At 64.2% G+C, this 55,489-nt stretch carries 57 protein-coding genes and 1 tRNA gene (2 of these 58 cut by a window edge); 31 read left to right on the forward strand and 27 right to left on the reverse strand.

The window, feature by feature from the left end; all coding sequences use genetic code 11:
* The 5 genes in view from GGQ67_RS13790 to deoA are tightly spaced (at most 4 nt apart) and all read left to right on the forward strand, a layout consistent with a single transcriptional unit that may run on beyond the window.
* Positions 1-156, forward strand: the final stretch of a protein-coding gene (locus GGQ67_RS13790; RefSeq protein WP_183900729.1) for an ABC transporter permease. It extends 816 nt beyond the left edge of the window; 156 of the gene's 972 nt are visible here — the last part of the coding sequence; the start codon falls outside the window, past its left edge; it ends in the stop codon at positions 154-156.
* A 4-nt stretch (positions 157-160) separates the two neighbouring features.
* Positions 161-547 carry a cytidine deaminase gene (locus GGQ67_RS13795; protein ID WP_037188430.1) on the forward strand — a complete coding sequence of 129 codons (387 nt, stop codon included), beginning with the start codon at positions 161-163 and terminating at the stop codon, positions 545-547.
* A complete protein-coding gene (locus GGQ67_RS13800; protein ID WP_183900730.1) occupies positions 547-1,353 on the forward strand; it encodes a purine-nucleoside phosphorylase in 807 nt (268 codons plus the stop codon). The genes GGQ67_RS13795 and GGQ67_RS13800 overlap by 1 nt, the downstream gene beginning before the upstream one ends.
* The gene (gene deoC, locus GGQ67_RS13805; RefSeq protein WP_183900731.1) at positions 1,350-2,126 is read left to right on the forward strand and encodes a deoxyribose-phosphate aldolase; all 777 of its coding nucleotides are present in this window, start codon (positions 1,350-1,352) and stop codon (positions 2,124-2,126) included. Before GGQ67_RS13800 ends, deoC begins: the two co-directional genes overlap by 4 nt.
* A gap of 1 nt (position 2,127) precedes the next feature.
* Positions 2,128-3,435, forward strand: coding sequence for a thymidine phosphorylase (gene deoA, locus GGQ67_RS13810; RefSeq protein WP_183900732.1), 1,308 nt, complete (start codon positions 2,128-2,130; stop codon positions 3,433-3,435).
* 4 nt (positions 3,436-3,439) lie between these two features.
* On the opposite strand, the gene GGQ67_RS13815 is transcribed toward deoA, so the two are convergent.
* From GGQ67_RS13815 to GGQ67_RS13845, 7 genes are all read right to left on the reverse strand, one after another.
* Complete coding sequence (locus tag GGQ67_RS13815) at positions 3,440-3,973, reverse strand: TIGR02281 family clan AA aspartic protease (protein WP_183900733.1); 534 nt, start codon at positions 3,971-3,973, stop codon at positions 3,440-3,442.
* A 161-nt stretch (positions 3,974-4,134) separates the two neighbouring features.
* A complete protein-coding gene (upp, locus tag GGQ67_RS13820; RefSeq protein WP_183900734.1) occupies positions 4,135-4,764 on the reverse strand; it encodes a uracil phosphoribosyltransferase in 630 nt (209 codons plus the stop codon).
* 119 nt (positions 4,765-4,883) lie between these two features.
* On the reverse strand, positions 4,884-5,852 hold the full coding sequence (locus tag GGQ67_RS13825; protein WP_183900735.1) for an adenosine deaminase: 969 nt from the start codon (positions 5,850-5,852) through the stop codon (positions 4,884-4,886).
* Positions 5,849-7,069: a phosphopentomutase gene (locus GGQ67_RS13830; RefSeq protein WP_183900736.1), complete on the reverse strand. Its 1,221-nt coding sequence runs from the start codon at positions 7,067-7,069 to the stop codon at positions 5,849-5,851. Before GGQ67_RS13830 ends, GGQ67_RS13825 begins: the two co-directional genes overlap by 4 nt.
* 109 nt (positions 7,070-7,178) lie before the next feature.
* Positions 7,179-7,757, reverse strand: coding sequence for a TadE/TadG family type IV pilus assembly protein (locus GGQ67_RS13835; protein WP_425503788.1), 579 nt, complete (start codon positions 7,755-7,757; stop codon positions 7,179-7,181).
* On the reverse strand, positions 7,757-8,374 hold the full coding sequence (locus GGQ67_RS13840; RefSeq protein ID WP_183900737.1) for a TadE/TadG family type IV pilus assembly protein: 618 nt from the start codon (positions 8,372-8,374) through the stop codon (positions 7,757-7,759). The genes GGQ67_RS13835 and GGQ67_RS13840 overlap by 1 nt, the downstream gene beginning before the upstream one ends.
* Before the next feature lie 109 nt (positions 8,375-8,483).
* Positions 8,484-8,912 (reverse strand): pilus assembly protein N-terminal domain-containing protein, encoded by a 429-nt coding sequence (locus GGQ67_RS13845; protein WP_183900738.1) that lies wholly within the window; start codon positions 8,910-8,912, stop codon positions 8,484-8,486.
* 401 nt (positions 8,913-9,313) lie between these two features.
* Here GGQ67_RS13845 and GGQ67_RS13850 point away from each other — a divergent pair, with 401 nt between their 5' ends.
* From GGQ67_RS13850 to GGQ67_RS13895, 10 genes are all read left to right on the forward strand, one after another.
* Positions 9,314-9,493, forward strand: coding sequence for a Flp family type IVb pilin (locus GGQ67_RS13850; protein WP_183900739.1), 180 nt, complete (start codon positions 9,314-9,316; stop codon positions 9,491-9,493).
* 103 nt (positions 9,494-9,596) lie between these two features.
* Positions 9,597-10,109, forward strand: coding sequence for an A24 family peptidase (locus GGQ67_RS13855; RefSeq protein ID WP_183900740.1), 513 nt, complete (start codon positions 9,597-9,599; stop codon positions 10,107-10,109).
* A gap of 110 nt (positions 10,110-10,219) precedes the next feature.
* On the forward strand, positions 10,220-11,032 hold the full coding sequence (cpaB, locus tag GGQ67_RS13860; protein WP_183900741.1) for a Flp pilus assembly protein CpaB: 813 nt from the start codon (positions 10,220-10,222) through the stop codon (positions 11,030-11,032).
* An 11-nt stretch (positions 11,033-11,043) separates the two neighbouring features.
* Positions 11,044-12,549, forward strand: a complete 1,506-nt coding sequence (locus tag GGQ67_RS13865; RefSeq protein WP_183900742.1) for a type II and III secretion system protein family protein — start codon at positions 11,044-11,046, stop codon at positions 12,547-12,549.
* Between the two features lie 17 nt (positions 12,550-12,566).
* Positions 12,567-13,301, forward strand: a complete 735-nt coding sequence (locus tag GGQ67_RS13870) for a CpaD family pilus assembly protein (protein ID WP_183900743.1) — start codon at positions 12,567-12,569, stop codon at positions 13,299-13,301.
* 17 nt (positions 13,302-13,318) lie between these two features.
* The gene (locus GGQ67_RS13875; RefSeq protein WP_183900744.1) at positions 13,319-14,596 is read left to right on the forward strand and encodes a CpaE/TadZ family protein; all 1,278 of its coding nucleotides are present in this window, start codon (positions 13,319-13,321) and stop codon (positions 14,594-14,596) included.
* Positions 14,597-14,618: 22 nt separating this feature from the next.
* Positions 14,619-16,091: a TadA family conjugal transfer-associated ATPase gene (locus GGQ67_RS13880; RefSeq protein ID WP_183900745.1), complete on the forward strand. Its 1,473-nt coding sequence runs from the start codon at positions 14,619-14,621 to the stop codon at positions 16,089-16,091.
* Between the two features lie 4 nt (positions 16,092-16,095).
* Positions 16,096-17,103, forward strand: a complete 1,008-nt coding sequence (locus GGQ67_RS13885) for a type II secretion system F family protein (protein ID WP_183900746.1) — start codon at positions 16,096-16,098, stop codon at positions 17,101-17,103.
* Positions 17,104-17,116: 13 nt separating this feature from the next.
* Positions 17,117-18,103, forward strand: a complete 987-nt coding sequence (locus tag GGQ67_RS13890; protein ID WP_183900747.1) for a type II secretion system F family protein — start codon at positions 17,117-17,119, stop codon at positions 18,101-18,103.
* Positions 18,104-18,184: 81 nt separating this feature from the next.
* A complete protein-coding gene (locus GGQ67_RS13895; RefSeq protein WP_183900748.1) occupies positions 18,185-18,817 on the forward strand; it encodes a LysE family translocator in 633 nt (210 codons plus the stop codon).
* Here GGQ67_RS13895 and GGQ67_RS13900 read toward each other — a convergent pair.
* Positions 18,814-19,644 carry a tetratricopeptide repeat protein gene (locus tag GGQ67_RS13900; RefSeq protein ID WP_183900749.1) on the reverse strand — a complete coding sequence of 277 codons (831 nt, stop codon included), beginning with the start codon at positions 19,642-19,644 and terminating at the stop codon, positions 18,814-18,816. The genes GGQ67_RS13895 and GGQ67_RS13900 overlap by 4 nt on opposite strands.
* A gap of 144 nt (positions 19,645-19,788) precedes the next feature.
* Here GGQ67_RS13900 and GGQ67_RS13905 point away from each other — a divergent pair, with 144 nt between their 5' ends.
* From GGQ67_RS13905 to GGQ67_RS13915, 3 genes are all read left to right on the forward strand, one after another.
* Positions 19,789-21,177 carry a leucyl aminopeptidase family protein gene (locus GGQ67_RS13905; protein ID WP_183900750.1) on the forward strand — a complete coding sequence of 463 codons (1,389 nt, stop codon included), beginning with the start codon at positions 19,789-19,791 and terminating at the stop codon, positions 21,175-21,177.
* Between the two features lie 101 nt (positions 21,178-21,278).
* The gene (locus tag GGQ67_RS13910) at positions 21,279-21,623 is read left to right on the forward strand and encodes a MarR family transcriptional regulator (protein ID WP_018899175.1); all 345 of its coding nucleotides are present in this window, start codon (positions 21,279-21,281) and stop codon (positions 21,621-21,623) included.
* Positions 21,624-21,639: 16 nt separating this feature from the next.
* A complete protein-coding gene (locus GGQ67_RS13915) occupies positions 21,640-22,497 on the forward strand; it encodes a C40 family peptidase (protein ID WP_183900751.1) in 858 nt (285 codons plus the stop codon).
* On the opposite strand, the gene GGQ67_RS13920 is transcribed toward GGQ67_RS13915, so the two are convergent.
* The 12 genes from GGQ67_RS13920 to GGQ67_RS13975 all read right to left on the reverse strand — a co-directional run bounded on the left by GGQ67_RS13920 (position 22,490) and on the right by GGQ67_RS13975 (position 38,098).
* The gene (locus tag GGQ67_RS13920; protein WP_183900752.1) at positions 22,490-23,881 is read right to left on the reverse strand and encodes an amidase; all 1,392 of its coding nucleotides are present in this window, start codon (positions 23,879-23,881) and stop codon (positions 22,490-22,492) included. The genes GGQ67_RS13915 and GGQ67_RS13920 overlap by 8 nt on opposite strands.
* Positions 23,882-23,927: 46 nt before the next feature.
* On the reverse strand, positions 23,928-24,746 hold the full coding sequence (locus GGQ67_RS13925; protein ID WP_183900834.1) for an ABC transporter permease: 819 nt from the start codon (positions 24,744-24,746) through the stop codon (positions 23,928-23,930).
* Positions 24,747-24,792: 46 nt separating this feature from the next.
* Positions 24,793-25,740 carry an ABC transporter permease gene (locus GGQ67_RS13930; RefSeq protein WP_183900753.1) on the reverse strand — a complete coding sequence of 316 codons (948 nt, stop codon included), beginning with the start codon at positions 25,738-25,740 and terminating at the stop codon, positions 24,793-24,795.
* A gap of 629 nt (positions 25,741-26,369) precedes the next feature.
* A complete protein-coding gene (locus GGQ67_RS13935) occupies positions 26,370-27,899 on the reverse strand; it encodes an ABC transporter substrate-binding protein (RefSeq protein ID WP_183900835.1) in 1,530 nt (509 codons plus the stop codon).
* A 173-nt stretch (positions 27,900-28,072) separates the two neighbouring features.
* The gene (locus GGQ67_RS13940; protein WP_183900754.1) at positions 28,073-28,990 is read right to left on the reverse strand and encodes a LysR family transcriptional regulator; all 918 of its coding nucleotides are present in this window, start codon (positions 28,988-28,990) and stop codon (positions 28,073-28,075) included.
* A 41-nt stretch (positions 28,991-29,031) separates the two neighbouring features.
* The gene (locus GGQ67_RS13945; RefSeq protein ID WP_183900755.1) at positions 29,032-30,027 is read right to left on the reverse strand and encodes a P1 family peptidase; all 996 of its coding nucleotides are present in this window, start codon (positions 30,025-30,027) and stop codon (positions 29,032-29,034) included.
* A gap of 153 nt (positions 30,028-30,180) precedes the next feature.
* Positions 30,181-30,375, reverse strand: a complete 195-nt coding sequence (locus tag GGQ67_RS13950) for a hypothetical protein (RefSeq protein WP_018899167.1) — start codon at positions 30,373-30,375, stop codon at positions 30,181-30,183.
* A gap of 523 nt (positions 30,376-30,898) precedes the next feature.
* On the reverse strand, positions 30,899-31,540 hold the full coding sequence (locus GGQ67_RS13955) for a dihydrofolate reductase family protein (protein ID WP_183900756.1): 642 nt from the start codon (positions 31,538-31,540) through the stop codon (positions 30,899-30,901).
* 37 nt (positions 31,541-31,577) lie between these two features.
* Positions 31,578-34,505 carry an aminotransferase gene (locus GGQ67_RS13960; RefSeq protein ID WP_183900757.1) on the reverse strand — a complete coding sequence of 976 codons (2,928 nt, stop codon included), beginning with the start codon at positions 34,503-34,505 and terminating at the stop codon, positions 31,578-31,580.
* Positions 34,506-34,670: 165 nt separating this feature from the next.
* Positions 34,671-35,555, reverse strand: coding sequence for a formyltetrahydrofolate deformylase (gene purU, locus GGQ67_RS13965; RefSeq protein WP_183900758.1), 885 nt, complete (start codon positions 35,553-35,555; stop codon positions 34,671-34,673).
* 199 nt (positions 35,556-35,754) lie between these two features.
* Positions 35,755-37,032 (reverse strand): hypothetical protein, encoded by a 1,278-nt coding sequence (locus GGQ67_RS13970; protein WP_183900759.1) that lies wholly within the window; start codon positions 37,030-37,032, stop codon positions 35,755-35,757.
* A gap of 4 nt (positions 37,033-37,036) precedes the next feature.
* Positions 37,037-38,098: a glycoside hydrolase family 5 protein gene (locus GGQ67_RS13975; RefSeq protein ID WP_183900760.1), complete on the reverse strand. Its 1,062-nt coding sequence runs from the start codon at positions 38,096-38,098 to the stop codon at positions 37,037-37,039.
* Between the two features lie 131 nt (positions 38,099-38,229).
* On the opposite strand from GGQ67_RS13975, the gene GGQ67_RS13980 reads away from it, so the two are divergent.
* From GGQ67_RS13980 to GGQ67_RS13995, 4 genes are all read left to right on the forward strand, one after another.
* Complete coding sequence (locus GGQ67_RS13980; protein WP_183900761.1) at positions 38,230-39,933, forward strand: GumC family protein; 1,704 nt, start codon at positions 38,230-38,232, stop codon at positions 39,931-39,933.
* Positions 39,934-40,056: 123 nt separating this feature from the next.
* Positions 40,057-40,398: a hypothetical protein gene (locus tag GGQ67_RS13985; RefSeq protein ID WP_183900762.1), complete on the forward strand. Its 342-nt coding sequence runs from the start codon at positions 40,057-40,059 to the stop codon at positions 40,396-40,398.
* Between the two features lie 133 nt (positions 40,399-40,531).
* Complete coding sequence (locus tag GGQ67_RS13990; RefSeq protein ID WP_183900763.1) at positions 40,532-41,116, forward strand: sigma-70 family RNA polymerase sigma factor; 585 nt, start codon at positions 40,532-40,534, stop codon at positions 41,114-41,116.
* The gene (locus GGQ67_RS13995) at positions 41,103-41,738 is read left to right on the forward strand and encodes an NrsF family protein (RefSeq protein WP_183900836.1); all 636 of its coding nucleotides are present in this window, start codon (positions 41,103-41,105) and stop codon (positions 41,736-41,738) included. Before GGQ67_RS13990 ends, GGQ67_RS13995 begins: the two co-directional genes overlap by 14 nt.
* Positions 41,739-41,781: 43 nt before the next feature.
* Here GGQ67_RS13995 and GGQ67_RS14000 read toward each other — a convergent pair whose 3' ends face one another.
* Together GGQ67_RS14000 and GGQ67_RS14005 are read right to left on the reverse strand one after the other, a co-directional pair.
* A complete protein-coding gene (locus tag GGQ67_RS14000; protein WP_183900764.1) occupies positions 41,782-42,006 on the reverse strand; it encodes a hypothetical protein in 225 nt (74 codons plus the stop codon).
* A gap of 401 nt (positions 42,007-42,407) precedes the next feature.
* Positions 42,408-42,494: transfer RNA gene (locus GGQ67_RS14005), tRNA-Leu, on the reverse strand.
* Between the two features lie 184 nt (positions 42,495-42,678).
* Here GGQ67_RS14005 and GGQ67_RS14010 point away from each other — a divergent pair.
* Positions 42,679-43,137 carry a BA14K family protein gene (locus GGQ67_RS14010; protein WP_183900765.1) on the forward strand — a complete coding sequence of 153 codons (459 nt, stop codon included), beginning with the start codon at positions 42,679-42,681 and terminating at the stop codon, positions 43,135-43,137.
* Positions 43,138-43,188: 51 nt separating this feature from the next.
* Here GGQ67_RS14010 and GGQ67_RS14015 read toward each other — a convergent pair whose 3' ends face one another.
* The gene (locus GGQ67_RS14015) at positions 43,189-43,485 is read right to left on the reverse strand and encodes an Rdx family protein (protein WP_112944963.1); all 297 of its coding nucleotides are present in this window, start codon (positions 43,483-43,485) and stop codon (positions 43,189-43,191) included.
* A 137-nt stretch (positions 43,486-43,622) separates the two neighbouring features.
* Here GGQ67_RS14015 and GGQ67_RS14020 point away from each other — a divergent pair, with 137 nt between their 5' ends.
* Positions 43,623-44,360, forward strand: coding sequence for a type 1 glutamine amidotransferase (locus tag GGQ67_RS14020; RefSeq protein ID WP_183900837.1), 738 nt, complete (start codon positions 43,623-43,625; stop codon positions 44,358-44,360).
* A 79-nt stretch (positions 44,361-44,439) separates the two neighbouring features.
* On the opposite strand, the gene GGQ67_RS14025 is transcribed toward GGQ67_RS14020, so the two are convergent.
* From GGQ67_RS14025 to GGQ67_RS14040, 4 genes are all read right to left on the reverse strand, one after another.
* Positions 44,440-45,714: a Gfo/Idh/MocA family protein gene (locus GGQ67_RS14025; protein WP_183900766.1), complete on the reverse strand. Its 1,275-nt coding sequence runs from the start codon at positions 45,712-45,714 to the stop codon at positions 44,440-44,442.
* Between the two features lie 63 nt (positions 45,715-45,777).
* Positions 45,778-46,605 (reverse strand): sugar phosphate isomerase/epimerase family protein, encoded by an 828-nt coding sequence (locus tag GGQ67_RS14030; RefSeq protein ID WP_183900838.1) that lies wholly within the window; start codon positions 46,603-46,605, stop codon positions 45,778-45,780.
* A 77-nt stretch (positions 46,606-46,682) separates the two neighbouring features.
* A complete protein-coding gene (locus GGQ67_RS14035; protein WP_183900767.1) occupies positions 46,683-47,831 on the reverse strand; it encodes a Gfo/Idh/MocA family protein in 1,149 nt (382 codons plus the stop codon).
* 147 nt (positions 47,832-47,978) lie between these two features.
* Complete coding sequence (locus tag GGQ67_RS14040; RefSeq protein ID WP_183900768.1) at positions 47,979-48,644, reverse strand: TetR/AcrR family transcriptional regulator; 666 nt, start codon at positions 48,642-48,644, stop codon at positions 47,979-47,981.
* Between the two features lie 202 nt (positions 48,645-48,846).
* On the opposite strand from GGQ67_RS14040, the gene GGQ67_RS14045 reads away from it, so the two are divergent.
* The 7 genes from GGQ67_RS14045 to GGQ67_RS14075 form a co-directional block, all read left to right on the forward strand.
* Positions 48,847-50,133: an ABC transporter substrate-binding protein gene (locus tag GGQ67_RS14045; RefSeq protein ID WP_183900769.1), complete on the forward strand. Its 1,287-nt coding sequence runs from the start codon at positions 48,847-48,849 to the stop codon at positions 50,131-50,133.
* A gap of 5 nt (positions 50,134-50,138) precedes the next feature.
* Positions 50,139-51,101, forward strand: coding sequence for a carbohydrate ABC transporter permease (locus GGQ67_RS14050; protein ID WP_183900770.1), 963 nt, complete (start codon positions 50,139-50,141; stop codon positions 51,099-51,101).
* Positions 51,094-51,978 carry a carbohydrate ABC transporter permease gene (locus GGQ67_RS14055; protein ID WP_183900771.1) on the forward strand — a complete coding sequence of 295 codons (885 nt, stop codon included), beginning with the start codon at positions 51,094-51,096 and terminating at the stop codon, positions 51,976-51,978. Before GGQ67_RS14050 ends, GGQ67_RS14055 begins: the two co-directional genes overlap by 8 nt.
* Before the next feature lie 37 nt (positions 51,979-52,015).
* The gene (locus GGQ67_RS14060) at positions 52,016-53,089 is read left to right on the forward strand and encodes a Gfo/Idh/MocA family protein (RefSeq protein WP_183900772.1); all 1,074 of its coding nucleotides are present in this window, start codon (positions 52,016-52,018) and stop codon (positions 53,087-53,089) included.
* A gap of 36 nt (positions 53,090-53,125) precedes the next feature.
* Entirely contained in the window at positions 53,126-54,205 is a 1,080-nt protein-coding gene (locus tag GGQ67_RS14065) for an ABC transporter ATP-binding protein (RefSeq protein WP_183900773.1), read from the forward strand.
* Positions 54,206-54,281: 76 nt separating this feature from the next.
* Positions 54,282-55,151, forward strand: a complete 870-nt coding sequence (locus GGQ67_RS14070; RefSeq protein ID WP_183900774.1) for a phosphotransferase — start codon at positions 54,282-54,284, stop codon at positions 55,149-55,151.
* Between the two features lies 1 nt (position 55,152).
* A protein-coding gene (locus GGQ67_RS14075) for a GcvT family protein (RefSeq protein ID WP_183900775.1) crosses the window boundary here: on the forward strand, positions 55,153-55,489 show its 5' portion. 2,114 nt of this gene lie beyond the right edge of the window; only the first 337 of its 2,451 coding nucleotides appear in the window; it begins with the start codon at positions 55,153-55,155; its stop codon lies beyond the right edge, outside the window.

Raw genomic sequence — 55,489 nt, forward strand, 5'->3', positions numbered from 1 at the left:
TTCATGCAGGGCAAGCCGATCCCCGGGATCGGCGAGGTTCCGGTGCAGATCTTCCAAGCCCTGCCCTACATCCTCACCTGCGTGCTGCTCGCGGGCTTCATCGGCAAAGCCATCCCGCCGAAGGCCGGCGGCACACCCTATGTCAAGGAGCGCTAAGACCATGTCCCACGACCTCTTCGAAGCCGCCCGCGGCGCCATGGCGTTCGCCCACGCGCCCTATTCGAAATTCCCCGTCGGTGCTGCGATCCGCGCCGAGGATGGCAAGGTCTATACCGGCGCCAATATCGAGAACCTCTCCTTCCCGCAGGGCTGGTGCGCCGAGCCGACGGCGATCAGCGCCATGATCATGGGCGGGGCGAAGAAGATCGTCGAGATGGCCGTGATCGCCGAGAAGCTGCCGCTCTGCCCGCCCTGCGGCGGCTGCCGCCAGAAGATCTCGGAATTCGCCTCCAAGGAGACCAGGATCTATCTCTGCGACGAAGCCGGCGTGCAGAAGACCATGACCATGGACGAGCTGCTTCCCTTCAGCTTCGAGACGGAACTCTGATGCAGGCGGCGCTCGACCTGCTGAAGGCGCGGCTCGGCGGGCTGTCGCCGCGCTACGGCGTCATCCTCGGCTCCGGGCTCGGCTCGCTGGTGGCGGAACTGAAGGATGCTGTTCGGATCGCCTATCAGGATATACCGGGCTTTCCCGTCAGCGCCGTCTCGGGCCACGCCGGCGAAGTGGTCGCCGGCACGCTTGGCGGCGTGCCCGTGGTCATGCTGTCGGGGCGCGTGCATTTCTACGAGAAGGGCGACGCGAATGCCATGCGGCTGCCGATCGAGGTGCTGAAGGGGCTCGGCGTCGAGGCGCTGATCCTGACGAATTCGGCGGGATCGTTGCGCGAGGATCTTTCGCCCGGATCGGTGATGCGGATCACCGACCACATCAACTACTCCGGCATCAACCCGCTGATCGGCGAGGAGAGCGACCGCCGCTTCGTGGGCATGACCAACGCCTACGATGCCGGGCTCGCGGAGGCGATGCGGCGGGCGGCGGAGAAGACCGGCACCGACCTTTCGCAGGGCGTCTACATGTGGTTTTCGGGCCCGAGCTTCGAGACGCCGGCGGAAATCCGCATGGCGCGCATTCTCGGCGCCGACGCGGTGGGCATGTCGACCGTGCCCGAGGTGATCATCGCCCGAATGCTCGACATGAGGGTTGCGGCTGCTTCCGTTATCACCAACTATGGGGCGGGAATGACCGGTTCGGAACTGAGCCACGACGAAACCAAGGAGATGGCGCCCATCGGCGGTGCCCGTCTTGCCGCCATCCTGAAAGAGATGATCGCGGCCGGAGGAAATGGACCATGAGCAATCACACGCTGAAGGAAACGGCGGCGGTGGCGCTGTCGCTGCTTGACCTCACCAATCTCAAGGACGACTGCACGGAGGCGCAGATCGAGGCCTTGTGCGCGCGGGCGCAGACGCCCTACGGCAACAGTGCCGCCATCTGCATCTGGCCGCGCTTCGTGGCGCATGCGCGTTCCATCCTCGGCAGCGGCCATCCCGTCAGGATCGCCACCGTCGTCAACTTCCCCTCCGGCGACATGGAGGTCGCCGACGTGGCGGCCGAGACGCGCGAGGCGATCGCCGACGGCGCCGACGAGATCGACCTCGTCATCCCCTATCGCAAGTTCATCGCCGGCAGTGCCCGGGCCGTCACAGACATGGTGGCCGCCGTGCGCGCAGAATGCGGCGATGCGGTGCTTTTGAAGGTGATCCTCGAGACCGGCGAGATCAAGGATGCGGCGATGATCCGCCGCGCCTCGGAACTGGCGATCGAGGCCGGCGCCGACTTCATCAAGACCTCGACCGGCAAGGTGTCCGTCAACGCCACGCTGGAGGCCGCCGACATCATGCTTCGGGCCATCCGTCAAAGTGGCCGCAAAGTCGGCTTCAAGCCGGCCGGCGGTATCGCCTCGGTGGCGGATGCGGCGCTCTATCTGAGCCTCGCCGAGACGATCATGGCGGCCGACTGGGCAATGCCCTCGACCTTCCGCTTCGGCGCTTCCGGCGTGCTCAACGATATCCTTGCGGTTCTTTCCGGCACGCAATCGGCACCGGCGACCGCCGCGAGCTACTGAGATGATCCCGCAGGAGATCATCCGCCGCAAGCGCGACGGCGCGGTGCTGTCCGACGACGATATCCAGGCGTTCATCGCGGCGCTCGCGGCGGGCAAGCTCTCCGAGGGGCAGATCGGCGCCTTCGCCATGGCGGTATGGTTCAAGGGGATGCGCCGCGAGGAGACCGTTTCGCTGACCATGGCGATGGCCCGCTCCGGCGATATGCTCGACTGGAGCGATCTGGACCGGCCGATCGCCGACAAGCATTCGACCGGCGGCGTCGGCGACAACGTCTCGCTGATGCTGGCGCCGATCGCTTCGGCCTGCGGGCTGGCGGTGCCGATGATCTCGGGACGAGGGCTCGGCCATACCGGCGGGACGCTCGACAAGCTGGAATCCATACCAGGCTATACGGTTACCCCCGACGCCGCGCTGTTCCGCAAGGTGGTGCGCGAGGCCGGCTGCGCCATCACCGGCCAGACGGCGGCGCTGGCGCCGGCCGACGGCAGGCTCTACGCGGTGCGCGACGTCACGGCGACGGTGGATTCCATTCCGCTGATCACCGCATCGATCCTGTCGAAGAAGCTGGCGGCCGGGTTGGAGACGCTGGTGCTCGACGTGAAGGTCGGCAACGGCGCCTTCATGGCCTCGTCCGACGAAGCCGAGCAGCTGGCGCGATCGCTGGTCGAGGTGGCCAATGGTGCCGGGCTGAAGACCTCGGCGGTCATCACCGACATGAACCAGCCGCTGGCGGATGCCGTGGGCAACGCGCTGGAGATCCGCAACGCGCTGGCGTTCCTTAAGGGCGAGAAGAGCGGCACACGGCTGGAACAGGTGGTGATTGCGTTTGCCGCCGAGATGCTCGTCCAGTCGCGTGTCGCGGCCTCGCGTGAAGACGGCGAGGCGCGGGCGGCCGAGGCGCTGTCATCGGGCAAGGCGGCGGAGATATTCGGGCGCATGGCGCATATGCTGGGTGGCCCCGCCGACCTCATCGAGAAGCCGGACAGCCATCTGCCGACCGCCCCGGTCATCCGGCCAGTGACCGCGATCCGCGGCGGCTGGCTCGCGGCCTGCGACAGCCGGGACATCGGGATGAACCTGATCGATCTCGGCGGCGGGCGGCGGCATCCCGATGACCGGATCGACCACCGGGTCGGGTTCAGCGATATCGTGGCGCTGGGCACGCGTGTCGAGCGCGGCGATCCGATCGCCTTCGTGCATGCCGCAAGCGAAAGTGCGGCGGACACAGCCGCCGCGTCGCTTCAGGCGAACTACACGATCGACGACAGCGCACCGACGCTGCCACCCGTCATTTCATCGCGTTTCTGATCGCCTACTGCTTCAGGCTGAGCGAGCCATCGGCCACCGAATAGGAGGCGAGCTTCTTCAGGAAGCTCATGCCGACCAGCGTCGAGGACAGCGCCTCGTCCTTGAGGACGAAAGCCTCGACGTCGCGCACCCTTATGCCGCCAATCTCGACGCGGTCGAGGATGATGTGCGACGCCTTGGTCTGGCCATTGGCGGTGTTGACCGAATAGCGGAAATCGAGCTGGTTGGCGGTGTAGCCGAGACGGCGGGCCATGGTCTCGTTCAGCGCGACATAGGTCGCGCCGGTGTCGATCATGCCGGAGACAGATTTGCCATTGATGCGGAAGTCGCCGGTGTAGTGGCCTTGATCATTGGCCTTGAGGCGGATGCCGCCGCCATTGCCCGCTACGGCGGTGGCGGGCGTGGCATCGACGGCACCGGAGATGAAATTGGCAGAGACCGGGCCTTCCGGCCGCGCGGGCGCGCTTCCGAGGAAGGAAGGGGCCTGTGTGGCAAGCACCGCGGCGATGCTTGCGAATATGACTGTACGCACGAGCATGGAAACAGAAATCCTTCCTGTATAAACCGTGCATCATGCGCGGCCGTATCTTTAGCAGCTAAGCCACAATTGCTGAAAAGTTGCTAATGACGGAAGGAGATAAGGCCTGGAAACATAGTCCAGGCCCCATGTAACATTTCGAATGGTAAACGGATCGTTAATTACTTGGTGCCGTACATGCGGTCGCCGGCATCGCCGAGGCCGGGCATGATATAGCCCTTCTCGTTGAGATGGCTGTCGATCGAGGCCGTGTAGATCTTCACATCCGGGTGGGCTTCCTTGAAGTTGCTGATGCCCTCGGGGGCGGCCAGCAGGCAGAGGAAGCGGATGTTGGTCGCGCCGCGTTCCTTCAGCTTGTGAATGGCGGCGATCGAGGAATTGCCGGTGGCGAGCATCGGATCGACGACGATCATCAGGCGCTCGTCGAGCGCTTCCGGCGCCTTGAAGTAGTATTCCACCGGCTGCAGCGTGTCGTGATCGCGGTACATGCCGATATGCGAGACGCGGGCGGAGGGAACCAGCTCCAGCATGCCTTCGAGCAGGCCGTTGCCGGCGCGCAGGATCGACACGAAAACCAGCTTCTTGCCTTCGAGGATCGGCGACTGCATCGTCTGCATCGGCGTTTCGATGGTTTCCATCGTCAGCTCGAGATCGCGCGTCACCTCGTAACACAGGAGCGTGGAAATCTCGCGCAACAGGCGGCGGAAGCTGCCCGTCGAGGTTTCCTTGCGCCGCATGATGGTGAGTTTGTGCTGCACGAGCGGATGATCGATGACCGTTACGCCGTCCATGGCCGAGCCCTTTCCTTAGCTGTTCTTATAGCATGTTTCTTCCACGGAATTCGTCTCCGCCGCAAGAGCGGCGGGCAAATTGCGACGGCGATCCCCAATCTGACCCGGATCGGGACGGATCAGAGCCTGGCCAGAAGCTCGCTGCGCGTGGCCTCGTCGACGAAGGCGGCCTCGATGCCGGTGCGGGTGATCGCGTCGATCTCGGCATCGCTGAAACCGAAGACGGAGGAAGCGAGCTCGTATTCCCGCTCGAGCGAGGTGTGGAAGAAGGGCGGATCGTCGGAACTGATGGTGACGCGCACGCCGGCCTCCTTCAGCGCCCGCAGCGGGTGCGACTGGAAATCCGGGAAGACCTCGAGCGCGATGTTCGAGCCCGGGCAGACCTCCAGCACCGTGCCCAGATCGGCCAGCCGCCTGACGAGGTCCGCATCCTCGATGGCGCGCACGCCATGGCCGATGCGGGCCGGGCGAACGGCATCCAGCGCATCGGCGACGCTGAAGGCGCCGCAGACCTCTCCGGCGTGGATGGTGAGGCCGAGGCCGGCATCGCGGGCGATGTCGAAGGCACGCGCATAGTCCGCCACGCGGCCCATGCGCTCCTCGCCCGCGAGGTTGAAGCCGGTGATCAGAGGATTGCGGGCGCTCGCGGCGTATTCGGCGGCGCCGATGACGCTCGCGGGGCCGAAGTGGCGCTCGCCGGTGACGATCAGCCTCGCCTCGATGCCAGACGCCGCCCTGGCGCGGCGGATGCCCTCGCACACGCCTTCGATATAAGCATCGGCGCCGAGGCCGATACGCTTGCCGTGATCGGGCGAGACGATGAGCTCGCTATAGATCGTGCCTATACCGGCGAGTTCGGCCAGATAGGTTTCCGTGAGCAACGCATAGTCCTCGTCGGTCTTGTAGACCTCGGAGATCTTGTCGTAGCATTCGAGGAAGCTCGCGAAATCATGCCAGACATAGGCGCCGTCCTTTAGATAGGCGCTGATATCGATATTGTACTTGCGGGCCTGCGCCAATGTCAGCGCCGGCGGGGCGGCACCCTCGAGATGACAGTGCAGCTCGACCTTCTTCAGATGCGCGGTCATAGGAAGCTCCTCCCGTGCGGGCCGGCGGGGATGCGCAGATGCTGGGCGATGGTCTCGCCGATATCGGCGTAGCTGGTGCGAATGCCCAGATTGCGCGGGCGGTGGCCGGGGCCGTAGGCGATGATGGGAACCCGCTCGCGGGTGTGATCGGTGCCGCGCCAGGTCGGGTCGCAGCCGTGGTCGGCGGTGATGATGACGAGATCGCCGGGCTTCAGCTTGCCGCCGACCTCAGACAGGCGCGCGTCGAAGGCCTCGAGCGCTGCCGCATAACCCGGAACGTCGCGGCGGTGGCCATAGAGCATGTCGAAATCGACGAAATTGGTGAAGACGAGGTCGCCATCCTCGGCGACATCCATGGCGTCGAGCGTCGCATCCATCAGCGCCGCGTTGCCGTTTGCCTTGATGACGCGCGAGACGCCCTGGTGCGCGAAGATATCGCCGATCTTGCCGACGGCATGGACGGTGCGGCCTTCCTTCACCAATCTGTCGAGCAGTGTCGGTTCCGGCGGTGGCACGGAGAAATCGCGGCGATTGCCGGTGCGCTCGAAGCTCGCCTTGGCTTCGCCGACAAAGGGGCGGGCGATGACGCGGCCGATATTGTGCCGGTCGAGAAGGGCGCGGGCGATGGCGCAGAAGGTCATCAGCCGCTCGAGGCCGAAATGCTTCTCGTGGGCGGCGACCTGGAAGACGGAGTCCGACGAGGTGTAGCAGATCGGCTTGCCGGTGCGGATGTGTTCCTCGCCGTGGCGGGCGATGATGTCGGTGCCGGAGGCATGGCAATTGCCGAGGATGCCCGGAACCTCAGCGGCGTTGCACAGCGCCTCGATCAGCTCGGGGGTAAAGGCATCACCCTCGGTCGGGAAATAGCCCCAGTCGAATGTGACGGGCGTGCCTGATATTTCCCAATGGCCGGAGGGCGTATCCTTGCCGCGCGAGACCTCGCTGGCCGCGCCGAAGCTGGCATAGACTTTCTCGGCCATCGGCATGCCCACCGGGATCTTGCCGGATGCCGCCTTGGCGAGGTGCAGGAGGCCGAGAGCCGAAAGGTTCGGCAGCCGCAGCGGCCCCGAACGCAGGCCCTCGCGATCGCCGAGGCCGGCGGCGCAGAATTCGGCGATATGGCCGAGCGTATCCGCCCCTTCGTCGCCATAGGCGGCCGCATCGGGCGCGCCACCCACGCCGAAGGAATCCATCACGAATAGAAAGGCACGCGGCATGTTTCACCCGACACTCAAAAGCTGGCGCGCCGGATTGCCGGCCGCCGGGCCACAAGCCTTATAACGGAGACGAGAGTATGGCAAATGCGCGGGCGCGAACGGGACCGGCTCAGCAATCGCTGCACAGGACGTTGTCGCCCTGACGCTGCCGGTAATAATAGGTGCGGCTGATGGTGAGGGTGCTGTTGTTCGGCATGAGATTGGGCGCGAAGAGAAACAGCTTATAGGGTATGGACAGTTCCGAGCGTACGAGAAAGCTGTTGGCTTTCTTCAGATCCGCCGGAACCGTGACCGCCGAATTGGCCGTGTAGGGACGGCTGTTGTCCTGCGCCCAGGACCACTTGACGGTCGGGTTGGCGGCGGCGTCGATCTGGATGCCGGTGATCTTCAAGCTCATCGTGGTGCCGGCATTGTAGGGGACGAAGATCGCCGCTGCTGCATTGGGCATGTCGGCAAGCCAGGATTTCGTCACGCTCTGCTGCTGGGTGACGATGTCCGCCACCGTGGCGGCGGCGCGCGAGGCGCGCTTGCTGACGCTGAGACCCATGGTGATCTCGAATGCGCCGACATAGAGCATCACGAGGATCGGAAAGAGAATGGCGAACTCGATCGCGCCCATGCCATCGCGGTCGCCGGCGAAGCGGCGAGACACGGCCCGTAGCCTGACGATTGCGTTGCGGATCATCATCACGGGTACTGCTCGTTCTGGAACGCGGCGGTCGCGACAATCAGGAAGTAGGCCGAGGAGCCGTCGGATGGCCTGACATTGGAAATGTAGGGGCGGATGAGGTCACCGATCACCTGCCACTTATAATAGGCCCGGACCATGTTGATGGTACCGGCACCGCCCGGCGCGTATTGGAGCGCGGAGCTGTCGAGGTCCGAATAGGCGGCGGTCGTCTTCTTCGGGATCGTCGTCGGGATGGCCCCGAAGGTCGAGAAGTTCCGGACATCGACGAAAAGCTTGCTCGGCGTTGCCGCCTCCGTCGTCGAGCAGGTGATCAGGATCGAGATCTCCTTGCAGAAGGCGGTGCGAAACGCGGTGCGATCCGTATTGGCGGCCGTTATCTGGCCCGTGCGGATCTTGCGGCTCAGTGTGTCGACGGCGTTGGACACGAGTTCTTGACCGGCAAAGGCGATGAAGGTCTCGATGATCGCGAAGACGACCATGAAATAGGGAATGGCGAGAAGCGCGAATTCGATGGCCGCGGCGCCGTCACGCGAGCGCGTGAAAGCGGCAATGGACCACCACCGCCTGCATTGGCGCCGATCCGTCCGTTCCGCTGTTTGATCCAATTCCGTCATGGCCTGCATCCGACACAGCTTCGATCATGCACTTCTAAGTGCCGAACGTTGATTTTCCGTTTCAAGCCGGTTCAGAAATTTAACAACAAGTAAAAGAGCCCCGTTTTGCTCAGGGTGCCGCGGCGGCTGCGCCAGCGGCCGTGGTGGCGCTATGCTGTTCGCAATTGGGCGTGCAGGACAAAACCGTACGCTCCGTCTGGCGGAACACGCGCACGGTGTTGGCTTCGTCGATGGATACGAGGATGCTCTGATCGAGGATGGCGTTGCCGTCGGCATCCAGCAGGACGAGATTGGTGCTGCCGAAGCTGCGGCCGGTGAGCACGATGGTCTTGGCGTCGGCGACTGTCGCATCCGCCACCTTGGCGTTGCCGACGATGACCTTGCTGACGGGGCGATCGAGCTTCAACACGCGCGCCTGATCCATATAGACCCTGAGCATCTGTTGCTGTTGGGCGAAGGCCGGGGCGAAGACAGTTGCGCAAGCCGCGGCGGCAGCAAGAACACTGGCAAGGACTGGCCTTATGCCGCTCGATGACATCTGGATTCTCTCACGATCACGACGCTAACTTACCGGAAGCATAGAAAAAAATGGTGCACGAAACCTTAATGGGAGAGCGATCCCGCCCATAACGAGACGTTAACGCCGCGTCATCGGTACCGGAACGATACAATCGGCTTCCCGCATGGCCGGCGAGGCAATGAATCATGGCGCCGGGCAATCAGAAATCCCTTATTCAGTAGTGACTTCCGCATGATATTTAAATTTCTACGGAACTACTGAAACAGTTACTTACCATGGCGGCCGACTGCTTCCCGTTAACACATTAGTAACCCATTTTTTTAAGCCGATCGAAAGAGCGGTACGTTAGGTTGTGCTCATCCGATCAACGGCGAACAGTTGGCGGACGTGCTGAACATCAACTGGAGTTAGGAGTTATCATGACCAAGCTTGTAAGCCGTTTTCTGAAAGACGAATCCGGCGCGACCGCAATTGAATACGGCCTGATCGCAGCGCTCATTTCCGTAGCGCTCATCACCGGCGCCTCCACGCTCGGCGGCAAACTGAACACCATGTTCAGCAACCTGGGCAACACGATCGCCAACAAGACGCCGAACTGATATCGCCTTCGGCGACACGATATACGCCAGACCTTAACAGGTCTGGCGCTAAACATGGGCTCACTGAAACAGTGGGCCTTTTGTCTTAAGGATCGATAGCAGAATGATCGCAGCTTCCGTCTTTGTGATATTCCCGCTGTGCCTCGCAGTCGCGGCATTTTCCGATCTGTTCACGATGACGATCCCGAACAGGATCTCCATCATCCTCATCGCGTCTTTCTTCGCCATCGCGCTTTTGACCGGCATGCCGCTTGCCCAGGTCGGCAGCCATGCCGCCGGCGCGCTGGCCGTCTTCGTCGTCTGCTTCATCCTTTTCGCCACCAATACGATGGGCGGCGGCGACGCCAAACTCCTGACGGCATCCGCACTCTGGTTCGGCCTCAACCCGGCCATTGTCGAGTTTCTGGGCTATGTCGGCATCTTCGGTGGCTTGATAACCTTGATCATCGTGATGATCCGGATGCAGGCCGACACGATTCTCGCGATCGGTCTGCCGGTTCCGAACTCCATTCTCATGGCCAAGAAGATCCCCTACGGCATCGCCATCGCGATCGGCGGTTTTCTGGCATTTCCGTCCTCGCCGCTGTTCATGACCGCGCTGCAAGGCCTGAAGTAAAGGCGCTTAAGCGCTCGTTAACCTAAGATCGAAGTCTTTCGTTAACTATAATTACACCAATTGGAGCCAATTCTCCGGAACGAATATTTCGATTCCCTGGGGAACGCCTGATGAAACCCGCCCGCATTTTGATCCTTGGAGTGGCCGTCGTCGCCGCCGGTCTGGCCGGCGTTCTGGCGATGAGCCTTGCCGGTCGCGGATCGGTCGTGACCCAGGTCCAGCAGGTGGTCGAGAAGGAACCAACCGTCAACGTGCTCGTCTCCAGCGCCAATCTTCCCGTTGGCGCGCGGCTCGACGACAAGTCCGCGCGCTGGATGGCCTGGCCGCAGGGCGGGGTGGTGCAGGGCTTCATCACGGAAACGGACAAGCCCGACGCGATCAAGGAATTGCAGGGCGCCGTCGTGCGCATGCCGATCTTCGAGGGCGAGCCGATCCGGGCGGAAAAGATCGCCGATTCCAACAGCCGCATCATGTCGTCGCTGCTGCCTTCGGGCAAGCGCGCCGTCGCAACCGAAATCTCGGTCGCGACCGGCGCCGGCGGCTTCATCCTGCCGAACGACCGCGTCGACGTGATCATGGTCCGCAAGGAAAAGAACGGCGACAAGTATCTGACCGAAACGGTGCTGAACAATGTGCGGGTGCTGGCGATCGACCAGCAGGTTCAGGAGAAGGACGACGGCTCCAAGGCTGTTGTCGGCACGACCGCGACGCTGGAACTGACCCCCGACCAGACCAAGGTGCTCGCCGTCGCGCAGCAGATGGCGGATCGGCTTTCGCTGGCGCTGCGCTCGGTCGCCGACGCCCGCGAGCCGGATACCAAGGCCGCGGACTATCTGCTCAGCGGCGACAATGGCAGCTCCATCGTTCAGGTCATCAAGTCAGGCGCCATCGTCAACGACAGCGCGCCTCAGAAAGCCGAGTAGAGGAGACGGACATGGGCAACTCAACACGGCGCATGAAACATCTGATGGCAGGCTGCCTGTCGCTGACGATCGGCTTCACCGGCGTCGCGCCGGGCTTTCTCGATCCCGTCATCGGTGTCGGCGCGGCGCAGGCCGCTTCCGACGGCATGGTGAGCATCACCCAGACGGGCCAGGGCGCGCATCGCAGCCTCAAGCTCGGCCTGAAGAAGGCGATCGTGATCGATCTCCCGGTCGATGCGAGCGATATCCTCGTTTCCGATCCGAGCATGGCCGACGCGGTGACGCGCTCCTCGCGGCGCATCTATCTGTTCGGCAAGACGGTCGGGCAGACCAACATCTTCATCTTCGGCGCCGACGGCCAGCAGATCGTCAGCCTCGACATCGCGATCGAACGCGACGTCAGCGGATTGCAGAACAACCTGCGCCGCTTCATTCCCGATTCCAACATCAACGTCGAGATCGTCTCCGACAACATCGTGCTGACAGGCACGGTGCGCACGCCGCAGGATGCGGCGCAGGCCGCCGATCTCGCCGGCGTCTTCCTGAAGGGCGGCGAGGCGACGACGCGCACCGAAACGGCCAGCAGCCAGGGCGGCGGCGACGGATCGGTGGCGTTGTTCGCGGAAAACCGCCAGCAGTCGCAGGTGATCAACCTGCTGCAGATCGAAGGCGAGGACCAGGTCACGCTGAAGGTGACCATCGCCGAGGTTCGCCGCGAAATCCTGAAGCAGATCGGCTTCGACAATCTGGTTTCCAATTCCAGCGGCATGACCGTCGCGCAGCTTGGCGCACCCAACTCCAGCGCCGCGACCTCGACGCTCGGCGGCGGACTGGCGGCGCTGTTCAAGAACTCGATCGGCAAATACGACATCTCGACCTATCTGAGCGCACTGGAACAGGCGAAGGTCGTCAAGACCCTGGCCGAGCCGACGCTGACGGCGATTTCCGGCCAGGCGGCGACCTTCAACTCCGGCGGTCAGGTGCTCTATTCGACGACCGACAACGACGGCAACGTCACCGTCACACCCTACAATTACGGTATCAGCCTGGGCTTCAAGCCGGTCGTGCTCTCCTCGGGCCGCATCAGCCTGGAGATCAAGACCAACGTGTCGGAACCGGCGCCTTCCGTCAGCGGTTCGGCACCGACCTACCAGCGCCGTTCGGCCGAGACCTCCGTCGAGCTTCCGTCCGGCGGCTCGATCGCGCTGGCGGGCCTGATCCGCGACAACGTCGCCCAGACATCGAACGGCACGCCCGGCGCCAACAAGATCCCGCTGCTGGGAACGCTGTTTCGCCAGCGCACCGTGCAGCGCGAAGAGACCGAGCTCGTCATCATCGCGACGCCCTATCTCGTGCGTCCTGTCGCCCGCAATCAGCTGAACCGTCCCGACGACAATTTCAGCCCGACCAACGATGGCGCCGCATTCTTCCTCAACCGCGTGAACAAGGTCTACGGCGGCAAGACGCCGGTCGCGGACACCCAGTTCCACGGCTCAATCGGGTTCATCTACAAATGAGCGAAGCGGGATCAGCAATGGCACAACACAGAGACACGCCGATGGCCCAGATCAAGACCGGCTCCCGTTACCGCGGCTTTTCGACACCGCTGATCGTCGCCGCGTCCATCGCGACCGCCCTGCTTTCCGGTTGCGCCTCGCGCGACGACCTGACGACGGGCGGCATTCCCGACGATTACCGGCAGCGCCACCCGATCGTGGTGACGGAAGCCGAGCAATCGGTGGACATCCCCGTCGCCTCGACCGATCGCCGGCTCAACACAGCGCAGCGCGACATGATCCGCGGCTTCGCGCAGAACTACAGCGCGCGCGCCACCGGCCCGATCTACCTGCTGACGCCGGAGGGATCGCCGAACTCGAACGCCGCCCGGCAGCTGCGCGGCCAGGTGCGCGCCGAGCTTGCCGCGCGCGGGATCGCCGCCTCGAAGATCGTCAACAGCTCCTATGTGACGATCGAGGCCAAGGACGCGGCGCCGATCCGCCTCACCTTCGTCGGCACGACGGCGATGACGTCGCAGTGCGGCCAGTGGCCGAAGGACATGATCAACGACTTCAGCAACCAGAACTACTATAATTTCGGCTGCGCGACACAGAACAACCTCGCGGCACAGATCGCCAATCCCGAGGATCTCGTCGCGCCGCGCGGCATGACCCCGATCGACGCGACGCGCCGCAACGCCGCCATCAAGGAATATCGCGAACGCACATCGAACCTCGAAGAAATGAGCGGCAGTTCCGCCAACAGCTTCTGATCAAGCCAGGATTGACGATGAGCACGGTTGAATACGACATCAAGCACACAGCCGACCTGCAGCAGGCCGAAGAGGCGGTGCGCATGGGCGAGCTGGAAAACATGCGCCCGCTTCCGCGCATCTCGGTGCACGCCTTCTGCGAAAGCGAGGAGCTGCAGCGGGTGATGGAACGCTGCGGCAGCGACCGCCGCCTGTCGAAGGTCAGCCTGCGGATCACCAGCGGCGGCATCGCGGCGGCGGCCAACATGTTCGCCAGCGCGCCGACGCCGAACCTGATCATTCTCGAGACCCGGGCCAGCAGCGCGAGCCTGCTCAACGAGCTGGCGCCGCTCGCCGCCGTCTGCGACCCGTCGACCAAGGTCATCATCGTCGGCTATCACAACGATATCGCGCTCTATCGCGAGCTGATCCGCAACGGCATTTCCGAATATATCGTCCAGCCCGTCGGCATGCCCGACATCATGACGGCGATGGCGACGATCTTCGTCGATCCGGATGCCGAGCCGCTCGGGCGCAGCATCGCCTTCATCGGCGCCAAGGGCGGCGTCGGCGCCTCCACCATCGCCCACAACTGCGCCTTCGGCATCTCGCGCCTGTTTTCGACCGAAACGATCCTCGCCGATCTCGACCTGCCCTACGGAACCGCCAATATCGACTTCGACCAGGATCCGACGCAGGGCATCGCCGAGGCGGTCTATGCCCCGGAGCGCCTGGACGAGATGTTCCTCGACCGCCTGCTGACGAAGTGCTCCGAGCACCTGTCGCTGCTGGCGGCGCCATCGCTCCTCGACCGGGCCTACGATTTCGACGGTCACGCCTTCCAGCCGGTCATGGATGTGCTGCAGCGCAGCGCGCCGGTGACGGTGCTCGACGTGCCGCACACCTGGTCGGAATGGACGCGCTCGGTGCTGGGCGCGGCCGACGAGGTGGTGATCTGCGCGTCTCCCGATCTCGCCAACCTGCGCAACACCAAGAACCTGATCGACGCGCTGCGCAAGATGCGACCGAACGACAAGCCGCCTCACCTCGTTCTCAACCAGGTGGGCATGCCCAAGCGTCCGGAGATCAGCCCTTCGGATTTCTGCGAGCCGCTGGAATGCGAGCCCGTCGCCATCATCCCGTTCGACAGCAACCTGTTCGGAACGGCGGCCAACAGCGGCCGGATGATCTCGGAGATGGACCCGAAATCGCCGACGGCCGAGACCTTCTCGCAGCTGTCGCACATCGTTACCGGGCGGATCGCGATCAAGAAGGCGAAGAAGAGCAGTCTTCTCAGCCTCCTGAAGCGCAAATAGCCCACCAGGAGTGGAACCAGTAATGTTCGGAAAACGCGGAAACGAAGGATCTGGCAAGGCGGGCGGCGCGATCGCGCCACCGCCGCCCGTTGCCGCGCCTTCCCCGTCGTCGGCGCCCGCCGTCTTCGTCGAGCCGCAGCGCGAGCAGAGCCGCCAGCAGGTGGCGCCGCCGCCGATGCAGACGCCGCAGCGCAAGCGCCCTGCCCGCACCGAAGAATATTACGACACCAAGGCGCAGGTCTTCTCGGCGCTGATCGACACGATCGACCTGTCGCAGCTCGCCAAGCTCGACGGTGAAAGCGCGCGCGAGGAAATTCGCGATATCGTCAACGATATCATCACGATCAAGAACTTCGCGATGTCGATCTCCGAGCAGGAAGAGCTGCTCGACGACATCTGCAACGACGTTCTCGGCTATGGTCCGCTGGAGCCGCTTCTGGCACGCGACGACATCGCCGACATCATGGTCAACGGCTCGGGCAAGACCTTCATCGAAGTCGGCGGCAAGACGCTGGAATCGGAAGTGCGGTTCCGCGACAACGCCCAGCTCCTGTCGATCTGCCAGCGCATCGTCAGCCAGGTCGGCCGCCGCGTCGACGAATCGAGCCCGATCTGCGACGCCCGCCTGCCCGACGGCTCGCGCGTCAACGTCATCGCGCCGCCGCTCGCCATCGACGGGCCGGCGCTCACCATCCGTAAGTTCAAGAAGGACAAGCTGACGCTCGATCAGCTGGTGCGCTTCGGGGCGATCACGCCCGAGGGCGCGACGCTGTTGCAGATCATCGGCCGCGTCCGCTGCAACATCGTCATCTCCGGCGGTACCGGCTCGGGCAAGACGACGCTTCTGAACTGCCTCACCAACTACATCGATCGCGACGAGCGCGTCATCACCTGCGAGGACACGGCCGAACTGCAGCTGCAGCAGCCGCATGTGGTGCGCCTCGAAACCCGCCCGCCCAATATCGAAGGCGAAGGCGAGATCACCATGCGCGATCTCGTCAAGAACTGCCTGCGTATGCGCCCCGAACGCATCATCGTCGGCGAAGTGCGCGGACCCGAGGTCTTCGACCTCCTGCAGGCGATGAACACCGGCCACGACGGTTCGATGGGCACGATCCACTCCAACTCGCCGCGCGAGTGCCTCAGCCGTATCGAATCGATGATCGCCATGGGCGGCTATTCGCTGCCGGCCAAGACCGTTCGCGAGATCATCTCGAACTCGGTCGACGTCATCGTCCAGGCCGCGCGCCTTCGCGACGGTTCGCGCCGCATCACGCAGATCACCGAGGTGATCGGCATGGAAGGCGACGTGATCATCACCCAGGACCTGATGCGCTACGAGATCGAGGGCGAGGACGCGGCCGGAAAGATCATCGGCCGGCACAAGTCGACCGGTATCGGCAAGCCGAACTTCTGGGATCGCGCCCGCTACTACAACGAAGAGAAGCGGCTCGCCGCGGCGCTCGACGAGATGGAAGAGAAGTCGAAGGATTAAGATTATGTTCGGTTTCGATCCGCTGGTGCTGGGTATCGTGCTGCTCGTGGCCGTTTCGGCCGGCGCGGTCTGCTACGGCCTGCTGTTTTCACGGATGGAAACCGAGAAGAAGGCGGCGAGCCGGGTCAGCCGCGTGGCATCCGCCGAGCTCGACAAGCAGAACGTCAAGGCCGCGCGCGACCGTGTCCAGGAAATGTCCAAGCGTCGCAAGTCGATGCAGGACAACCTCAAGGACCTCGAGAAGCGTCAGCAGGAAAACGCCAAGAAGAAGCTGACGCTGAAGTCGCGCCTGACGCAGGCGGGCCTCACGATCACGCCCGGCCGTTTCTACATGTTCAGCGGCATTTTCGGCTTCGTGCTGATGTTCGCGGCATTCCTGTTCGGCGCGCCCACCATGGTCGTCCTCGGCCTGCCGATCGTCGCCGGTCTCGGCCTGCCGCGCTGGATCCTCGGCTTTCTCATCAAGCGCCGGCAGAACAAGTTCCTCGAGGAGTTTCCGAACGCGCTCGACGTCATCGTGCGATCGATCAAATCCGGCCTTCCGCTGAACGACGCGATCCGGCTGATCGCCAACGAGGGCAAGGAGCCCGTCAAGGGCGAGTTCCGGCGCGTGGTCGAATCCCAGCAGGTGGGGCTCAGCGTGCCCGATGCCTGCACGCGCATGGTCAACCACATGCCGCTGCAGGAAGTGAACTTCTTTTCGATCGTCATCGCCATTCAATCGCAAGCGGGCGGCAACCTGTCGGAAGCGATCGGCAACCTCTCGAAGGTGCTGCGCGAGCGCAAGAAGATGAAGGCCAAGGTGAAGGCGCTTTCGATGGAAGCAAAGGCTTCGGCCGTCATCATCGGCGCGCTGCCGTTCATCGTCGCCACGCTCGTCTACCTGACGTCGCCGCAGTACATGATGGTCCTCTTCACCGACCCGCGCGGTCACCTGATCATGGGCGTTTCGGCGGTCTGGATGTCGATCGGCATCTTCGTCATGCGCAACATGGTCAATTTCGATATCTAACAGAGGAAATGCGATGTCGTCCGATCTTGCGAGTTCCCTGACGGATCCCTCGATGCTGATCGCGGTGCTGGTGGCGCTGGCGGTGTTCGCAACGCTTTACACGCTCGCCATCCCGTTCTTCGAGCGCGGCGATCTCAACCAGCGCATGAAGGCGGTATCGACGGAGCGCGAGCAGATGCGCGCCCGCGAACGCGCGCGGATGAATGCCGAGTCGAGCGGCAGCAAGGCCTCGCTGCGCACGCAGAACAACCGCTCGGTTCGCCAGATCGTCGAGCGCTTCAACCTGCGCGAGGCGCTGGTCGACGAAAACACGATGAACAAGCTGCGCGCGGCTGGCTATCGCTCGGAAAACGCGCTGAACATGTTCCTGGTGGCGCGCTTCCTGCTGCCCTTCTGCTTCTTCGCGCTGGCGATCTTCTGGGTGTTCGGCCTCGACAACCTCGTCGACAAGCCGACGCCGATCCGCTTCCTCGCGACGCTCTGCTTCGCCTATGTCGGCTTCTACGCACCGAACATCTTCATCTCCAACAAGATGAAGAAGCGGCAGCATTCGATCAAGCGCGCCTGGCCGGACGCGCTGGACCTGATGCTGATCTGCGTGGAATCCGGTATCTCGATCGAAGCCGCGATGCGCCGCGTCTCCGAGGAGCTCGGCGAGGCTTCTCCGGCGCTCGCGGAAGAAATGGTGCTGACGACGGCCGAGCTCTCCTTCCTGCCGGATCGCCGCGTGGCGCTCGAAAACCTCGGCACGCGCACGCAGATCCCGATCGTGCAGTCCGTCGTGCAGGCGCTGATGCAGGCCGACCGCTACGGCACGCCGGTTTCGCAGGCGCTGCGCGTGCTTGCCCAGGAAGGCCGTGACGAGCGCATGAACGAGGCGGAGAAGAAGGCCGCCGCGCTGCCGCCGAAGCTCACCGTGCCGATGATCCTGTTCTTCTTGCCGGTTCTGGTCGCCGTCATTCTCGGGCCGGCCGGCATCCAGGTCGCCGACCGTTTCTAAGAGCCACCGATTTTTGGGATGGACCGCCGCGCGGGGCCGTGTGACATTCGACTACGTCACCCCCACCCACGGACCATCGCCATGTCGTCGCTCAGCGTCCTTCTCAGCATTCTCGCAACGCTTTCGATCGGCGCCATGAGTCCCGGGCCGAGCTTCGTGCTCGTCTCCAGGATCGCCGTGTCGCGATCGCGCATCGACGGGCTTGCCGCGGCTGTCGGCATGGGGCTGGGCGGAGTGTTGTTCAGCATCCTGGCGCTGGCGGGGCTGACCGCGCTTCTGTCGCAGTTCGGATGGCTCTATCTGGCGCTGAAGATCATGGGCGGGCTTTATCTCGCCTATATCGCCTACAGGATCTGGCGCGGCGCCGGCGAGCCGCTTGTGATCGGCGAGACGGCGGCAGCCAACCGGGCCATCGGCCGCAGCTTCATGACCGCGTTCCTGACACAGGTCAGCAATCCGAAGACGATCGTCGTCTATGCCAGCATCTTCGCGGCGCTCTTGCCGAAGACCATTCCGCTGGAACTGTTCGTGGCGATCCCGCTCGGCGTCTTTCTTGTCGAGGCCGGATGGTACACGATCGTGGCGCTGGCATTCTCGGCCCGCCACCCGCGCCTGATCTATCTGGCGGCGAAGACGTGGATCGACCGCGCGGCCGGAGCCGTGATGGCGGGGCTCGGCCTGCAGCTCGTTGTGTCAGGCCTGAGCGGGCGCTAGTTGGTGCTTCCCGCGGCCGCCCCGGCATCCCTGGCCGCGAGCTTCTGCCAGGAATTCTGTTGCGACATCATCGAACGGATATAGGCGAGGTTGGCATCGGCCTGTTGCGGCGAGAGCTCGCGCCTTGCGATCTGCTCTGCCTCGGGGAAGCGGCCCTGCAGACCGACGACGAGCGCGAGATTCTGGCGCACGCGGCTGTCGGCCGTCGGCTGGCCGGCCGCCTGGCGCAGATAGGTTTCGGCGCTCTTGAGATCGCCGGTCAGCACGTAGGACATGCCGAGATTGGACAGGATCGACGGCTCGCCCGGCTGCAGGTCGAGCGCGTCGCGGTAACGCTGGCGGGCCTCCGTCGAGCGGCCGAGCTGATCGAGAATGGCGCCTTCGGCGGAGACGAGCTTCCAGTCCGGGCGGTCCGCCGTCTGGGCGCGGCCGATTGTGTCGAGCGCCTGCTGCAATTGGCCGGCGGCAGCCTGCGCCTTGCCATAAGCGGCGAGCACGTTGCGATCCTGCGGATTGGCGATCGCCACCTGCTGCATGACGGCGAGCGCCTGGGCGTCCCTGCCCTGCATGCGCAGGAGGTTGGCGTAGTTGACGCCGTTGACCGGATCGCGCGGGTTCTTTTCATAGGCCTGGCCGACGCGATCGGTGGCGGAGCGCACTTCCTGGTCGTTCATCGTCTCGACCGGCTTGTTCAGCGCGACCGGGATCGAGCCCGTGGTCATCTTGTCCCTGGTGGTGTTGCAGCCGGCCAGCATCAGGGCCAGCATCGCGGTCGCCGTGCACTGGAAAAGACGGGTTTTCAAAGAGGTATCGACCAAAGTAGTCATGGCGGTTTCCTGAAATCAGAAATCGGCGCCTGACCTAAAAGCGGAACAGGGAAAGGTTTTGACGCAATCTACGCTCAAGCAATAGTCTGTTAACCCTAACGGAACGTTAAGATGCGATTCCCGGACGATGCCTAAGGATAAACAATGCCCCCGTTCCAGTTCATCGAAAGACCGACCCCCTTCAACACCAAGGGCGGCCAGACCCTGCCGATCTTCGCCGTCACGCCGGCGCATATCGAAACCGGGACGATCGATCCGATCGCGCTCGATTGGGCGAAGAAGGCGGGCTACAAGGCCGAGAGCGGCTCGCTGCTCCTGATCCCGACATCGGATGGCCATCTCGGCGGGGCGCTGTTCGGTCTCGGCTCCAACCCTTCGGAACAGCCCTATATCACCGGCAAGCTGGCGCGCGCGCTGCCGGCGGGCGACTGGCACATCGAGACGGCGCCGCTGACGGCCAACCGGCTGGCGCTCGGCTTCGGCCTCGGGAGCTACCGCTTCGACCGCTACAAATCCGAAAAGCAGCCGGCGGGTACGCTGATGATCCCGCGCGATGCCGATGCCGCCGATATCAAGCGGCAGCTGGCCGGCGTGTTCCTCGCCCGCGACCTGATCAACACCCCCACCAACGACATGGGCCCGAACGAGCTGGAAGCGGCGTTCCGGGGGCTTGCCGCGCACTACAAGGCCGAGATCTCGGTGATCTCGGGCGACGACCTCAGGCACAATTTCCCGCTGGTGCACACGGTCGGCCGCGCCAGCGCCGACGCGCCGCGGCTGATGGAGCTGCGCTGGGGCAAGAAGGGCCATCGCAAGATCACGCTCGTCGGCAAGGGCGTGTGCTTCGACACCGGCGGCCTCGACATCAAGCCCGCCGCCTCGATGCTTCTGATGAAGAAGGACATGGGGGGTGCGGCCAACGTGATGGGCCTGGCGTTGATGATCATGGACGCCAAGCTGAAGGTCGACCTGCGCGTCGTCATCCCCGTGGTCGAGAACTCGATCTCGTCCAACGCCTTCCGCCCCGGCGACATCTACAAGAGCCGCAAGGGGCTGACGGTGCAGATCGACAACACCGACGCCGAGGGCCGGCTTATCCTGGCCGACGCGCTCTCCTATGCCGACGAGGAAGAGCCCGACCTGATGATCGACATGGCGACGCTGACCGGGGCGGCGCGCGTGGCGCTCGGACCCGACCTGCCGCCCTTCTTCACCGACGATACGGATCTGGCGGGCGACCTGATGGAATCGAGCATCGAGACCGACGATCCGCTGTGGCGGTTGCCGCTTTATGCCGGCTACGAAAAGGACATCCGCGCCAAGTTCGCCGACATCACCAATGCACCATCAGGCGGAATGGCGGGCGCGATCACGGCAGCGCTGTTCCTCAAGCGCTTCGTCAGCCATGCCAGGAGCTGGGCGCATTTCGACATTTACGGCTGGGCGCCTTCGGAGCGACCGCACTCGCCCGGCGGCGGCGAGGCGCAGGCGATCCGGGCGCTCTACCACCACATCCGCGAGAGCGTTCGTTAAAATTTTATTCACCCTGTGGGGCGGCAGATCAGCCGCCCCATTGCGTTGCGGGGATGCGTGCCGGAAAATGGAACGCAGGCGTAACGAATGCGGGAGGGGCCGTGCCGATCGAATTGACCGCATCGCAGGCGCTCGGGCTCTGGCATGGCGTCTCGCTCGACCAGGTTCGCCACGACGACCGCGATTTGACGTTGCGCCAGATGGCGATCCTGCTGCATATCTATCTCGTGCCGCCGCCGCATACCGTGCGCGGACTGGCCGCCGAACTCAACGTCACCAAGCCCGTCATCACCCGGGCGCTCGATACGATGGGCGAGATGGGGCTGGTGGACCGGGTGCGCGATGACAGCGACCGGCGCAACGTGCTGATCAAGCGCACCGTGGGCGGCGCGCTTTATCTGGAAAAACTGGGCGACCGCGTGCGCGAGCACGGGCGCCGGCTGTGACCTTGAGGACAAGACCATGACCACGCTCGACCGCCGCCTGCACGCCTTCAGGGACGACCTCGCCGAGCGCGGACTGGAAGGACAGGTCGCGGCCCGGCGCTTTACCGACGGGAAGCCGGCGCGCATCACGGTCCCGGTCGTGGGGCTGCGGCCGCGGCCGGACGCGACCATCGGTATCGACACAGAACTGCTGTTCGGCGAGGACGTGACCGTGCTCGACCGCGCCGAGGGATGGTGCTGGATCAAGGCGCGATCGGACAATTACGTCGGCTATCTACCCGAGAGCACGGTGAGCGAGACATCGCCCTCTCCGACCCATATCGTCACCGTTCAGCGTACCTTCCTCTATCGCGAACCGGAACTGCGCAAACCCTATAACAGCATTCTTTCGATGGGCAGCCGCGTGGCCGTGGCCGGTACCGCGGAGGCGCGCGGCAACCATTATGTGACGCTGGAAGACGGCACCGCGATCTTCGCCAAGCATGTGCAGCCGATCGGCGCGCTTGATGGCGAGGACTATGTCGATATCGCCGGCCGCTTCATCGAAACGCCCTATCTCTGGGGCGGCCGCTCCGGGCTCGGGATCGACTGCTCCGGCCTGGTGCAGCTTTCCATGCTGATCACCGGCCGCGCCGCGCCGCGCGATACCGACATGCAGGCCTCGGCGCTTGGCACACCTGTCACCCGCGATGAACTGCGACGCGGCGACCTGGTGTTCTGGAAGGGGCATGTGGCGATCATGGAGGATGCGGAAACGATCCTGCATGCGACCGGCCACACGATGACCGTGACGCGCGAGAATTTCGAAGAGGCCGTCCAGCGTATCGGCTGGCTCTACGAGCAGCCCAACGGCTATCGTCGCCCGATCAACTGACCGGCGGCTTTGGCCATGCGGTGACGCCGCCGGACCATGTCTCGAACGCTTTCGACAGCCTCAGGACGCGCATGTCGTCGAAGCGGGGACCGACGATTTGCAGGCCGATCGGCATGCCGGATCGGGAGAAGCCGCAATTGATCGACGAGGCCGGTTGCTCCGACATGTTCCAGGGAACGGTGAAGGCGATGTGTTCGAAGGGGCGGGCCGGATCGTTGGTCGGCGAGGCCCATTCGGCCGGATAGGAGACGATGGGATTGGTCGGCGATAGCACGGCGTCGACCTCCTCGAACAGCGCGCCGCAGGCCTTGCGCATCTCGATCGTCTGGTTGAAGCCCCTGACGGCGGCAACGCCGCTGACATCGGCCCCACCCTTGGCCCAGCCATAGATATAGGGAAGGATGCTCTCGCGACGCTCCTCACTCAGCCCCTCGATATCGCCCCAGAAGCGGGCGCGCCAGAAATTGTCGAGCCCATCGAGCATCGCGCGCGACAGCACCGGGCCGACCGGCACGATGACGGCGCCAGCTTGCTCGAACTGTTTCGCCGCCGCGACGACCGCCGCCCTCACCTCGTCCTCTGCATCAAGGCCGCAGCCGGCGTCGAGCATGAGGCCGATGCGCATGCCTGAGAGGTCGATGTCGAGATCGGTCCAGTCGAAGTCATTGGGCGGGAGGCTGGTGCCGTCGCGCCAGTCCGGCCGCGAGAGCGTGGCCATGGCGAGCGCCGCATCATCGACCGTGCGCGTCATCGGCCCGGCGCAGCGGCCGACATAATAGGGATCGACGGGGATGCGGCCGTGGCTGGGCTTGAAGCCGAAGATACCGGTCCAGCCGGCCGGGAGCCGCACGGAGCCGCCGATATCGGTGCCGATATGGAGGGGGCCGTAGCCGGCCGCCGCCGCCGCCGAGGCGCCGGCGCTGGAACCGCCCGGGTTCTGGCTGACATCCCAGGGATTGCGGCTGAGCGGGTGGAAGCTCGAGAGGCCGGACGAGAGCATGCCGTAGTCAGGGCATGTGGTCTTGGCGAAGATGATCGCGCCGTCCTCACGCATGCGGGCGGCGATCGGGGCATCGTCGAGCGCCGGCGTGAGCTCCACCGCCCTGGTGCCGAGCGGAACGGGCTGGCCCTTGGTTGATATCAGCTCCTTCAGCGTCACCGGGATGCCATCGAGCGGGCCCAGGGTTTCGCCCTTCGCCCAGCGCTCGGTGGAGGCCCTGGCCTGGGCGCGGGCGGCGTCGGGATCGTAGAGATAGAGCGCGGCGATGTGCGGCTCCCAGGCGGCGATATGCGGCTCCAGCGCCAGCCAGTATTCCAGCGGAGACAGGCTCTTGCTTGCAAAGCGCCGCTTCAGTTCGCGGATGCTCAGGTCGATCTCGGTCATGGCGCGGTCTTTCAAAAGGACATTTTCAAATCAGCGGCGTCGTCAATCAGCGGCTGGCCTCGCGGGGGTCGAGCAGGTCACGCAGCCCGTCGCCCAGCATGTTGAAGCCGAGGACGGCAAGCGCGATGGCGAGGCCGGGGAGAATGGCGAGCCAGGGGGCGAGACCGAGGAAGGTCTGCGCATCGGCAAGCATCCGCCCCCAGCTCGGCGCCGGCGGGGCAAGGCCGAGACCGAGGAAGCTGAGGCCCGCTTCGGTGAGCACCGCGAGGCCAAGCTGGATGGTGACCTGGACGATGAGCTGGCTCATGATATTGGGCAGCACGTGGCGGAGCGAGATCGCCAGCCGCGTATTTCCTAGCGCGCGGGCGGCGAGCACGTAATCGCGGCTCCAGGCCTGCAGCGCGCTTGCCAGCGCAATACGGGCAAAGACCGGAATGAGGAAGGTGGCGATGGCGGCGATCGCCGTCAGCCGGCCGCCGCCGAGGAAGGCGCCGAGCATCATCGCAGAGAGGATGGGCGGGAGCGCGAAGATGACGTCGCAGACGCGCATCAGAAGCGTTTCGAAGATGCCGCGAAAGGCGGCCGCCGCGAGGCCGGCGATGGTGCCGAGCGTGCCGCCGATGGCGACGGCCACGACGGCTGTTGACAGCGAATTCCAGCAGCCGACCATCAGCATGGACAACACGTCGCGGCCGAACTGATCGGTGCCGAGAAGGCCGAAGCCGAAGGGCGGCTGCAGCTTGTGAATGATCTGCATCTTGGCCGGCGGCAGCGGCGTCCACACCAGCGACAGCAGCGCGGTGGCGACGAGGCAGGCGACGATTATGGCGCCGATGATGAGGTTGACGCGCTTGATGCCGCGCATGCGGCGGCGGCCGATATTTGTTGCGGTGGAGACCAGGGGCGCCAACTCAGATCCCCTTTCTCAGACGCGGGTCGATCGCGAGATAGGAGAGATCGACCAGGAAGTTCATGAGAATGACGAGGCCGGCGAAGAACAGCACCACATCCTGCATGACGACGATATCGCGCTGCGACAGCGCCTGGTAGGCGAGACGTCCGAGGCCGGGGAGATTGAAGACATTCTCGACCAGGACTGCGCCTGCGACCAGGAAGGTGGCTTGCAGGCCGAGGATGGTGAGGATCGGCACCAGCGCGTTGGGCACCGAATGGCGCCAGAGCACTCTGCCTGATGACAGGCCCTTGGCGCGGGCGGTACGGGTGAAATCCTCGTGCAGCGTGTCCAGCACCGCCGAGCGGGTGACGCGGGTGAGCACGCCCGCCTGCGGCAGCGCCAGCGCGACCGCCGGCATCAGCAAGGCCTTCAGCGCCGGCCAGACGCCCGCGCTCCAGCCCGGAAAGCCACCCGCCGGCATCAGCCCAAGCGTGGTCGAAAACAGGATGATCAACAGCAGCGCCACCCAGAAGGCGGGGACGGCGATGCTGACCTGCGAGAAGACGGCCGCGACCGCATCGACAATGCCGCCGCGCCTGGAGGCGGCGGTGACGCCAAGCGGGATGGCGATGACGACCGAGAGTAGGATGGCGATGAGGGCGAGCGGCAGGGTGACGGCGAGGCGCTCGAGAATGAGGCCGGCAACGGGGACGCCATACGTGTAGGAACGCCCGAGATCGCCGGTGAAGACGCCTGCCAGCCACTCGGCGTAGCGCACCATGAGCGACCGGTCGAGGCCGAGCTCCTGACGCAGCGCCGCCAGCGTTTCCGGCGAGGCCGAGGTACCGAGCATGATCGAGGCCGGGTCGCCGGGCAGCATGTCCATGACGGCGAAGATCAGCAGCGAGACCACGAGCAGCGTGACGACGAGGCCGGCGACGCGACGGAGCACGAGGGCTATCATGCGGCGGCCCGCGGGGCTTTTGCGGGGCGACTGATGGTGACGCCAGCGCGTGTGGCCCCCTCATCCGACCCTTCGGGCCACTGACCGGGGTCGAGCCGCTGGTCTCGACCCGTCCTTCGGACCCCCGTCGGGGAGAAGGGAAGATGGAGCGAGCGGCCCGCTACGAGTCTCTTCTCCCCTACGGGGAGAAGGTGGCGGCAGCCGGATGAGGGGGCCGCAAGCTCGGTGGGCGCGATACCCCCCTCTGTCCTGCCGGACATCTCCCCCACAAGGGGGGAGATCGAATCGTTGCAATGGCATCGCCGAACGTTGAGGTCGCAGCGAGCGGGTGAGCCGAGCCAATCTCCCCCCTTGTGGGGGAGATGCCCGGCAGGGCAGAGGGGGGTAATCTTGGCGGGGCCGTAAGTGGGGGACTCAGCGCGCGTAGCCCCCTCATCCGACCCTTCGGGCCACCTTCTCCCCGCGGGGGAGAAGGGAAGATGGAGCGAGCGGCCAACCCCGAGTCTCTTCTCCCCCGCGGGGAGAAGGTGCCGGCAGGCGGATGAGGGGGCCGCAAGCTCGATGGCTGCAGTCAGCCTTGCGCTTACCCTAACCTCTCCCTCTTCCACCACCACAAACCCTCCCGCCACCTATTCGTCCCAGGAGACGTTGGTCAGCACATTGGACGGGATCGGCTCGTTTTCCCAGAGGCCTTTCAGCTTCTTGTCCCAGACGCCGAGCTTGGGCATGACGAAGAGGAAGAGGGCGGGGACGTCGTCGGCGAGGATGGTTTGCGCCTCGGCGTAGATCTTTGCCTGCTCGGCCGGATCGGTGGTTTGCTGGACCTTCTTCATCAGCGCATTGAAATCAGGGTTCTTGTAGTTGAAGTAGTAGGGATCGCGGGAATAGATGTCGATGTCCATCGGTTCGGCATGGGCGACGATGGTCATCTGGTAGGATCGGTCCTTCATCACGTCCTGGACCCACTTGGCCGGGAATTCGGTGGGCTCGATGGTCATGGTGACGCCGATTTCGGCGAGCATGGCCTGCATGACCTCGGCGCTGCGCGGCGCATAGGCCATCTGCGGCGACTTGATGGTGAAGCTGAAGCCATCGGGGTAGCCAGCTTCGGCGAGAAGCGCCTTGGCCTTTTCGGGATCGTAGGGCAGCTTGGCCGTCAGGTCGACATAGCCAGGGTCGTTCGGCGTGTAGTGGCTGCCGATCGGGGTGCCGAGGCCGGACCAGGCGCCTTCGATCACCGTCTTTCGGTCGATCGCCATCATCAATGCCTGGCGCACGCGCTTGTCGTCGAAGGGCTTTTCGGCATTGTTCATGCCGGCCACGACCTTGAGCTCGGTGTTGCCGATCTTGGTCATCAGCCTGGCGTCGCCGTCGAAGGATGTCATCAGCTCGGGCGCGGCGAATTCGGGGATGGCATCGACGTCGCCGGATTTCAGCGCGGCTGCCTGCGCCTGAGGATCGGCGATGAAGCGGAAGGTGACCTTGTCGAGCTTGACCGACACGTCCTTGTTCCAATAGCCGGCGTTCTTTTCGAGCTCGACCTTGTCGCCCTTGGCCCAGCTGACGAACTTGAACGGGCCGGTGCCGACGGGCTTGGTCTTGTCGTCGGCGGCCGAGTTCGGAGCGACCATGACGGAGGCCGGCCAGCCCAGCCAGTAGAGCAGGCTGCCGGTGGGCTCGGAGAGGCGCAGCACCAGGGTGGCGGCGTCGGGGGTATCGATCGAAGAGATGGAGGCGAAGAAGCGCTTCTGCGGATTGACGGAATCCTTGCCGCGGGCGCGGTCGAGCGCGAACTTGGCGGTGGCCGAATCGAATACCTGCCCGTCATGGAAGGTGACGCCTTCGCGCAGCTTGAACGTATAGGTCAGTCCATCCGGCGAAATCTCCCAGCTTTTCGCCAGCTGCGGCTGCACCTTGCCGGCCTCGTCGATGGTCACCAGACCCTCGAAGACGTTTTGCCAGGTGACCTGGCCGATGGCGACGGGGGCGGCGATCGTCGGGTCGAGGCCCGTGGGTTCGATGGTCATGCCGAGGCTGAGCGTGGTCTTGGCGGCTTCGGCCGGCGTCAGGCTCAGCATCGCCAGTCCTGCCGACACGGCGACCCCAAGCGAAAGACGACGAACGAGGCGCGCGGAGGGCGCGAGCGAAAGCTTGATCATCATGTCCCCTTCATGGCCGCCGCTTGCTGCAACTGGCCGATTGCCGATAGAGTGTCATTGCGCCCGTGCACACACAATGACGATTTTGTGTGCTCAGTGTAGCCGAAAGAGCTACACAGGAATTTTCCCCCCGATGCAAGCCCAGAGCCGTCACCGGCGACCCTCGCATTCCCTCATTCCTTGCCGGCAGGCCCGCCGGCGCGTTCGCGCATGAACCGCTCGATGAAATCGAGAAGCTTGGAGGCGGCGAAGGATAGCTGGCGATCGGGCGCCACGCAGAGATCGACATGGGTGCGGATGGCGCTTCTCGGCGCCAGCGGCACGGCACGCAGCTGACCCGCCTCGATCTCGCGGCGCACCGTCAGCGCCGGAAGCAGGGTGGCGGCGGCGCCGCTCAGCACCAGCTCCTTCAGCATTTCCAGCGAGCTGGTGACGAAGACGGCATCGAAGCTCAACCCCGCCTTTTCGAACAGCGCATCGAAGGCCTGGCGGAAGCCGAAGGACTGGTCGGGCAAGGCCAGTGGATAGTCGGCTATATCCTTGAGGCCGACCTCCTGCCGCTCGGCGGCCGGATGGCCTGTCGCGACGATCAGATCATAGGATATCTCGGAGCGCAGGCGGATCTTGGTGCCCGATACCGGCGGCGCGAAGAGGGTGACGGCGATATCGGCCTCGCCGCCATTGACCGCCTCGACGGCCTGACGGGCGCTCGATATCGTGACCTCGAAATGCAGCTTGGGATATTTGAGGCTGAACGCGGCCAGGGCCGGGGCCAGCAGATTGGCGACCGTGGCGCCATTGGCGTGGATGGCGACGCGGCCGGCCTGCAGGCCTTTCAGATCCTCGATCAGCTGGCCGACGTGATCGAGCTCGCGCAGGGTGCGGCCGGCGCGGGCGGCCAGCAGCTCGCCTGCCGCCGTCAGCTTGACGCCGCGCGAACTGCGCTCCACCAGCGGCGCGCCGAAATGATATTCGAGGTTCTCGATCTGCCGGCTGATCGCTGTCGGCGCGACGTTCAGGTTCTCGGCGGCCTGGCGCATCGAATTGGTGCGGACCAGTTCGTCGAAATACATCAGGGCGCGTATCTGCATCTCACCGTCTCCGCAATCGGACCATGCCCTTCTCTAAATGATCACAGGCGATCGGCATAGCGGTCCCGCCATGCCGGCTGGGCGCCTTCCACGGCAAGTGCCGTCGCCCCGTAGACGCCGCGGGCTATGGCGCGGGCCATGACCAGGGTTGCGAGGTGGCAGAGTTCCAGAAATTCGGGCAGGCCGCCGAGCGGTCTGGCGCCGGTGGCAGCGGAGAAGATGGTGTCGCCATCGAGCGGCAGATGCGCCGGCAGCAAGGCGCGCGCGAAACCGTCATGGCCCATGACGGCGAGCCGATGGGCTTGCGCCTTGGTCAGCACCGCGTCCGTGACGATGGCGCCGATGGTCGTGGCCGTGGTGTTCATGCCCTTGAGGCGCATGGCGGTATCGCGCGCGTCGATCATCTCCGGCAGGCCGAGACCGCCGAATTCCTCGTCCTGTTCGAAGGGCGCCGACCAGAAATGCGGTCCCTCGCCCACCGTGGCGGAACCGAGCGCATTGACGGCGACGATGGCGGCGATCGTGTGGCCAGCCGACGAACGGGCGCTGGCGGAGCCGAGGCCGCCCTTGACGGTGGCGGTGGTGGCGCCGGTGCCGGCGCCCACCGTTCCGAGCGGGAAATATCCCTTCGCGGCGGCGCGGAAGGCTTCGTAGCCGAGATCGCGATAGGGCGATTGCAGGCCCCAGTCCTTGTCGCCGCCATTCAGGAGGTCCATGAGGATCGCCTGCGGGACGATCGGCACGCGCTGGTTTCCAACGGGAAAGCCGCGTCCCATGGCGCGCAGGCCGGCCTGGACGCCGCCGGCGGCATCGAGGCCGAAGGCGGAGCCGCCGGACAGGACGAAGGCATCGACCTCGGTGACCGTCATGGCGGGATCGAGCAGCGCGGTGTCACGGCCGCCCGGCGCACCGCCGAGCACGACGCCGGAGGCGACCGCAGGCTTATCGAAGACGATGGCGGTGACGCCGGAGCCCAAACCAAGATCCGTGGCGTGGCCGACGGAGAGGCCTTCGATGTCGGTGAGCAGATTGAGCAAGCGCGGCGTCCTTTCCTCGATACCGATCAGCAGGAGGCGATAGGACGATATGGGCGGCCAAAAAACAAGACCGGCCCCGCCTTGGGCGGGACCGGTCGGATATTCTCGAATTGTTTTCGCCCGGGCTTTTCAAGCCGGGATCGAACCATGCCCTCAGGCATGGATGGGTTTGGGATGACGGCGGGTCATCAGGTCGTGGATCGCGTGCTTGACCTCGGCCGGCGAACTGAAGTGCTGCTCGTCGAGATCGTGGACGTGATACTTCACGGCGATGAATTTCAGCCGGTTTTCATCCGGAATGACGATGCCAACGGGCACGCCTGCGTATTCGATAACTTCTTTTTTCATGCATAGAACTCCTGCCGCGCGGAGTGCGTCGGCGATGGCGAATTGACTTGTCTTTTACCGTTTAAGGGGGGACGAAGGTCACATTCGACAGTTCGGGCGGGAGAGAGCGCCCGGACGGTCATTGCCAAGCACCGGGCGCATCAGGAGCGTGGCAAGAATTTCAAAGTCGTTCATGTCTCATTCCTTTCTTCCGCGTCGTGCTTGCTTCGGGCCCCGGGCATGCCGGGACCGGCGGTTGGTGTTCCGTATAATCTACTTTATTTGTAGAGAATACATAACGGACTGTCGGAAACATATTCCGAAACGTGTCAAAATGTCGGCGATTAGGAAAATATCATTCCGCCAAAGCCGAATTCACGAGAAGACCATTAGCAGGTCTTTGTGCACTTGGTATGACGATACGGAACTCTCCGTCGCTCGCAGCCAGAGATAGGGAGTGCATCTGATTCCGGCAATGGGGCTTTTTATTAAAAGACGGTAAGCCTCGAAATGACCGAAATGGTTAACGGGCGTCAGAGGCCTGTTAGCGCCTGAAAGTCAGGTGGATCGTGCCGCTGGGCGCGGTTTCCGATGTGACCGTGTAACCCGCTTCCAGGCCACGCAAATCGTCCCACAGGCGGATGCCGCGCCCGAGAAGGATCGGCGTGATCGCGACATGAAGCCGATCGACCAGCCCGGCTTTCAGAAAATCGCGCGCCACCGTCGGCCCGCCGCCGACGCGCACATCCTTGCCGTTGGCAGCCTTCGTCGCCCGCTCGAGCGCTTCCACGGGCGTGGCGCTCAGGAAATGGAACGTGGTGCCGCCGGCCATCTCGATCGACGGGCGCGCACTGTGCGTGAGCACGAAGACCGGGCAGCCGAAGGGCGGCTCGTCGCCCCACCATCCGCGCCAGTCCGGATCGTCGGGAAAATTATGCAGGCCGAACATGCCGGCGCCCATGATCTCGGCACCGATATTCTCGAAATAGGCCCGCGCGTAGTCATCGTCGAGGCCGGTGGTGCCGCTGTCGCTGGTGTCCTTGAACACCCGCTCGCGGAATGTCCGCGTGGCCATGTAAGCGCCCACGAGCCGTGGCCAGTCCTCGCCGAACGGGACTTCCGGCGTCTGGTCCGTGGTCGTGGCGAAACCATCCAGCGAGACCATCAGATCGATACGAACTGCCATCGCGCTCTCCCTTCGAGAAGCTATCCTCGGATAGCGGTCACCACCCTTCCGAGAGCACCTTTTCCAGCATGTCGACGAAGAAATCGGCGCTTTCGGCCGTCAGGCAGAGCGGCGGCTTGATCTTCAACACATTCAGGTGATCGCCGGTCGGCTGCATGATGACGCCGAGGTCGAGCAGCCGCGCGCAGATCGCCGCCGTCTCGGCGGTCGCCGGCTCCAGCGTCGCGCGGTCGCGGACGAACTCGACGCCGAGATAAAGCCCCATGCCATGCACGGCGCCGACGAGCGGATGGTGATCCATCAGGGCCACCAGCCGGCCCTTCAGCCGATCGCCGATCTCGCGGGCATTCTGCTGCAGCGCCTCGTCGGCCATGATGTCGAGCACGGTGATGCCGACGACGGAACTGACCGGGCTTCCACCCGAGGAGGAGAAGAAATAGCCCTCCTTCTCCAGCGAATCGGCGATGGCGCGCGTGGTGATGACGGCGCCGAGCGGGTGGCCGTTGCCCATGCCCTTGGCGACCGTGATGATATCGGGCACCACCTGCTGCTGCTCGAAGCCCCAGAAATGATGGCCGAGCCGGCCATAGCCGACCTGTACCTCGTCGGCGATGCAGACGCCGCCGCGGGCGCGCACCTGGCCATAGACGGCGGCGAGATAGCCATCCGGCAGCGCTATGCCGCCGGCGTTGCCATAGACCGGTTCGGCAATGAAGCCCGCCAGCCGCTCGCCGCTTCCGTCGATCAGTTCCAGCGCGGCAAGTACGCTTTGCAGATAGTCGCCGGTCGAATCCGGTCCACGGAACTCGCCGCGATAGGTATTGGGCGCGGCAACGGGATGAACCCAATCGGGCCGCGTCGTCAGCGCCCGGGGATTGTCGGCGATCGAGGTGGAGACCGCATCGCTTGCCACCGACCAGCCGTGATAGGCCTCGAGCAGGCTCAGCATGTTGCGCGCGCCGGTGTGGGCCCAGGCAAGCCGCAGCGCCAGATCGTTGGCCTCCGATCCCGAATTGACCAGGAAGACGGTGTCGAGCCCTTCAGGCGCAAGGGCTGCCAGCCGCTCGGAGAGATCGGCGACGGCGGCATAGTGAAAGCGCGAATTGGTGTTCAGCCGCAGCCATTGCTCGCCCACGGCATCGGCAAGGCGCGGATGGCCGTGGCCGAGAATGGTGACGTTGTTGACCATGTCGAGATAGGCGCGGCCCTCGACATCGAACATGTGCTCCTTCCAGCCGCGCTCGATGCGCGGCGGGGTCTCGTAGTAATGCTTCTGGGCGGCGGCGAAATGGGCCGTGCGCACGGCGAGGATTTCCGCGTCGACGGGCTTCGGCGCCTCGACGCCATGGCCGAGCAGCGCTGCCGGCGACGGGCAAAGCTCCGACCAAGCAAAGACCTCGGCGGGCGTGCAGAAGAGCGGCGGCTCGGTGCCCTTCAGCGTCGAGAGCTGCACCCTGAGACCGCCGAGCGAGCCCTGTTCGCCCGAGACCGCGCCGATCGCCTGACCGGCTTCAAGCTCGGCGCCGTCCTCGACCGAGGGATCGATACCGTCGAGATGGAGGCTGATATCGGCGCCCTCGAGGACGAGATGGTGGTTCTGCCAGCTGATGCGTCCCGAAAAGGGCGCCGCGATCGCGCTACCGGCGGCCAGGCAGATATCGGCATGCAGGGCGTAGGTGGCCGACGGCCGGGCGCTCAGCAGGCGGGAGCGCGACAATCTGTATTCGCCGTAGCGGGTGGCGGCGGCATCGGCCTCTGAGGCGGCACGGGCAAGCAGCCGCCAGTCCATGTCGCCCTGACCCCAGTTGCCGGCGGCGAAGTGCTGGCTTTCGACGCCGAGGTCGACATAGAGCATGTTTTGAAGGTCGAGATCGGGCAGCAGCGGGTGCCAATGCTCGGTCGCAACAGTGGGGAGTTCGACGCCCGCCGTCTTCAGGATCGCCGTTTCCATGAGATCGAAGGGAACGGCGATGGCCGTATCGAAGATGCGCTGCTCAAGCACGAGGTTGGCGCGGACATATTCGTTTTCGGGATCGATGGAGATCTGCTGTTCGCTGCTCGCCACCAGGATGACGGCACGGGCGACGACCAACGGCCACAGCGCCCTGAGCTCCTCTTCCTTCAGCGGATAGATTTCGTGATAGGCCTTGACGGCTGGCAGCACGAAGAAGGGGTCGCCATCGGCCTGATGCAGCAGCGAAGCGCAGGTGACGGCGAGATCGCCGACCAGCCAGCCACGGATGATATCGCCGAAATCGATGACGCCATCGGGAATGAGGCGGCCCTTTTCGTCGCGGCGGCTGACGACATTGTCGCCGGTGACATCATGGTGGACGGCCTGCAGGCGCAGCGCCGGCGCGAAGGGCTGCACGCGACGGACGGCGGCGACCATGTTCTTGGCGATGCGGTCGCGCGCGGCGCCATCGGTGATCGCCGACAAGAGCTGGACGGCGACCGGGCCGGCGCGGCGCAGGTCCCATTGCAGGTTGCGGTCGAGGCCGGGATGATCGAAATCGGCAAGCGATCTGGCGAGATTGGCGCAGAGCGCACCCAGCGCCGCCACGGATTGTCCGGGAAGATGCGCGGGGCCGCTCAACCCCTCGCCTTCGAGATATTCCAGCAGCCGGACCTGATAGGTCTGGTCGCGGACGACGACGGCGATGATGTCCTGGCCATCGGTGGAAGCGACCACGCGCGGCACGCGCGGCGCGCCCTCGATGCCGGCGAGGTGACGCATCGCGGCATTCTGCGCCTCGAGCTCGATCGTCTCGTAGACCATGTGGCAGATCTTCAGGACGTAAGCCTGCTCGCCGGTATCGACGCGGTAGTTGCGGTCCTGCTGGCTTCCGAGCTCACTCAGCGTGCCCGACAGGCCATAGCGCGACTGCAGGATCTCTCCGGCTTCCTCGGCCGTCACGTCGGGACACGGAAGCTCGAGACGCCGAGCGAGCGTTTCATCGGTCATGGCATTCCCCCACCGCGCGATTCGATCCTGCACAATAAGCAGATAATCGACAGCTTGCTATCGGCAAGCGAGGGATCGGGCGTCATCCCTAGGAATTACGGGCCCGGCAATTACCGGCCCAGCAATTGCCGGCCAAGGAATCAGCGGACGCCCGATACCAATGACTTAGCCCATGCGCTCGGAAGCATAGCTGCCCGGGCTTGCCGGGAAGACCACGGTGCGGTTGCCGTTCAGGAACACGCGGTGATGGATATGGGCGTGGATGGCGCGGGCAAGCACCTGGCTCTCGACATCGCGGCCGATCGAGACGTAATCGTCGGCCGACTGCGCATGGGTGATGCGCGCCGTGTCCTGCTCGATGATCGGACCTTCGTCGAGGTCGGCGGTGACGTAGTGCGCGGTGGCGCCGATCAGCTTCACGCCACGCTCATAGGCCTGCTTGTAGGGGTTCGCGCCCTTGAACGACGGCAGGAAGGAGTGGTGGATGTTGATGATGCGCCCCGACATCTTCTTGCACATGGCATCCGAGAGCACCTGCATGTAGCGGGCAAGCACGACGAGCTCGGTGCCGGAGCTTTCGAGCAGCTGCAGGAGCTGGGCTTCGGCCTGCGGCTTGTTTTCCTTCGTCACCTTGATGTGGTGGAAGGGGATGTCGTGATTGACGACGACCTTCTGGTAATCGAAGTGGTTGGAGACGACGCCGACGATGTCGATCGGCAGCGCGCCGATCTTCCAGCGGTAGAGCAGGTCGTTCAGACAATGGCCGAAGCGCGAAACCATCAGCAGCACCTTCATGCGCTGGTCGCCGTCGTGGATTTCCGATGTCATCTCGAATTTCTCGGCGATCGGCTGGAAGCCTTCGCGGATGGCCGCCAGTGTAGCACCCTCCTCGGAGATGAAGCTGACGCGGGTGAAGAACATGCCGGTGGAGAGATCGTCGAACTGCGAGCTGTCGATGATATTGCAGCCCTGTCCGGCCAGATAGGTCGAAATCGCCGCCACGATGCCGCGTGTCGATTTGCAGGCTACCGTCAATACATATTGCGTCATGCGTCACGTTCCTTGTTTAGGCATCGGCCTTGTTTAGGCATCGGCCCTGTTCAAGCGTCGGCCTTTTAAGCGTTGGTCTGGGGCGACCGTCGAGCCTGCTTAGATCAAAGCGACATGGCCGATCAAGCACGACACGCGCGCCGCTGCACCAGGTTTGTCGAGACGGGCGGCGCTTGCGGCCGGCGCGTCTCATCGGCCTTCAGCTTACGGCAGTTCCTGCCGGAGTCCGTTCACTTTGCGTCGTGGAACCGCGTATTCTCGCCGTGGCGCCCTCGTTGAATTTGAGAAAGCCGACGAGAAGCCAGCCGAGGCCGGCGGTCTTCATCGAAAAGATCGCTGTCGAGCCGATCATCAGGTTCAGGAACATGAAGAGCGACAGCGAATGGCAAAGGCGCTTCTGGTTGGGCGTCTGGCCGGCCGGATAGAAGGAGACGAACAGCCAGAACAGGATGAGGCCGAAGATGGTGGCGCCGTAGGTGATATAGACATAGCCGCTGTCGACGAAGGTGGTGGCCTTGTCGAGCTCGAGCCCCATCGTCGCCGGCAGATCCATGGCGATGATGTTTCGAACCGTGCCGCTGATGCGGCCGACGAAATCGTCGTCACGGGCGTTCGGCTTGAAGGCGTGGATGATAAAGCCGACCATGACGATCGCCGGCATCATCAGGAAGCTGAAGATCTTCGGGATCAGGGGATAGATGACATAGCCGGCGACGCTGACGATGGTGAAGATCAGCATCGTTCGGGTGTCGTTCGTTACCAGGATGAGCACGATTGTCGCCATGAAGATCAGCCGGTCGAAGAGCGTGATGCGGTTGGCGAAGCTGACGAGATAGATGACCATGACGCCGCAGAAATTGGCGAGCGACACCTGCTCGAGGAAGATCGAGGAGGAGCGGTGATCGATGAGGCCGAAGGAGAAGCGCCCCTCGAAGCCGAGCGCGCCGCGAAACAGGCCGGAATCGCTGTAGGTGGCAGGGGGAACGCCGCGGGTGTTCTGGAAATACTCGGCCGGATGGAAGAGCGCCACATAGGCGGGCGTCGAGATGATCTCGCAAAGGAGCGCCGCGAGAACCGCCAGGCAGCAGATCTTGAAGGCAAGCCGCAGCGTTCGCTCGTTGCTCCAGCGTCCGAGCACCGTGAAGGCGAAGATGATCAGGACGTTGCGAAGATGGTCGATATAGCCGGCCTTGTTGATGACCATCACATAGACCGTCAGCGCGACGGTCGCGAGGAGATAACCGAGCGGCACGATATCTTCCTCGTAGAGGCCTTTCTTCAGGATGTAGCCGAAGCTGTAGGCGAGGATCAGGATCTCGCTCGCCACGACGGCGGTTGACGTCAGCGGCATGATGTTGTGATTGATGAAGGCAAGAATGGCGTTGTAGGTCACGCCGAGCACGCTGACGGCCAGGATGCTGTAGTCGATCGGCTCCTTATCGATCGCATCGCCTTCGGCTTTGACCTTGCTTGCCATATCCTCAATCCACCAGCGTCTTGCACTTGGACCTGTCGGCGGCCGGTGTCTTCAGCGCGTTTTCCAGCGCCGTCATCTGCTGGCGATCCTTGCCGCCGCGCGGCTGCACGTTCAGCGTCTCCGTTTCCGGCCACCAGTCGCCCGCCACCCAGTAGGTCCAGCCGAGCCAGACGTCGGGGTTGGCCTGCATCTGGTCGAGCACGCGGCCGAGCGCCGCCACGCAGGCCTTGTCCTGCGATACGCCGAATTCGCCGAGGAAGACCCGCGTATTGTTCTTCCTCGCCCAGTCGGTCATATCGGTCACCGCCTTGAGCGCGCTGTCGCTGCCGCTGCATTCGGCGTTCATGCCCGACGAATCCTGATCGAAATACTGATGCACCTCGTAGGCGTAGTTCTTGCGCGGATCGCGCACGCCCAGCATGACCGTGCCGTTGGCGCCGCCCGGCCCATCCGCCTGCCAGGAATGGGCGCCGGTGAAGCGGGTGCCCGGAACCAGGATCAGATTGTTGGCTCCCGTCGCCCGGATGGTGCGGATCGCGGCGTTGGCGGCCTTCAGCCAGGCATCGGCGCCGATGTCGTAGGGCTCGTTCATCAGGCCGAAGATCACATCCTCCTGATTGGAGAATTCGATCGCCAGCCGCGCCCAGAACTCGGCGAAGGCGGTGTCGGTGACCGGCGGCTTGCCGATCATCACCTTGTCGTATTGCGCGTAGTTGTGCGGATCGAGAATGACGGTCAGGCGCTTCTTGCGCAAAAGCTCGACCGTGTCCTTCAGCCGCTTCAGCTCGGCCTCGTCGAGCGGCTTGCCGAGCTCGGGTTGCAGGCGCTCCCAGAGAAAGGGAAGGCGCACGCTGTTGAAGCCCTTCTGGGCGAAATAGGCGATGGTTTCCTCGGAGGGGTAGGCGTAGGCCTTGAAGTATTCGCCGCCGCGCTCGCCGAACTCGGCACCGGAGAGATTGATGCCCTGCAGGCAGGTGCCCTGCGCGCCGGCCGCGCCGGCCTGGAGCAGCATCGTTGCCAGCACGGCCGCCGCTAGGCGCCGCCGGGGGGAGAATTTGTCGCTCATTGATACCGCTTCCGGGTTCGGCTGATCGTTCGTCTCAGTGCTGTCTCGGCATCTTAACGGTCCGTTAGCTAAGGATTTCTAAAGTCGAACCCATGTCGCCGGCATTTTACAGGCGAGCAACGAGCGCGCGCATGAACCAGTTTGACAGGAACAAGGTTGGCAGGCTGCCACAATGGCGCAGCTATGAGCCGCCGAATACCGAGCCCAACCGGACCGGCGCGCCCGGACCGGTGCTGCGCCCGTCCGACTTCGTGCCCGCCAAGCCCGTGCCCGCCTCCCTGATCACGGACGCCTCTCCTGAGAACCCGGCACCGCCAGGCCCATCGGGCACGGCATCCCCGCCGCCGGCAAGCGAGGCGCCCCGCGCACCCGAGCGGGCGCCGCAGGTTGAGCAGAACGCCGATGCCCCGCCCTCGTCCGCGGGCAATGTCGCGCGCGATGAACCGCCAGCGCCCGTCGCCGCACCCGTGGTCGCGCCCGCCGTGGTGCACGTGCCGGAGCGCGGCGGACCGCTGCTCGACACCCGCTCGGCGATCGAGGCGATCTGGAACAAGCGGCTCCTGATCCTCGGCCTTTGCGTGCTCGGCGCGGTTGCCGGCGCCATCGTGCTGCCGCTGTCGACGCAGAAATTCACCGCCAGCACGACGCTCTACTTCGATCCCAGACAGATCGGCCTCAACGATCCCAGCACGCAGGCCAACGGCCCCTCGCCCGAAATGATCTCGGCGATGATCGACAGCCAGGTGCAGATCCTGAGCTCCGGCAATGTCATGCGCCGCGTCGCCGACGCGATGAAGCTCGACCAGGACCCCGAATTCAACGCCGGCCGGGCCGACAGCGCCGCCGTCGTCAGCGCGCTGCAGAAGGCGCTGGTGATCACCAGGCAGAGTTCCACCTACGTGGTTTCCATGGAGGTGACCACGAAGAACGCCGAGAAATCCGCGCGTCTCGCCAACCAGGTCGTGGCGTCCTTCCTGCAGGAGGAAGACGGCGCCAGCTCCGGTCTCTACGAGAATACCTCGACCACGCTCGACAAGCGCCTGACCGACCTTCGCCAAAGGGTTCAGGAGGCCGAGCAGGCGGTGGAGACATACCGCGCCGACAACGACATGGCCTCGACGCAGAACGGATTGATCTCCGACCAGCGGCTCGCATCCTTGAACACGCTTCTGGTGACGGCGCAGGACAAGACGATCCAGGCCAAGGCGCGCGCCGATGCCGCCGCCAACCTGCGCTTGGAGGACGTGGTCGGCGGCACATCGCAGAGCGGCGTTTCGACGGCACTCGCGACGCTGCGCCAGCAATATTCGACACAGGCCGCCATGGTCAGCAGCCTCGAGAGCCAGATGGGCACGCGCCATCCGCGCCTGCAGGCGGCGCGCTCCTCGCTGAAGAGCATATCCGACCAGATCCGCGGCGAATTGCAGCGGCTGGCGAGCACCGCACAGGGCGAATACCAGCAGGCGAAGAAGGCCGAGGAGGCCGTCTCCAAGGAACTGTCGGTGCAAAAGGCGCTGCAGGTCAACACCTCCGACAAGCAGGTCGAACTCAACGAATTGCAGCGCAAGGCGACCGCGGCGCGCAATATCTACGAGACCGTGCTGAAGCGCTCCGGACAGACCAGCGAAGAGCAGAGCCTGTCGCGCAGCAATGTTCGCGTGATCTCCGAGGCCGAGCCGCCGCTGAAGGCCAACGGGCCGGGCAGGACGGCACTTTTGATCGCCGGCGTCATCGGCGGCATGCTCGCGGGCTTCCTCGTCGGCTCCGGCTTCGCCATCCTCGCCAGCCTGGCTGCCCACCCGACGGTCCGGGGCTATTTCCGCAAGTCGGCGTAGGGCCTGTCCAGGCGCCGAGGTCACGATTGCGGGAGCGGCGCATGCTGCCGCTTGATGCGTGGGAATGGCATGCCTACATCGACGGCATTGACAGAGAGACCGGCGAGCGGCCGGAGGGACTTGATGCGGCTCGGTAATTTCGAAAAAATCGTTCTCGTGACGCTGGCGCTTTCAGCCGGCGTTCTTCCGGCGCCGGCGTTTTCGACCGACTGGGCGCGCGCCGGACAAGGCCGGGTGCCGCCGACCTATCCCTATGCCAACCTTCCCGGCGTCAAGGCGCCCACAGATCCATCGCTGGAGCCGAAACTGACCTGCCGGACCGAGACGCAGTATATACGCCGGCGCCATGACGAGATTTTCCGCTCCGGCGGCATGCCGATGACGGTCTATGTATGCGACCGCGACGGCGTGATTTCCTCCGGCAGCCAGGTTCCGCTGCGCGGCCGCTACCAGCCCGTCCGCTGACCGCCCGCCTCCCCTTGTTCATTTGGCATCGACACTCTCGCGACGCTTTTCAAGCGATGCGGCCTTGCGGCGTGCCGCAAATATTTCCAAGGTCCGGTAACAACTGCATGTGCCCGTTCGTAGAGGATGTCGGGTGAACACTTCGGCGCGTGAAGAGGAATGGGCGGATTGGATGCGCCGGGCGCTTGATGGCGACGGGCAGGCCTATCAGCGTTTTCTTCTTGCCGTGACCCCGCATCTGCGGGCGATGGCCCGGCGGCGCTGCGAACAGTTCGGCGCGCCGGCAAGCGAGGCGGAAGACGTCGTGCAGGAAGTTCTGCTCGCGGTGCACCTGAAGCGCGGCACCTGGGACACGACGCGCCCGATCGGTCCGTGGCTGTCGGCGATCGTGCGCAACAAGCTGATCGACAGCCTGCGCCGACGCGGACGGCATGTGGATGTGCCGATCGAGGACGTGATGGAAACGGTCGCAAGCGACGACCAGGCCGAGGACGCCATGAACCGCCTTGACGCGATCCACCTTCTGGAGCGGCTGAAGGACCCGCAACGCGACATCGTCCGCTCGATCTCGATCGGCGGCGCGGGCATACGCGAAACGGCGGAGCGGCTGAAAATGAGCGAGGGAGCGGTGCGCGTCGCGCTGCATCGGGCGCTGAAGAAGCTTGCCGCCCTTTATCGCGGCGAAGAATATCGGAGTGGGCGTGGTGAAGACGAATGAGCTGATCAGCCTGCTGGCCGAGGATGCCCCTGTGCGGACCCGGCTCGGCCCCGCGCTCAAGACCGCGCTTGTCGCAGGCGTCGTCGTTTCGGCGCTGATCCTGGTGTTCGCGATCGGCATTCGCCGCGACGTCGCCAGCGCCGTGGAAACCACGCGCGTGCTCTTCAAGGTGAGCCTCATGCTGGGGCTCGCCATCCTCGCATCGTCGATCGTGTTTCGCATCGGCCGCCCCGAACTTTCGCTGCGCGCCGGCGGATGGGCGCTCATCGTGCCGGCGGGCCTGCTTGCCGCCGCCGTCGGCATCGAACTCCTGGTGCTGCCGCCGGAGCTGTGGGGGCAGCAGCTGATGGGACACAACGCGGCCTATTGCCTGACACTCATCCCGCTTCTGTCGATCGCTCCGCTTGCGGGCTTCATCCTGGCGCTTCGAGCCGGCGCGCCACGGCGACCGGCTCTTGCCGGTGCCGCCGCCGGGCTTGCCGCCGGCGCCATCGCTTCGGCGCTCTACGCCTGGCATTGCATCGACGACAGCCCGCTCTTCGTCGCCACCTGGTACACGATATCGATCACCGCCGTGACCGCCATCGGCGCCGCGCTCGGCCGTCGCTATCTCAGATGGTGATGATCAACCAGCGGCAGTGACAGCGCGGATACGCGCCGCGGCGTCAGCCGTTGCCCCCGGCATCGCCGTCGGCAGCCTGTTGCAGCGCCGCCTTCGGTCCGACCGGCTGCGCCACGCCGTCGATGCGGCTTTTCGTGCCATAGCTCATGACGACGCAGGCGACGATCAGGACCATGAGCAGGCAGGCAAGGACGCCCGTCAGATCGACCCTCAGCGTAAGGCTACGGCCCTTATTGACGGTGGAAGAAGAAGACGTCGCGTTCGTCATGCAGCACCCGGTCCCTCGAATACTATCGAATATTGCCCATCTCCCATGGCAACGACCTAAGCATCATTCGCAGCGAATGGAAAGAGACCGAGACTTGTTGATGAGCCGATCGCGCATCAATACTTGTGATAGTTGCATGAAAACATGCTTCCGCCGACGAAAATGGAAACATTCGTTCCGGCACTTGCGAAGGGCAGTAAAGAAGAGGCCGCTGGCCTCGCCAGGGGCGGCACTTTCCTGACATGCGCAATGCGCCGCGAGCACACCCGTCGAAACGCGAGACATCAGCAATCAGGTCTTTGGGAGAGTTTCCGGTGTTTCGGCACTGAACCTCCATCGAGGTTTTGCGAAACACCTATGATCTTGCGATCATTGAGAAATAAGGCTTTCTCAAAATGGAATGGTGCCCAGAAGAGGACTCGAACCTCCACACCCTTTCGGGTACCAGCACCTGAAGCTGGCGCGTCTACCAATTCCGCCATCTGGGCGACGGAGAGCCATGTACGGGGGTGGCCGGTTGGTGTCAACAGGGTTTTTGAAGTTTTTCTGACACCACGCAAAAAAGTCTTCGAGCAAGACCGGGAAAGGTGGGTTTTTGGACGATCCGGGATTTCGGGCGGTGCCAAGAAACGCCGGGCGCACTATATATGATCCATGGAAAAGGATGTTGCGATGACCGTTTTTCAGAAATTGTCCGCTGTTGTGATTCTGTCCGTGATGCCGCTTGGCCAGGTTTGGGCCATGCCGAGGACACCGCTTGCGGAGGTAGCGGGCAGCAGCGACATCGTCCGCGTGCAGACCATGTGCGATTTTCGCGGCTGCTTCACCTTCGGCAAGACGCAGTCGTTCACGCCATCCTACGTGCAGCCGAACTACAGGCCGCCAACCGCGACCGGGCCGACCTACTATCGTCCGCGCGCGATGGGCCCGGCGCCGAAATACTACGACACGCAACCGCCGGGCCGCTACCAGCCGCCGCAGACACCCGCACGGACCGCGCGGCCGAATGCGCCCGACCGCAACTTTCACGTCAACTGGTGCCGCAACCAGTATCGCAGCTACAATCCGAACACCGATCGCTTCGTGACCTATGAGGGGATCTACAAGACCTGCAAGTCGCCCTACGACTAGGCGTTTCGTGCGGCGGAGGTGACCGAGCGTCCGGGTCGCCGCCTGGTCGAGCTAGCTTTCCTTCGACGTCCGGTCGGTGTGGCCGAGATCGCGGTCGGGGTCGATGATATCGCGGATGCGCTGCTTGAGTTCCTTGGGGCCGGGAAAGCCGCCGTCGCGCTTGCGCTCCCAGATAAGCTCGTCATCGACGCGGATCTCGAAATTGCCGCCGGTGCCGGGGATGAGCGCCACTTCACCGAGGCTGTCGGTGAACGTCTGCAACAGCTCCTGCGCCATCCAGCCGGCGCGCAGCAGCCAGTTGCACTGGGTGCAGTAGAGAATGGTCACGCGGGCTTTTTTCTCGGTCATGGGGCTTTCCGTCGGGCTTTCGGTCTGTCGTCGCAGTCGCGCCAAACTTACGAAGTGGCCGGGTGTGACGCAACGGATATTGCAATGCGCGATGGCTTGGTGTTCTTCCTGAAGCGACAGGAAGACAGGAGATGCCGATGCGGGTTGCCGTGGTCGAAAACATGAAGAACACGCCGCTGGGCTCGCTCGGCATCGCGCTTGCCGAAGCCAATGCCGAGCTCGACATCTACCAGCCCTATCTCGACGGCCGGCTGCCGCGGAGCATCTTCGAGCATGGCGCGCTTGTCGTGCTTGGTGGCGAGCAGGACGCACTCGACGATGCGAACTATCCCTATCTGCCCGCTCTGGCGCGGCTGATGCAGCGCTTTTGCGAGGCGGGCAAGGCGGTGATGGGCATCTGCCTGGGATCGCAGATCCTGGCGCGCGCCTATGGCGCGGAAAACCATCTCGGCCGGCAGCTGGAGTTCGGCTGGAAATCCGTCGAGAAGACGGAAGAGGGCAAGGCCGATCCGCTGCTGTCGGGCCTCGAGGCCGACTTCACCACCTTCGAGTGGCACAGCGATACATTCACGTTGCCTCAGGGCGCCTGCCTGCTCGCGACCAGCCCACTCGTGCGCAACCAGGCCTTCCGGCTTGGCCGCGCCACCTATGGCACGCAGTTTCATTTCGAGGCCAGCCGCGCGGTGGTGGAGGGCTGGACGACGGGCTTCGAGGCGACGATCGAGCGGATGGAGCCCGGCTGGCTGCAGCGCCACCCCGATCTCGCCCCGGTGGACGGCGCCGCGGCCGATGCCAGCGGTCTTGCGATCGCGCGCAACTGGGTCGCGATGATCGAGGTCGCGACGACGAAGGAACCTGCCGCCGCCAGCGCCTGAGGGGGCGCGGGCGCGGGCAACGATCCGCCGGCCTTCGTCAGCCGGCTTGCATCGGCCAGCTTGCATCGGCCAGCATGTATCAGCCGGCCTTGAGGCCCGGACTTGCATCGCCGCCGATGAGCTCCGGCATCAGATCGGCGATCTTCACGACCTTGCCGCTGCGTGCGCTTGACAGGGCTGCGATGCCCGTCAGCACCGACATAGCGCCGGCGCGGGTGCCGGCGCGCTGGCCGAGGCGGTCTTCCATGCCGGGCTTGAAGATCATGTTGCGCATGCGGTTGTCGCCGCCATAGTGACCGCCGGAAGAATGCGGCACGACGATGCGTTCGACCGGCGCCCTGCCCTTCGGAAAGTTGCGGATCAAAAGGATCGTATCCTCGTCCGGCGTTTCCCACGGCTGCTTTTCGAACTGGCGCAACTCGATCCGCCCCTCGGTGCCGTTGAAGGCGATGTGGTGGCCTTCGATCGGCTGGAAGGTGTTCAGCGAATAAGAGACGTGGACGTTGTTGCGGTAGCGCAGGCTGACGACCATGGTGTCGGGGATATCGATATCCTCGCGATAGACGCAGCCGTCGCGGAAATAGCCGTCGATCTCGGAGGGGTCTTCATAGAGCGCGTCGAGGAAGGGATCGGCCTCGAGATCGAGGTAGTAGTCGCACTCCCCCGCGTGCGGACAGAGCTTGCAGCGCGGGCCACGGAACGGGCCCTTGCGGCCGTAATTCTGTAGGTCTGCAAACGAGGTAACGGCCTCGGGATCGCTGTCGAGATACCAGTTGAGCAAGTCGAAGTGGTGGGTGGCCTTGTGGACGAAGAGGCTGCCGGAGTTTTCCGTATAGGCGTGCCAGCGGCGGAAGTAATCGGCGCCGTGTTTCGTGTCGAGGTACCAGTGGAAATCGACGGAGGTGACGCGTCCGATCTCGCCCGAGGAGAGCAGCTCCTTGATCCTGGCGGCCGTCGGCGCGTAGCGATAGTTGAAGGAGACGTCGACGCGCTTGCCGCTGCGCTTTTCGGCATCGAGGATGCGGCGGATCTTGTCGACGGCTGTCGTCATCGGCTTTTCGGTGATGACGTCGATGCCGGCTTCGAGCGCGCGCACGACGATGTCGTCATGGGTGTAATCGGGCGTGCAGACGATGACCATGTCGACCTCATGCTCGGCGAGCATGGCGTCGATGTTCTCATAGATCGGGGCATTGCTGCCGATCATGGTGCGGGCGCGTTCGGCGCGCAGCGAATTGGTGTCGACGATCGCCACCAGATCCACATGCTCGCGCCAGCCGGCCAGCAATTCCTTGCCCCACATGGTCGTTCCGCGATTTCCGGTGCCTATCAGTGCGAAGCGGCGTTTCTCCATCGAATGATCCTCCTTCATGCGTGCGGAAACGAATGTGTTGTTCTGCCTCTGGTCCGTGCCGGCTCAGATCCGGCAGCAGTCGTGGAAGCGCTCGACGCAGGTGCGGATCACCTCGTCGGCCGGGCGTTTCCACCAGTTCTCCGCCGAGAATATCTCGACCTCCTGCGCGCCGTGAAAGCCTGATACCTCCACCATCCGTCTTATGCCCTTCAGGTCGATGACGCCATCACCCATCATGCCGCGGTCGGTCAGCATGTCCCTGGTCGGCACCAGCCAATCGCAGATGTGATGCGCGAGAATGCGCTGCTCGCGCCCGGCGCGGGCGATCTCACGCGCGAGGTCCGGGTCCCACCAGACATGGTAGACGTCGATCGCGACGCCGACCCCCTCGCCCAGCGTCTCGCACATGTCGAGCGCCTTGCCGAGCGTGTTCACGCAGGACCGGTCGGCGGCATACATGGGGTGCAGCGGCTCGATCGCCAGCGGCACGCCGCTCGCGCGGGCATGCGGCAGCGTGGCGGCGATGCCATCGCGGACCATCTCGCGGGCGTCCTCGATATTCTTCGATCCGCCGGCGAGCCCGCCAACCACGAGCACGAGGCAATCGGCGCCCAATGCAGCCGCCTCGTCGATGGCGCGTCTGTTGTCGTCGATCGCCGACTGACGGTCCGCGGCGCTGGCCGCCGGAAAGAAACCGCCACGGCAGAGGCCGGTGAGCTTGATGCCGTTCTGGTGGATGATGCGCGCCGCCTCGTCGATCCCGATCCTGGCGACCTGATCGCGCCAGGGGGCGATTGAGGTGATGCCGTGTTTCAGGCAGAGATCGACCGCTTCGGCGAAGCCGCATTGCTCGCGTATCGTCGCGAGGTTGATGGAGAGACCATCTACCATGCTTGCCAAGCCCCGCTTTCATGCGGGGCAACAGGTGCGATCACCATGGGTGCATAGCGCGCTATATCAGACATTGCTCAGAACTCCAGTGCGGGCACATCGAGCCAGCGGCGTTCGGCCCAGGACTTCAGCCCGAGTTCGGCGAGCTGCACACCCTTGGCGCCGGCCTCGAGACCATAGGGCCAGGGCGCGTCCTCGGCGACATGGCGCAGGAACATCTCCCACTGCGCCTTGAAGCCGTTGTCGAACATCTGCGTGTCGGGAACCTCGTCCCAGGTCCTGTAGAAATCGATCGTCTGCGGCTGGTCCGGATTCCAGACGGGCTTTGGCGTGTTGACGCGGTGCTGGGTCCAGCATTTCGTCAGTCCGGCGACGGCCGAACCGCGGGTGCCGTCGACCTGGAAAGTGACGAGATCGTCGCGGCGCACGCGCACCGCCCAGGACGAATTGATATGGGCGATCACCCCGCCTTCGAGTTCGAAGGTGGCATAGGCGGCGTCATCGGTATCGCAATCATAGGGCTTGCCCTGTTCGTCGATGCGGGTGCCGATATGGGTGGCGCCGAGGCAGGAGACGGATTTGACCTCGCCGAAGAGATTGTCGAGCACGTAGCGCCAGTGGCAGAGCATGTCGAGAATGATGCCGCCGCCATCGGCCTTGCGGTAATTCCAGGACGGGCGCTGCGCCGGCACACCCCAATCGCCCTCGAAGACCCAATAGCCGAACTCGCCGCGCACGGAGAGGATCTTGCCGAAGAAACCACTGTCGCGCAGCAGCGCCAGCTTGCGCAGGCCGGGCAGGAAGAGCTTGTCCTGCACGACGCCATGCTTGAGGCCCGAGCCGCGCGCCTTGCGGGCGAGCGCGATGGCGACCTCGAGGTCGTCGGAGATCGGCTTTTCGCAATAGACGTGCTTGCCGGCATCGAGCGCCCGGGACAAAAGCTCGGCGCGCATCAGCGTTGTGCCGGCGTCGAAGAAGATCTGGTCGTCCGGATTTTTAAGGGCAGCGTCGAGATCGGTCGACCAGCGCCTGATGCCGTGGCGCTTGGCCAGTTCCTCCATCTTGGCGGCGTTGCGGCCGACGATGATGGGGTCGATCTCGAGCTTTTCGCCGGATTTCAGCGTCAGGCCACCCTGATCGCGGATCGCCAGTATCGAGCGGACGAGGTGCTGATTGTAGCCCATCCGGCCCGTTACGCCGTGCAGAATTATCCCTAGACGCGCCATGTCTGCCTCCCTGCAAAATGTCTTACAAACTTTCTTGCAAATGCCGGACGCGCGATGCCGCGCGGCTCCTCCCGGCCAGTAACCAAACAGTTACTTGATGACAGAGGAGAAGCGGCGCTGTCAATAGCCGAGGTCAAATTTCAGCGATCAGGCCTTGATGGACGCAAGCGTGACGTGGACGATATGGCGCTCCCAGGCGTCGAGATTGTCCTTCTCCTGAAGGTCGCGGCCGAAGATGGTCGAGAGCGTGTACTGGTTGGAAATGTAGAAATAGCCGAGCGAGGCGATGGTCAGATAGACGTTCAGCGGATCGGCGACCGCGATGAAGACGCCCGCCTTCTTGCCGCGGTCGAGCACCTCGGTCAGCTCGACGATCAGATGCGAATGCAGCTCCTTCAGCCGTACCGACTGGCGCAGCCAGCGGGCGCGGTGCAGGTTCTCGGTGCCGAGCAGGCTCAGGAATTCGGGATGCTTGAGGAAATAGCGCCAGGTGAACAGCGCCAGCTCGGCGATCCCCTCCTCCGGGCTGCGGTCGCCGATATGCAGTTCGCGCTCGGCGGTGCGGATGCCGACATAGGCTTCCTCGAGCACATGCAGATAGACCTGCTCCTTGTCGCCGAAATAGTGATAGAGCATGCGCTTGTTGGTGCCGGCACGCTCGGCGATGGCATCGACGCGGGCGCCGCCCATGCCGTTTTCAGCGAATTCCCGGGTCGCGGCTTCGAGAATGGCGGCGCGCGTCCGCTCCGGATCGCGCTGCAGGACACGCTCTTGCGAGCGCCGCTTGACCGTCTTCTTCTCTCCGCCATCCATCCGTTGCCGCCCTTTCCCGTAAACCTCGCGCTCATAGTCGTTTATGAACAGTTTGTAAAAAACAAAGCCCGACGATCCCGCCACCACATGTCGCTTGACAGTCCCGGTGCTTCTTCATAGCTTGTAACCAAATAGTTATTTGTTGCAAGAGAAACCAGCCGGGAGCGTGTGGAGGCGCTCCCCAAGGGAGGAGGAAAAACAGATGACGTTTCGTGTGAGCAGACGCAATTTCGTTGCGGGAGGGGCAGCCCTTCTTTCGATGTCCGCACTGGGGCCAGGGGCTTTTGCCGCCGACGCCCGACTGCGGCTCTTGTGGTGGGGTTCGCAGCCGCGCGCCGATCGCACCAACAAGGTGTCGGATCTCTACAAGGCCAAGAATTCAGGCACGTCGATAACAGGCGAGTTCCTGGGATGGAGCGATTACTGGCCGCGCCTGGCAACCCAGGTCGCCGGTCGCAACGCGCCCGACGTGATCCAGATGGATTACCGCTATATCGTCGAATATGCGCGGCGCGGCGCGCTCGCCCCGCTTGAATCCTACATGCCGTCGAAGCTCAATCTCGACGATTTCGATCCGGCGCAGGTCGAGGGCGGCAAGGTCGACGGCCGTCTCTACGGCGTCAGCCTCGGCGCCAATTCGGCGGCAACCGTCATCAACACGGTGGCGCTGCAGGAAGCCGGCATCGAGGCGCCGACGAACAAGACGACCTGGGAAGAGCTCGGCAAGATGGGCGCCGAGATCACCAAGGCAGGCAAGCGCAAGGGCTTCTTCGGCTTCGCCGACGGCAGCGGCGCGGAACCGCTCTTCGAAAACTACGTGCGCCAGCGCGGCAAGGCACTCTACACGGCGGATTCGAAGATCGCCTTCGGCGCCGACGACGCATCCGAGTGGTTCGACATGTGGGCCAAGTTCCGCGAGGCGCAGGCCTGCGTGCCGCCCGACGTGCAGGCGCTCTACAAGGACACGATCGACACCGCGCCGCTGACGCTCGGCAAGGCCGCGATCGACTATGCGCACAGCAACCAGTTCGTCGGCTTCCAGGCCGTGGTCAAGGACAAGCTGACGCTCAGCAACTATCCGCTGATCAAGGCGGATTCGAAGGGCGGCCACTACCGCAAGCCGTCGATGTTCTTCTCCGTCTCGGCACAGTCCAAGGCGCTCGATCAGGCCGTCGACTACGTCAACTTCTTCGTCAAGGACCCTGATGCCGCCAAGGTGCTCGACGTCGAGCGCGGCATCCCGGAATCGAAGGCGATGCGTGACGTCGTGGCCGGAATGCTCGACGATGTCGGCAAGATCCCGCTGAACTACGTGGCCAATCTCGGCGATCTCGCCGGGCCGCTGCCGCCGCCGCCTCCTTCCGGTGCCGGCGAAGGGCAGACCGTCCTGCGCCAGCTTGCCGAGCAGGTCGCCTTCGGCCAGCTTACGCCCGCCGATGCCGGCAAACAGCTTGTCGACGAGATCACGCGCCTTCTCGCGCGGGGTTGACCGAGATGAGCAATGCGGTGCGCGCGACGGCTGACCGGGCCGCGGCGGCGGAGCAGTACCAGGGAGTGGTCGCCGACGGACGTTGGCGACGCCTCCTTGCCGCCAACGGGCCGGGATATCTCTTTCTTCTTCCCTGGCTCCTCGGCTTCCTGGGGCTGACGCTCGGGCCGGCGCTGGTATCGCTCTACCTGTCGTTCACGGATTTCGACATGATCCGCTCGCCTGAATGGGTGGGGGCCGCGAACTATGTGCGCATCACCACCGCGGACCCGAAGTTCGCGGCGGCGATGAAGGTGACGCTGACCTATGTGGTGCTGTCGGTGCCGTTCAAGCTGGTCTTCGCGCTTCTGGTGGCGATGGCGCTCAACAAGGGGGTGCGGGGGCTGACCGTCTACCGCGCCGTCTTCTACCTTCCATCGCTGCTTGGCGGCAGCGTGGCGATCGCCGTCTTGTGGCGGCAGCTTTTTGCCGGCGACGGTCTGGTCAACGCGGCGCTTTCGCAGATCGGCATCCAGGGGCCGAGCTGGATCTCGCATCCGAGCTACTCGATCTATACGCTGGTGGCGCTCAGCGTCTGGCAGTTCGGCTCGCCGATGATCATCTTTCTCGCCGGTCTCCGCCAGATCCCGACAGACATGTACGAGGCGGCGAGCCTCGACGGGGCCTCGAAGTTCCGGCAGTTCTACAAGATCACCCTGCCGCTGCTGACGCCCGTCATCTTCTTCAACGCCGTGGTGCAGACGATCGACGCCTTCAAGGCGTTCACGCCTGCCTTCATCATCTCCGGCGGATCGGGCGGACCGATCAACTCGACGCTATTCTACACGCTCTATCTCTATCAGGAGGCCTTCGGGAACTTCCGCATGGGCTATGCTTCCGCTCTTGCATGGATCCTGGTGCTGATCATCGCCGTGTTCACCGCCTTCTCGTTCCTGTCCTCACGCTACTGGGTGCATTACGATGACTAACGGGATCACGACAGCGGTCGCCGCGCCGCCATCCGACATCACCAAGCGCAGCCTGCCGGCCTCGATCGTCGTTCACACGCTGCTGATCATCGCCTCGCTGCTGATGCTCTATCCGCTCTTGTGGATGGTGTCGGCGTCGGTGCGACCGGAAAACGAGATTTTCTCGTCGACCTCGCTCATCCCGTCGTCGATCGATTTCACCTCCTATGTGCGCGGCTGGAGCGGGCTCGACATCACCTTCGGGCGCTTCTTCTGGAACTCGCTGGTAATTTCGCTCCTGACCGTGACCGGCAACGTGGTGGCCTGTTCGCTGGCGGCCTATGCCTTCGCGCGGCTGCGCTTCGCCGGCCGGAACTTCTGGTTCGCGATCATGCTCGGCACGCTGATGATCCCCTATCACGTGACGCTGATCCCGCAATATGTGCTGTTTCTCAACCTCGGCTGGGTGAACACCATCCTGCCGCTGGTCGTGCCGAAGTTTCTCGCCAGCGACGCCTTCTTCATCTTCCTGATGGTGCAGTTCTTCCGGGGCATCCCGCGCGAGCTCGACGAGGCGGCGATGATGGACGGCTGCAGCGCCTGGCGGATCTATTGGAAGATCATGCTGCCGCTCTCGCTGCCGGTGCTGGCGACGGCGGCGATCTTCTCCTTCATCTGGACCTGGGACGACTTCTTCGGGCCGCTGATCTACCTCAACGACATGAACACCTACACGATCCAGCTCGGCCTGCGCACGTTCGTCGATTCGAGCAGTTCCTCGGACTGGGGCGGGCTTTTCGCCATGTCGACGCTGACGCTGGTGCCGGTGTTCTTCTTCTTCCTGTTCTTCCAGCGGCTGCTGATCGACGGCATCGCCACGACCGGCATGAAGCGTTGAGACCGGCCGCAATGGACATGCCAGAGAGACCTATCCCATGAGTATCAAGAGAGTAGCGATCATCGGCTGCGGCATCGGCCGCTCGCATATCGTCGAGGGCTACCTGCCGCATCCAGACAAGTTCGAAGTGGCTGTTCTCTGCGACCTCAACGAAGCCAGGCTCGCCGAAGTGGCCGACGAGTTCGGCATCATCGGTCGCACCACCTCGTTTGCAGAGGTTCTCGCCGACGACAGCATCGACATCGTCGACATCTGCACGCCGCCGGGCATTCATCTCGAGCAGGTGGTGGCGGCCCTTCAGGCGGGCAAGCACGTGATCTGCGAGAAGCCGCTCACCGGATCGCTATCAGGCGTCGACGAGATCATGCGCGTCGAAAAGACCGCCAGGGGCGTGCTGATGCCGATCTTCCAGTATCGCTACGGCGACGGCGTGGAGAAGGCGAAGCGGATCATCGAGGCGGGGATCGCGGGCAAGCCCTATGTGGGTTCGGTCGAGACCTTCTGGCTGCGTACACCCGCCTATTACGCCGTTCCCTGGCGCGGCAAATGGGCAACCGAGCTCGGCGGCGTGCTGGTGACGCATGCGCTGCACCTGCACGACATGCTGCTGCACCTGATGGGACCGGCTAAGCGCGTGTTCGGCCGTGTGGCGACCCGCGTCAACGACATCGAGGTGGAGGACTGCGCCTCGGCGAGCCTGCAAATGGAAAACGGCGCCTTCGTCTCGCTCTCCTGCACGCTCGGCTCGCAGCAGGAGATCAGCCGGCTGAGGCTGCATTTCGAGAACGTCACCTTCGAGAGCAACCATGAGGCCTATTCGCCGGGCAAGGACCCATGGACGATCCTTGCCGCCAATGACGAGGTGCAGCGGCGGATCGACGCCGTGATCGGCGACTGGCAGCCGGTGGCGCCGCGCTTCACCACGCAGATGGCGCATTTCCACGCCCATCTCGAAGGCAAGGGTCCGTTGCCCGTCAGCACCGAGGATGCGCGGCGGGCGCTGGAACTGGTGACCGCCATCTATCAATCGTCGGACAGCGGCCAGGACATCGCCCTGCCTGTCGGACCCGACAGCCCGAAATACGCCGACTGGCGCGCAAGAACCCGGTAACGGACCAGACAAAGACCAGACAAGGAAACCCAAGAGATGGCAACGAGCGTCGTTCTTCAGAAGGTCGAGAAACGCTATGGCGCGCTTGACGTCATCCACGGCATCGATCTGGCGATCGAGCCCGGCGAATTCGTCGTTTTCGTCGGCCCGTCCGGCTGCGGCAAGTCCACGCTGCTTCGTATGATCGCCGGACTGGAGGAGATCTCCGGCGGCGCCTTGATGCTCGACAACGAGCGGATGAACGAGGTGGCGCCGGCCAAGCGTGGGATCGCCATGGTGTTCCAGTCCTACGCGCTCTACCCGCACATGTCCGTCTACAAGAACCTCGCCTTCGGCTTGGAGACGGCCGGCTACAAGAAGGCCGAGATCGAGCCCAGGGTGCAGCGCGCCGCGCAGATCCTGCAGATCGAGAAGCTGTTGCAGCGCAAGCCGAAGGCGCTCTCCGGCGGTCAGCGGCAGCGCGTCGCGATCGGCCGCGCCATCGTGCGCGAACCGCGCATCTTCCTGTTCGACGAGCCGCTCTCCAACCTCGACGCGGAACTGCGCGTGCAGATGCGCGTGGAGATCTCGCGGCTACACCGCAGCCTGGGGAATACGATGATCTACGTCACCCACGACCAGGTGGAAGCCATGACCATGGCCGACAAGATCGTGGTGCTGAACTCCGGCCGCATCGAGCAGGTGGGCGCGCCGCTCGACCTCTACAACAACCCCGCCAACCGCTTCGTCGCCGGCTTTATCGGCAGCCCGAAGATGAACTTCCTGCAGGGCAAGATCGAAGCCGTCGGCGAGAGCGAGACAACGATCAACGTCTGCGGCAACGGCGTGCGGCTGCCGCGCCGGGTGGCGGCGCAGGCGGGAGAGAGCGTGACCTTCGGCATCCGTCCGGAGCATCTGTCGCTGATCGACAAGGGCGGCATCGCGCTCTCGTCCGTCAACATCGACCTCTTGGAAAACCTCGGTGGCGCGACGATGCTCTACACGACGACGCCGGACAAGCAGCAGCTGACGATCGCGCTCGACGGGCAGCAGAAGGCGGAGCGCGGGGCCAACGTCACCGCCTACTTCGACCCGGCGCGCTGTCATGTCTTCGACGGTGCGGGCGCGACGATCTAGGCCGCCATCTGGCCAGCTTGACAGCCCGCAGCCCTCTCGCCAAGATTTCAACAGGATAGGCCGCGAGGGGGACAGCGTGACGCCTGAAGACCGGATACATGCGCTTGGCATATGGAATGGTCCGGTCGATATCTCGGCGATCACGGGAGGCATCACCAACCGCAATTATCTGGTCCGCGACGGCGCGCTGAAGCGGGTCGTGCGGCTGGGCGACGACATCCCCGTCCATCACATCAGCCGGTCGAACGAGTTGGCGGCGAGCAAGGCGGCGCATGCGGCGGGGCTTTCGCCGGCGGTGATCCACCACGCGCCGGGCGTGCTGGTGCTCGACTACATCGATGCACGAGCGCTGACGCCCGAGGATCTGCGCGACGCCGGGACGCTGGAGCGCGTGATCCCGCTGGTGCGCGCCTGCCATCACGATATCGCACGCGAATTTCGCGGCGCGGCCACGATCTTCTGGGTGTTTCATGTGGTGCGCGACTATATCGCCACGCTGGAGGCCGCCGGCAGCCCGTATAGCCCACTATTTTTCGATCTACTGATCAAGGCGGAGCGGCTGGAGCAGGCGGCGGGGCCGTTCGAGATCGCCTTCGGCCATAACGACATGCTGGCCGCCAATTTTCTCGACGACGGCAAAAGGCTCTGGCTGATCGACTGGGACTATGCCGGCTTCAACACCCCGCTCTTCGATCTCGGCGGGCTCGCCTCCAACAACGAGTTTTCCGAGGATGCGGAGCGGGCGATGCTGGAGGCCTATTATCAAAAGCCGCTGACACCGGATCTCTGGCGGCGCTACCGGGCGATGAAATGCGCCTCTCTCTTGCGCGAGATGCTGTGGAGCATGGTGTCGGAAATCCACTCGACCATCGACTTCGACTACGCCGCCTATACCGCCGAAAACCGCGCGCGCTTCGAGCGTGCCTATGCCGAACAGGATCAATGACATGACGAAGGAATTGCCCAGGACCGCCAAGGTTGTCGTCATCGGCGGCGGCATCATCGGCTGCTCGACGGCCTATCATCTCGGCAAGCTCGGCTTGACGGATACCGTGCTCTTGGAGCGCAAGAAGCTGACCTCGGGCACCACCTTCCATGCCGCCGGCCTCGTCGGCCAGCTCCGGACGAGCGCCAACATCACCCAACTGCTCGGCTATTCCGTCGATCTCTACAAGCGGCTGGAAGCGGAGACCGGGCTCGGCACCGGCTGGAAGATGAACGGCGGCCTGCGGCTGGCCTGCAACGAGGAACGCTGGACGGAAGTGAAGCGGCAGGCGACCACGG

It is taken from the genome of Rhizobium metallidurans, from assembly GCF_014196505.1.
Classification (GTDB): Bacteria; Pseudomonadota; Alphaproteobacteria; order Rhizobiales; family Rhizobiaceae; genus Rhizobium; species Rhizobium metallidurans.

What these genes read in the sequence shown, in the direction of transcription:
- GGQ67_RS13905 (WP_183900750.1), top strand. Translation starts at nt 19,789, where the DNA reads ATGCCCCCGTTCCAGTTCATCGAAAGACCGACCCCCTTCAACACCAAG.
- GGQ67_RS14020 (WP_183900837.1), top strand. Translation starts at nt 43,623, where the DNA reads ATGCGGGTTGCCGTGGTCGAAAACATGAAGAACACGCCGCTGGGCTCG.
- GGQ67_RS14015 (WP_112944963.1), bottom strand. Translation starts at nt 43,485, where the DNA reads ATGACCGAGAAAAAAGCCCGCGTGACCATTCTCTACTGCACCCAGTGC.
- GGQ67_RS14030 (WP_183900838.1), bottom strand. Translation starts at nt 46,605, where the DNA reads ATGGTAGATGGTCTCTCCATCAACCTCGCGACGATACGCGAGCAATGC.
- GGQ67_RS13800 (WP_183900730.1), top strand. Translation starts at nt 547, where the DNA reads ATGCAGGCGGCGCTCGACCTGCTGAAGGCGCGGCTCGGCGGGCTGTCG.
- GGQ67_RS13880 (WP_183900745.1), top strand. Translation starts at nt 14,619, where the DNA reads ATGTTCGGAAAACGCGGAAACGAAGGATCTGGCAAGGCGGGCGGCGCG.
- GGQ67_RS14010 (WP_183900765.1), top strand. Translation starts at nt 42,679, where the DNA reads ATGACCGTTTTTCAGAAATTGTCCGCTGTTGTGATTCTGTCCGTGATG.
- GGQ67_RS13835 (WP_425503788.1), bottom strand. Translation starts at nt 7,757, where the DNA reads ATGATGATCCGCAACGCAATCGTCAGGCTACGGGCCGTGTCTCGCCGC.
- GGQ67_RS13985 (WP_183900762.1), top strand. Translation starts at nt 40,057, where the DNA reads ATGCGGCTCGGTAATTTCGAAAAAATCGTTCTCGTGACGCTGGCGCTT.
- GGQ67_RS13825 (WP_183900735.1), bottom strand. Translation starts at nt 5,852, where the DNA reads ATGACCGCGCATCTGAAGAAGGTCGAGCTGCACTGTCATCTCGAGGGT.
- deoA (WP_183900732.1), top strand. Translation starts at nt 2,128, where the DNA reads ATGATCCCGCAGGAGATCATCCGCCGCAAGCGCGACGGCGCGGTGCTG.
- GGQ67_RS13850 (WP_183900739.1), top strand. Translation starts at nt 9,314, where the DNA reads ATGACCAAGCTTGTAAGCCGTTTTCTGAAAGACGAATCCGGCGCGACC.
- GGQ67_RS13915 (WP_183900751.1), top strand. Translation starts at nt 21,640, where the DNA reads ATGACCACGCTCGACCGCCGCCTGCACGCCTTCAGGGACGACCTCGCC.
- GGQ67_RS13855 (WP_183900740.1), top strand. Translation starts at nt 9,597, where the DNA reads ATGATCGCAGCTTCCGTCTTTGTGATATTCCCGCTGTGCCTCGCAGTC.
- GGQ67_RS13920 (WP_183900752.1), bottom strand. Translation starts at nt 23,881, where the DNA reads ATGACCGAGATCGACCTGAGCATCCGCGAACTGAAGCGGCGCTTTGCA.
- GGQ67_RS13950 (WP_018899167.1), bottom strand. Translation starts at nt 30,375, where the DNA reads ATGAAAAAAGAAGTTATCGAATACGCAGGCGTGCCCGTTGGCATCGTC.
- GGQ67_RS13830 (WP_183900736.1), bottom strand. Translation starts at nt 7,069, where the DNA reads ATGCCGCGTGCCTTTCTATTCGTGATGGATTCCTTCGGCGTGGGTGGC.
- purU (WP_183900758.1), bottom strand. Translation starts at nt 35,555, where the DNA reads ATGACGCAATATGTATTGACGGTAGCCTGCAAATCGACACGCGGCATC.
- GGQ67_RS13815 (WP_183900733.1), bottom strand. Translation starts at nt 3,973, where the DNA reads ATGCTCGTGCGTACAGTCATATTCGCAAGCATCGCCGCGGTGCTTGCC.
- GGQ67_RS13845 (WP_183900738.1), bottom strand. Translation starts at nt 8,912, where the DNA reads ATGTCATCGAGCGGCATAAGGCCAGTCCTTGCCAGTGTTCTTGCTGCC.
- GGQ67_RS14040 (WP_183900768.1), bottom strand. Translation starts at nt 48,644, where the DNA reads ATGGATGGCGGAGAGAAGAAGACGGTCAAGCGGCGCTCGCAAGAGCGT.
- upp (WP_183900734.1), bottom strand. Translation starts at nt 4,764, where the DNA reads ATGGACGGCGTAACGGTCATCGATCATCCGCTCGTGCAGCACAAACTC.
- GGQ67_RS13890 (WP_183900747.1), top strand. Translation starts at nt 17,117, where the DNA reads ATGTCGTCCGATCTTGCGAGTTCCCTGACGGATCCCTCGATGCTGATC.
- GGQ67_RS13895 (WP_183900748.1), top strand. Translation starts at nt 18,185, where the DNA reads ATGTCGTCGCTCAGCGTCCTTCTCAGCATTCTCGCAACGCTTTCGATC.
- deoC (WP_183900731.1), top strand. Translation starts at nt 1,350, where the DNA reads ATGAGCAATCACACGCTGAAGGAAACGGCGGCGGTGGCGCTGTCGCTG.
- GGQ67_RS14025 (WP_183900766.1), bottom strand. Translation starts at nt 45,714, where the DNA reads ATGGAGAAACGCCGCTTCGCACTGATAGGCACCGGAAATCGCGGAACG.
- GGQ67_RS13935 (WP_183900835.1), bottom strand. Translation starts at nt 27,899, where the DNA reads ATGATCAAGCTTTCGCTCGCGCCCTCCGCGCGCCTCGTTCGTCGTCTT.
- GGQ67_RS13960 (WP_183900757.1), bottom strand. Translation starts at nt 34,505, where the DNA reads ATGACCGATGAAACGCTCGCTCGGCGTCTCGAGCTTCCGTGTCCCGAC.
- GGQ67_RS13980 (WP_183900761.1), top strand. Translation starts at nt 38,230, where the DNA reads ATGAACCAGTTTGACAGGAACAAGGTTGGCAGGCTGCCACAATGGCGC.
- GGQ67_RS13885 (WP_183900746.1), top strand. Translation starts at nt 16,096, where the DNA reads ATGTTCGGTTTCGATCCGCTGGTGCTGGGTATCGTGCTGCTCGTGGCC.
- GGQ67_RS14055 (WP_183900771.1), top strand. Translation starts at nt 51,094, where the DNA reads ATGACTAACGGGATCACGACAGCGGTCGCCGCGCCGCCATCCGACATC.
- GGQ67_RS14035 (WP_183900767.1), bottom strand. Translation starts at nt 47,831, where the DNA reads ATGGCGCGTCTAGGGATAATTCTGCACGGCGTAACGGGCCGGATGGGC.
- GGQ67_RS13870 (WP_183900743.1), top strand. Translation starts at nt 12,567, where the DNA reads ATGGCACAACACAGAGACACGCCGATGGCCCAGATCAAGACCGGCTCC.
- GGQ67_RS13930 (WP_183900753.1), bottom strand. Translation starts at nt 25,740, where the DNA reads ATGATAGCCCTCGTGCTCCGTCGCGTCGCCGGCCTCGTCGTCACGCTG.
- GGQ67_RS13875 (WP_183900744.1), top strand. Translation starts at nt 13,319, where the DNA reads ATGAGCACGGTTGAATACGACATCAAGCACACAGCCGACCTGCAGCAG.
- GGQ67_RS13925 (WP_183900834.1), bottom strand. Translation starts at nt 24,746, where the DNA reads ATGCGCGGCATCAAGCGCGTCAACCTCATCATCGGCGCCATAATCGTC.
- GGQ67_RS13840 (WP_183900737.1), bottom strand. Translation starts at nt 8,374, where the DNA reads ATGACGGAATTGGATCAAACAGCGGAACGGACGGATCGGCGCCAATGC.
- GGQ67_RS13900 (WP_183900749.1), bottom strand. Translation starts at nt 19,644, where the DNA reads ATGACTACTTTGGTCGATACCTCTTTGAAAACCCGTCTTTTCCAGTGC.
- GGQ67_RS14065 (WP_183900773.1), top strand. Translation starts at nt 53,126, where the DNA reads ATGGCAACGAGCGTCGTTCTTCAGAAGGTCGAGAAACGCTATGGCGCG.
- GGQ67_RS13795 (WP_037188430.1), top strand. Translation starts at nt 161, where the DNA reads ATGTCCCACGACCTCTTCGAAGCCGCCCGCGGCGCCATGGCGTTCGCC.
- GGQ67_RS14045 (WP_183900769.1), top strand. Translation starts at nt 48,847, where the DNA reads ATGACGTTTCGTGTGAGCAGACGCAATTTCGTTGCGGGAGGGGCAGCC.
- GGQ67_RS13970 (WP_183900759.1), bottom strand. Translation starts at nt 37,032, where the DNA reads ATGGCAAGCAAGGTCAAAGCCGAAGGCGATGCGATCGATAAGGAGCCG.
- GGQ67_RS13865 (WP_183900742.1), top strand. Translation starts at nt 11,044, where the DNA reads ATGGGCAACTCAACACGGCGCATGAAACATCTGATGGCAGGCTGCCTG.
- cpaB (WP_183900741.1), top strand. Translation starts at nt 10,220, where the DNA reads ATGAAACCCGCCCGCATTTTGATCCTTGGAGTGGCCGTCGTCGCCGCC.
- GGQ67_RS13940 (WP_183900754.1), bottom strand. Translation starts at nt 28,990, where the DNA reads ATGCAGATACGCGCCCTGATGTATTTCGACGAACTGGTCCGCACCAAT.
- GGQ67_RS13955 (WP_183900756.1), bottom strand. Translation starts at nt 31,540, where the DNA reads ATGGCAGTTCGTATCGATCTGATGGTCTCGCTGGATGGTTTCGCCACG.
- GGQ67_RS14050 (WP_183900770.1), top strand. Translation starts at nt 50,139, where the DNA reads ATGAGCAATGCGGTGCGCGCGACGGCTGACCGGGCCGCGGCGGCGGAG.
- GGQ67_RS14000 (WP_183900764.1), bottom strand. Translation starts at nt 42,006, where the DNA reads ATGACGAACGCGACGTCTTCTTCTTCCACCGTCAATAAGGGCCGTAGC.
- GGQ67_RS14060 (WP_183900772.1), top strand. Translation starts at nt 52,016, where the DNA reads ATGAGTATCAAGAGAGTAGCGATCATCGGCTGCGGCATCGGCCGCTCG.
- GGQ67_RS13975 (WP_183900760.1), bottom strand. Translation starts at nt 38,098, where the DNA reads ATGAGCGACAAATTCTCCCCCCGGCGGCGCCTAGCGGCGGCCGTGCTG.